Below are 57,671 nucleotides of genomic sequence, written 5' to 3'. Positions count from 1 at the left end.
TCTACTACGACCTCGGCGACCGGCTGCGGATCAACCAGCTGCTGGACCGGATCCTGGAGCTGCCGCGGAACGACCGCTGGCAGTCGATGGCCCGGGCCTCGATCCGCGAGGACCTCTTCGCGGCGCACGCCGCGCTCACCTCGGACGTGCTGTCGGTGGGCGACGGGTCGGCGACGCCGGAGGAGCGGTTCAAGGCGTGGGAGGAGGCGAACGCGGCGATTCTGTCGCGGGCGCGGTCCACGTTGGAGGAGATCCACGGGTCGGAGGGGTTCGACCTGGCGAACCTTTCGGTTGCCATGCGGACGATGCGGACGCTGTTGCGGACGCATAGCTGAGTCGGTGGGGCGGCGCCCTTGAGGGCGCCGGGCCCCATGTCCCCGAGCGCCGGACGGGCTGGTTGTGCCTGTCCGGCGCTCGGCGTTTCGGGGCCGGGGAGCGGCTGGCACGGGGTGGCGGTGGTGGGCCCGTGCGGTCCGGGGGTATCGCTGCGCTCGTCCTCGAACGCCGGACGGGCTGGATCTGCCGGGCGGGGCTGGTGGTGCGGAGCCGAGCTGATGTTTGCCGGTCCGGGCTGGTGTCTGCGGAATCGGCTGGGCGGTGGTGGGCCCGGACGGGAGAAGGGGAGAGCGCCGGAGGGGTGGGCCGTCCGGCGCTCTCGGGGGGAGGAGGATGCGGATCACGCGTGGGTGAAGTCCTCGTAGGCGGCGAGGACTTCTTCGGTGGGGCCGTCCATGCGGAGGACGCCCTTTTCGAGCCACAGGACGCGGTCGCAGGTGTCGCGGATGGAGTTGTTGTTGTGGCTGACGAGGAAGACGGTGCCGGCCTCCTCGCGTAGTTCGCGGATGCGGGCCTCGGAGCGCTTCTGGAAGGCGCGGTCACCGGTGGCCAGCGCCTCGTCGATCAGCAGTACGTCGTGGTCCTTGGCCGCCGCGATGGAGAACCGCAGACGGGCCGCCATACCGGAGGAGTAGGTGCGCATCGGCAGCGAGATGAAGTCGCCCTTCTCGTTGATGCCGGAGAACTCGACGATGTCGTCGTAGCGCTCGCGGACCTGTTCGCGGGACATGCCCATCGCCAGGCCGCCGAGGAGGACGTTCTTCTCGCCGGTGAGGTCGTTCATCAGGGCCGCGTTGACGCCGAGCAGCGAGGGCTGGCCGTGCGTGTAGACCTTGCCGCGCTCGGCGGGGAGCAGGCCGGCGACCGCCTTGAGGAGGGTCGACTTGCCGGAGCCGTTGGTGCCGATCAGGCCGACCGACTCGCCGCGGTAGGCGGTGAAGGAGACGCCCTTGACCGCGTGCACCTCGCGCACGCCCGCCGAGGGGCGCCGCCGCACGATCCGGTTGAGTGCCGCGGTGGCGCTGCCCTTGCCCGCGCCGGTGCCGTAGACGCGGTAGACGATGTGCAGGTCGTCCGCGATGACGGTCGGGACGCGGGTCTCGTCCGCCGCCGTCGGCCGGGTGCCGTCGATGTGCTCAGCCACGTCCGTACTGCTCCTCTGCCTTCCAGAAGTACACATAGCCGACGACCCCGGCGAGCAGCGCCCAGCCGGCCGCGAACGCCCAGACGTGCGGCGGGAGCTGGTGCTTGGTGAAGCTGTCGATGAGCGAGAAGCGCATCAGGTCGATGTAGACCGCGGCGGGGTTGCCGTTCAGCAGCACCACCACGATCTGCGGGAGGTGCTTGCCCTTGAGGATCACGCTGATGCTGAACATCACGCCGGAGGCGTACATCCACGTCCGCATGATGAAGGGCATCAGCTGCGCCAGGTCCGGCGTCTTGCTGCCCAGCCGCGCCATGACCATCGCCAGGCCGGTGTTGAAGACGAACTGCAGGGTCAGCGCCGGGAACACCAGCAGCCAGGACCCGGTGGGCACCTGCCCGAAGGCCAGCAGGATGACGACCAGCACGGCCATGGAGTAGAGCAGCTGCTGGAGCTGGGCCAGGCAGAACGAGATCGGCAGGCAGGCCCGTGGGAAGTGCAGCGCGCGCACCAGGCCGAGGCTGCCGGAGATCGCCCGGGTGCCGGCCATCACCGAGTTCTGCAGGAAGGTGAAGACGAAGACGCCGGTCACCAGGTACGGGATGTAGTCCGGGACGCCCTTCCGGGTGCCGATCAGCACGCCGAAGATCAAGTAGTAGACGCCGGCGTTGAGCAGCGGGGTGATCACCTGCCACAGCTGGCCGAGCTTGGCGGTGGTGTACATCGCGGTGAGCTTGGCGGTGGCGAACGAGGTGATGAAGTGCCGCCGGTGCCACAGCTGGCGGGTGTACTCGGGCAGCGAGGGGCGGGCGCCGCTCACCGTGAGGCCGTGGCGTTCGGCCAGGGCGCGCAGCTCGGGATCGGGTGCGGAGCCGGGGCCGGCCGGCCCGGCGGGTGCCGGGTCGGGGGCGGGAGCCGGGGGCGCGAGGGTCTGGGGCATGCGGCGCTTTCTTTCGTACAGAGGTGCGCTGTCGTACAGGGGCGCGCTGTCGTACGGGGCGTCGGAGTGCGTCGCGGGACGGCACGATCCGGCGACGACGGAACGGGTCCGTATCGTCGCGACGTCGAGACTAGGGCGGAGGTACGTCGAAACGCAACCGTAGCGTCGTACCGCTAGGATCAAGGCATGGCAAAAAACGGCACCGAGAGCGAGAGAGGCCCGGCGGCATCCGGGGCGCGCCGGACCCCGGCCGGCGCCGCCGTGCTGCGGGAGGACAAGACCGCCGCGATCCGTGCGGCGGTCTTCGAGGAGCTGGCCGCGGTCGGCTTCGCCCGGATGTCCATGGAGGGCATCGCCCGCCGGGCCGGGGTCGGCAAGACCGCCGTCTACCGGCGCTGGCGCTCCAAGCTGCACCTGGTCCTGGACGTGGTCTCCGCGGTCGCCGCGGCGGGGCTGCCGGCCCCGGACACCGGGACGCTGCGCGGCGACGTGCGGATGGTGCTGGAGGTCGCGGCCCGGGCGCTGCGGCATCCGATGGCCTCGCAGATCATCCCGGACCTGCTGGCCGAGGCGGCGCGCAGCCCGGAGCTGGCCGAGGCGCTCAAGGCCGCGCTGCACGACAGCCAGGAGGGGGTCGCGGCGGCGGTGGTGGCCCGGGCGGTGGAGCGCGGTGAACTGCCCGCGGACGTCGATCACCGGCTGGCGCTGGACCTGCTGACCGGGCCGCTGTACTGGCGGCTGCTGGTGGTCCGCGACGAGGTGCCCGCGGGCTATCTCGACGCGCTGGCCGGGTCGGTGACGGCGGCGCTGGGCGCGGAGTAGACGGGCGGACGCGGGGCGGCCGGAGGCGGTCCGGGCGCCCCGCGCGCCCCCTTTCGGGCGGCCGGCCCTTCGGCTAGCCCTTCTTCCAGAGCGTCACCTTCGTCGCGTAGTCGGGCATCTCGCTCGCGGTGTTCGGGGTCATCCCGGTGATCTCGATCATCGCCAGGTTGCCGTCCGTGGTCTCCGTGCACAGCAGGGTGCCGACGTGGATCGTCCGGCCCTTGTCCAGTTCCTCGCGGCCCATGGTCTTCGGGAGGACGTCGGTGTGCGAGCCGTCCAGGCATGCCTGGGGGGTCCGGCCGGTGCTGCGGCCCGTGGGGGTGCGGAACGTCAGGCCCTCGCCGGCCACCGAGACGTAGGAGATCTCGTAGGGGGATTCATCGTTCTGGGCGCCGGGCACCACCTTCGGCACGTCCAGGTCGACGTAGTTGAAGTCCGCCGCGGCGGGGGCGCGCAGCGCGAACGGGCGGTCCTTGAAGGCGACCTGGTAGCCGGCGCTGTCGTCGGGTGTGGCGGTCGGGGCGCCGGTGGCGCCGCCCTTGTGGTGTGCGGGGGCGGGTGTGGCCGGGCCGGTGGGGGAGTCGTGCCGGTCGGCGGCCCGGTCGCCGGGGCCGCCGCCGCGCGCCAGGGTCCAGGTGACGCCGACCACGGCGACCAGTGCCACCGCGGCGAGGGCGGCCCGCAGCACGGGGCCGCGCCGGTTGCCGGCCGCGGGCGCCGGCGCGCCGGGGCCCATGGTGGGCATCGCGTGCGGGCCGGGCGGCGGGGGCACGGGGCCGGTGGCGCCCTGCGTCGGGGCGGCGTGCGGGCCCGCGCCCTGGGTGGGGGTGTAGCCGGCGGGGCCCTGCGTCGGGGGGTGGCCGGGCGGCGGGCCCGCGGCCGGCGGCGGGTCCGGAAGCTCCCTGGCGGCGCGCTCGCGGCGGGCGATCTCGGCGGCCAGGGCGTCCGGCAGCCAGCCGTCGAAGTCCCGCGGCCCGTGCCCGGACGCCGTCCGGCACACCTCCGCCACCTCGGCGGGCGTCGGCCGCCGCCCGGGGTCGGCGGCCAGGCAGCGGGTGAGCAGCGGGCGCAGCGCCTCGGGGTAGCCGGAGAGGTCCGGGGCGGCCTGCGCGGTGTTGGCGATCCGGGCGGCGACGGTGATGGCCGCGCCGTCCCCGTACGGGTGCCGGCCGGTGGCCGCGACCGCCGCGATCAGGCCCAGCGAGAAGACGTCGGCGGCGGGTGTGACCTGCTCGCCGCTCGCGTGCTCGGGGGACATGTACTGCGGGGTGCCGATGAAGCCGCCGCTGCGGGTGAGCTGGGTGGCGTCGGCCGCCCGGGCGATCCCGAAGTCGATGACGTAGGGGCCCTGCGGGCCGAGCAGGATGTTGCTCGGCTTGAGGTCGCGGTGGACGACGCCGGCGGCGTGCACCGAGCCCAGCGCGCCGGCCGCCGCGCCGATCAGCCGGAAGACCGCCGGCAGCGGCAGCGGGCCGTCCCGCAGCGCCTCGTCGAGCGGCAGGCCGGGGACGAACGCGGTGGCCAGCCAGGGGAGTTCGCCGCCGGTGTCGTGATCGAGGACCGGTACGATGTGGTAGCCGTGCACCCGCCGGGCGGCCCGGACCTCCTGCTCGAAGCGGTCGCGGAAGTCCGCGTCCCGGCCGAACTCCCGGCGGATGACCTTCAGCGCGGCGGGCTGGTTGCCGCGGGTGCGGGTCAGGTACACCGAGCCCATCCCGCCCTCGCCGAGCCGCGCCAGCAGCCGGTAGCCGGCCACCTCCCGCGGATCGTCGGCGCGCAGCGGTGCGAAGACGTCGTCGTGCGTGCTGATGTGGAGCCTCCCCCGATCGAGAACTACCGGGGGATGGTATCCGTACGCCCGTCCGGGAGAAGGGGTGGTCCGCCGTCAACTCCGGGCGGGGCGGGGCGAGTCGGGCATCCGGGGCGCGGTGCGCGTCGCCGACGGAGACCGACGTCCCGTCGTGACTGCCCGACCGTCGTGACCGACCCCGACCCCCGACCCCGACCCCGACCCCCGACCTCCGACCTCCGGCCGTCGTGACCGGCCCCCGCCGTCGTCCCGCTGCCGGGCGTTCGCCCGAAAGGGTTGTGGCACGCGCCGGCGAAAATCCGGGGGAACTCCGGGAAATCCCCGGGAAACCGGGGGAGTCCCCGGAGACGGTCCCGGTCGTGGACACCCGGACACGCCGCCACCGGCGGTGCGCCGCGCGGGAACGCCCGGCCCCGCAAATACTGGGGACGTGCCCCGGTCAGGACCGTCAGGACCGTTCGTCCCCCGCCGCCGGCTGCTCCAGGCGACCGGCGGTGCCCTTCTCGCGGCCACCGCGGGCGCCGGCGTGTGGGCCTGGGCGTCCCCCGACGCGGCCCGCCCGGCCCCGCCGGCCCGCGAGCAGCAGCCCCCCGAGGAGCTGGCCGAGCAGGTGTTCCTGCACGTCATCGCGCACCCCGACGACGGCCTGTTCTTCATGAACCCGGGGCTTTACCAGGCCATCCGCAGCGGCGCGCGGGTGGTCACGGTGTGTCTGACGGGTGGTGAGTCCGACGGCCGCAACGCCCCCCGCGGCAGCGCCCTGCACGACCGGGTGGTCCCCGACCGGTCGGCCTTCGCCCGGGCCCGGGTCAACGGACTGCTCGCCGCGCACGCCCAGATGGCCACCGGCGACCGCAACAGCGTCTGGGACGGCGAGGCCCGCACCCTGCTGCCCGGCTTCCAGGTGGAGATCCAGACGCTGCGCGCCGCCCCCCAGCACCAGCTGGTCTTCGTGGAACTGGTCGAGGCCCGCGCGGTCTGCCAGCCGCGCGTCACCAGCCTGCGCGGCCTCTGGCTCGGGGTGGCCGACACGCTGCCCACCCTGCGGCCCGAGGCCAGCCCCGTCCAGCGGCAGTTCCGCTACACCCGCGACCAGGTCACCGACACCCTGGCGGCGGTCCTCGACTGGGTGCGGCCCACCGTCGTCCGCACCCTGGACCCCGACGCGGTGCACTCCGACAAGCCGCCGCTGCCCGCCCCCGACCCCCGGCTGGCCGGCCTGCGCTACTTCGACCACCAGGACCACACCGCCTCCGCCCACTTCACCCAGGCGGCACTGGCCCGCTACTGGGGGCGCGGCCACACCGCCCCGGCCATCGTGGAGAGCTACCTCGGCTACGAGCTGGGGGTGCTGCCGGGCGATCTCGATCTGTCCACCGCCCGCCGCAAGGCCGGCACGCTGAACGTCTACGGCTGGGCCGACCACCGCCCGTGCGGCGACCCGGCCGGCTGCGGCGACCGCAAGGTCGGCGGCACGGCCCTCAACGGCAGCCCGCGGAACTGGACCCGCAGCACCCGGCTGCGCGCCCCCGGCTCCAACGCCTGGGTGCGGCCGGCCCGGGACGGGCGGCTGACCGCCTTCGCGGTGCTCGGCGGGGCCGCGTACTGCTGGGCGGAGACCGGGCCGGGCAGCGGCCGGTTCGGCGACCCCGCCCGGGTCGGCGGGAAGCTGCTGGAGGGTCAGATCCACGCGGTGCGCCACCCCGACGGCACCCTTCAGCTGTTCGCGTCGCGGACGGTGCTGCCGGGGCCGGGCACGGAGCACCGGCGCGAGCTGGTCACCGCGCGGCAGACCGGCACCGGCCGGGGCGGTCTGCCGGCCTTCGGGGCGTGGGAGCCGCTGGGGTCCCCGGAACGGGACCCGGTGCGGTCGATGGAGGTCGGGTTCCCCGCCGCGGTGGCCGCGCGGGACGGCACGGTGCACGTCTTCGTGAAGACCTGGGACGGCGGGATCGGCCACCGCAGTGGGCCGCACGGCGCGCAGTGGTCGCCGTGGGACCGGCTGGAGGGACCGGCCGGCGTCGGCACCCTGAGGGCGTCGCCGCAGGTCGTCGACGGGATCGACGCCTGTGTGGACGCCGAGGGGCTGATCCACCTGGTCGCGCCCAGCGTCCGGACCGTGCAGCACTGGGTGTCCAAGGAGCCGGGGGAGACACCGCGGCCGGGCGCGGCCAGCGGGCTGCCGGAGCCGGGCGGGCCGGTCAGCATCGTCCCGCTGGCCGATGGTGTGGTGCGGATCGCCTACCGGCAGTCGGGGACCGCGCGGGTGGTGATCGCCGAGCGGCAGCGGGCGATCGGCAGCTGGCGGGTCTCCGGGCAGTGCGAACGGGCCGGCGGCTACGGGCGGGTGGCGCTGGCGCCGGCCGGCCGCGGCGACCGGATGGTGCTGGCCGCCCGGGACGACGCCGGTGACGTACGGGTAGCGCTGGCGCAGGCCGCGCCCAAGCCCTGGCAGCGGTGCCGGCTGGCGCACTCGGCGGCGGCCGGGGTGGCCGGCGACACGGCGGGGCGGGCGGTGCTGGTCGCGCTCGGCAACGACGGCCGGCTGTACACCGCCCGGCAGGAGAAGCCCGGGCAGACCGCCCCGTTCCTGGCCTGGCGCGCCCAGGGACGGTGATGACCGACAGGCCCTAGGCCGACCGGCCCGAGCGCACCGGTGGTGGCTCGGGCCGGTCGGGGGCGGCGTCCGGGCGTCCGGGCGGTCGCAGGATCCGGCGGGAGACGAGGAAGGTGACCGGCAGCGCCAGCAGGGCGGCGGCCAGCGGCGCCGCCACGCTGTCCATCCCCAGCCAGCTCACCAGCGCCACCAGACCGGCGCTCTGCACCGCGTAGTTGGTGACCTGGGTCAGCGGGAAGAGCAGGAACTTCCGCCAGGTGGGGCGGGTGCGGTAGGTGAAGTAGGTGTTGAGGAAGAACGAGCCGACCAGGCTGAGGACGAAGCCCGCCGTGTAGGCCGCGAAGTACGGCAGCAGCCGGTGCAGCGGCAGGTAACAGGCGTAGAACGTCGCGGTGTTGACGACGCCGACCGCCGTGAACCGGACGACCTGCCACCAGGGGACCGCCGCGGCCGGCCCGCGCATCAGCGGGACCGCGGGCCGACGGCGGCGGTCCCGGGCGGGGCGGACGTGTGCACCGGGTCGGGCGGCGGGGTGACGCCGTCGCTCTCCTTGACCAGGAAGTGCGGCCGCCGCTTGGTCTCGTAGTAGATCCGCCCGATGTACTCGCCGATCAGCCCGAGCATCACCATCTGGAGGCCGCCCAGCCCCACGATGATGGCCACCAGCGTCACATAGCCGGGCGCGGTGACCCCGCCGACGACGGCGGCGCCGATGACCCACAGGGCGTAGAGGGTGGCGAGCAGCGCGAGGCCCAGGCCGGCGTAGATGGCGGCGCGCAGCGGGCGGCAGTTGAAGGAGATCATGCCGTCGATGCCGTAGTTGACCAGCGCGCCGAAGCGCCACTTGGTCTCGCCGTCCGCCCGGGCGGCGTTGCGGTAGTCGAAGCTGACGGTGTCGAAGCCGATCCAGGAGAACAGGCCCTTGGAGAAGCGGTTGTACTCGGGCAGCGCGACCAGCGCGTCCACGGCCTTGCGGGACAGCAGCCGGAAGTCGCCCGCGCCGTCGATCAGTTCGACGTCGATCCAGGTGTTGACGGCGCGGTAGTAGAGGCGGCTGAGGGTGGTGCGCAGCCGCCGGTCGCCGTCCCGGCTGCGCCGGGCGATGACCTGGTCGTGGCCGAGCTGGTAGAGGTCGAGCATCTTCTCGATCAGCTCCGGCGGGTGCTGGAGGTCGGCGTCCATGAGGATCACCGCGTCGCCGGTGGCCGCCCGGAGCCCGGCCAGCATCGCCGGCTCCTTGCCGAAGTTGCGGCTGAAGGAGAGGTAGCGGGTGGTGCCGCGGTGCTGCTGGACCAGGGCGCGGATCCGGGGCAGGGTCCCGTCGATGCTGCCGTCGTCCACGTAGCACAGCTCGTACTCCACCGCGAGGCCGTCGAGGACCGCGCGCAGCTGGTCGTCGAAGCGGCCTATGACGGCCTCTTCGTTGTAGCAGGGGACGACGATGGAGAGCTTCATGAGCGGGCCGTTCGCCGGAGTTCGCCGGGTTTCAGGGGACGGCCTGCGCGGCCGTCCCCTGAAAGGCCATTTTACGAATCGGGACGAAACGCACTATTCGGGAAAGGCGGGTGGAGTGCGTCGCCGCCCCCGGCGGAGGGCCGCCGCACCGGCCACCGCCACCACCGCCAGCGCCCCCGCCGCGCTCACCAGCAGCCCCGCGGCCAGCCCCGGAGGCTCGTACGCACAGCTCAGCCGGGTCGCCCCGCGGCTCAGCGGAACGGCCGTCAGACCGCCGAACGAGCCGGGCTCCCGGACCGGTCCGCCGTCCACCGAACAGCCCCATCCGGACACCGCCGGCAGAGCGAGCACCGCGGTCCCCGCCGCCCCCGGACGCAGTCGCGCCGTCAGGTCGTGGCCGCCCGCGGTGAGCCGCACCGGCCCCTCCAGCGCCCGCACCGCCGCGGCCAGCCGCCCCGGGGCCAGGCAGCCCACGGCCCGCTCCGGCACATACGCGCGGCGCTGCCCGGTGAACCGCACCCGCACCACCCCGTCGGCCGGTACGGTGCCCAGCCGCCGCAGCGGATTGGCGGTGCCGTCCCACCGGCCCACCGCCCGGGTGGCCCCGCCCGGCCCGGCGACCTCGCCCGCGAACCACGGCGCGTACCACAGCGCCAGGCTGCCCGGGGTGCACCGCGCGGTGAAGGCCGCCCCGGCCTCCGGCGCGTCCGGCGCGGTCAGCACTCCGGCGTCCGTGCCGGGCAGCGGGCGGTCCGGCAGCAGCCAGCCGCCGGGCGCCCGCTGCGGGGCCGGGGCCGGACCGGCGACGGGCACCAGCCGCGGCACCTCGTAGACGCGGGCGCCCAGCAACCGTTCCTGGCGGGCGAAGACGGTGTCCGGGCCGGCGCCGGGCCCCGGCAGCGGCCCGCGCCGCACGGTCAGCAGCGGCGCCGGCCGCCCGCGCGCCACCGTGAATGCGCCGCGCGCCGCGCCCGGTTCCGGCGGCATCAGCGCACTGCCCACCCCCATCAGGGCCTGCCCCACCGGGTCCTGGAAGCTGAGCGTGTGCCGCCCCCGGATGTACCAGCCGGCGCCCAGCCCGCGCAGCGTCCGGGCGGCCGCCGCCGGCACGTAGCTGCTGTAGTACGCGCCGCCCTCGCCGCCGATCAGCAGCGGATCGTTGTCGGCGAACTCGTGCGGGCCCGGGTCCGTGCGGGACCGCGGCCAGTCGTCCCGGGCGGCCAGCCCCCGCCGGGCGGCCAGCGCCCCCGCGGTCATGGTGGGCTTCGGCCGGAACCACGGGATCGCGTCCCGCGCGGCGGTCACCGAGAACGCCGTGCAGGCCGCGGTCAGCGTCACCGTGACGGCCAGCACCGCGGTGACCGCCGCCCGGCCCCGCCGCCGCGCCCGCAGGCGGGCCGGCGCCGCCAGCGCCGCCAGGACCACCGCCCCGCCGCCCGCCACCATGAGCCAGGTCGTGCCGTTCACCGCGCTCCGGTTCCGGCAGCACAGCAGCAGCACCGCGACCAGCCCCGCCCCCGCGGCCAGCTCCCGCGGCCGCGGGCGGTGCGCCAGCGCCAGCCAGGCGACCATCACCAGCACCCCGCTCAGCACGAACGCGGCCCGGTACGGGCTCCCGTTGGGCAGCGCCAGACCGTGCCACAGCAGGATCGTCGGCTTCCAGACGAACGACGCGCCCATCCCCAGCGCCAGCAGCGTCCACCCGACCCGGGCCCGCACCGGCACCGCCCGGACGAACGGGAAGGCCGCCACCAGCAGCAGCGCCGCCACCCCGACGGAGACGTTCGGCGCCGGCACCGTGCCGTGGCCGGGCGGCAGCAGCTTCGCCAGCTGGTCCAGCAGCGGCGGCCGCCCCTCGTACACCGCCGGGGGCGGCTGCTGCGAGGCCCGGCTGGCCCGCAGCGTCACCGTCAGCACCGGCGCGGCCAGCGCGATCCCGGCCGCCGCCATGCCGGCCGCCCGGCCCACCACCCGCGCCCGCCCGCCCGGCGGCCACGCGGCGCGGGCGGCCCCCGCGCCGCCGCCGTCGTCCTCGTCGTCCCGGTCGTCCCGGGCGCCCCGCCCCACCGGCCCCTCCGCCAGCAGCCGAACCGCCAGCACCAGCCCGGTCGCCAGCGTCGCCATCGCCGCGGTGTAGAAGTTCCCGGCCCACGCCACCGCCACCAGCAGCGTCCCCGCCACCCACCGCACCCGCCGCAGGCACCAGTCCGCCGCGATCCCCAGCAGCGGCAGCGACACCAGCCCCCACATCCACATCGGATCGGCGTACCCGTCGCTCAGCACCCACGCGCACAGCCCGTACCCCACCGCCAGCAGCGCCCGCAGCCCGCCCGGCCCGGCCCGCAGCCGCCCCAGGAGCACGGTCATCAGCGCCGCGCCCAGCCCGATGCTCAGCAGCGTCACCAGGAACACCGGCAGATCCACCAGCGCCCGCGGGAACACCCCCACCAGCAGCGAGAACGGGTTCATCAGATACGTGACGAAGTCCGCCAGGAAGGGGACGCCGTACCCGCTGCCCCAGTTGAAGAAGAGATCCCCGTGGGCGCCGCCGTGCAGCAGGTCCCACAGCCGGGCGTGGAAGGGCACGAACTGGTTGCCCAGGTCGTTCACCGAACGGGGCCGCGGCCCGAACGGATAGCTGCCGTGGGCGGCCAGCGCCAGGCAGTACGCACCCATGGACAGCAGCGCCGCGAGCCCGGGCGCGGCCGCCCGGCGCCGGGCCCGCCCCGCGGGTGTGGCGCGCGTCGCGCCGGACGGACTCCGGGCAACCTCCCGGTCCCGGACCCCCTCTTGGGGTGCGGAAGGTGTCGGGCTCACCGGCGCTCCTCCGAGGTCGGCGCGGTCCCCCGCGCACAGACAGGCAGCGAACGATTCAGCAGTAGCGATTTATATGGCTTGATGGCTTGTAGTCCGTTTTACCCCGGAGGGGGCGGGGTAGGGCGAGGACCCGCAGAAAGGAACGGAGGCCACTGTGCCGGTGTCCCGCAACTCTGCTCATCCTGAGGACGGCCCCGGCGGCCCCGGCCACCCGCACGGCCCAGACGCCCCGGGCCGCGCCGCCGCCCCGACCGTCACCGTGATCGTGCCGGTCCACGACACCCGCCGCTATCTGGACCGCAGCCTCGGCTCGGTCCTCGCCCAGACCCTCGATCCGGACCGCATCGAGATCATCGCCGTCGACGACGGCTCCACCGACGGCAGCGCCGCCTGGCTCGACGAGGCCGCCGCCGCCCACCCCCGCCTCACCGTCGTCCACCAGCCCGCCTCCGGAGGCGCCGGGAGACCCCGCAACGTCGGCCTGGACCGCGCCACCGGCGACTACGTCTTCTTCCTCGACTCCGACGACCACCTCGGCCCCGAGGCCCTGGAGCGCCTCACCCGGATGGCCGAGGAACACGGCTCCGACATCGTCTACGGCCGCATCGTCGGCACCGACGGCCGCGGCGCCCCCGTCGACCTGCGCACCACCAGCCCCCGCGTCTCGGTCTTCGACTCGCCCGTCTACTGGTCGCTGGCCGCCTACAAGCTCTTCCGCCGCTCCTTCGTCGAACGCCACCACCTGCGCTTCGTCGAGGGCCGGCTGCTCGCCGAGGACCTCCCCTTCGGCATCGCCGCCCTGCTGCGCGCCGGCACCGTCTCCGTCCTCGCCGACTACGACTGCTACTACCTGCACGGCCGCGAGGACGACAGCAACGCCTCCCGCCAGGACATGGACTGGCCCGCCTACCTCGCCTACATCGACACCGTCCTGGCCGGTCTCGCCGCCGAGGTCCCGCCCGGCCCCGACCGCGACAAACTCATGATCCGCCACTTCCACGGCGAGATACTCATGCCGTTCGCGGCCCCCTACCTCGCCCGGGACGAGGCCGGCCGCCGCGCGATGCGCGAGGCCGCCCGCCCCCTCGTCGACCGCTATCTGACCGACCGGGTCTCCGCGGCCCTCCCGCCCGGCCTCCGGCTCCGCGCCCACTGCCTCCGCGCCGGCCTCGACACCGAACTGACCGACGTAGTCCGGGCCGACTCCGCCCCCGGCGCCGGCCCCGCGCCCGGCCGCCCCCGCATCGAGAACGGCCGCGCCTACGCCGCCTACCCGCACTTCCGCGACCCGGACCACCCGCTGCCGGACGCCCTCTACGACCTCACCGACCGGATCGCCGTCCGCCAGCGCCTCACCGACCTCCAGTGGGTCGGCGGCGTCCTCCACCTCCACGGCACCGCGACCCTCCGCGCCGCGGGCACCATCGGCGCCGATCGCGTGGAGCTCGTCCTCCACCGCAGCGGCGCCCACCTCCGCGTCCCCGCCGCGCACGGCCCCGACGACACCTGGCACGCCGCCCTCGACCCGGCCACCGCCTCCCACGGCACCCCATTGGCGGACGGCATCTGGGGACTGAAGATCGCGGTGGCGGCCGAAGGGGCGGACAGGGCAGAGGGAGGTACCGGGCTCGGCCCCGACGCCGCACCTGCGAAGGACGTGGACGCCCCGCCCGCCCTCCGCCGCGAAGCCTGGCTCGTCCCCGAGGGCGGCGCACCGGCCACCGACACCACGCCCCGCGTCGTCGGCCACGGCCCCGAAGGCCCCACCGTCGCCGCCCTCTTCCTCTCCTCCCCGCACGGCCACCTCCACCTCGACCTGGACCACGACGGTGCCCGCCGCCCGCTCGGCACCGATCTCCGGGGCGAGGCCGCCTGCACCCGCGCCGGCCGCGCCACGGTCGCCGCCCGCGTCACCCTCCCCGGCTGCCCCGCCGACGCCGGCCTCCAGTTCGTCCTGCGCGACGCCACCCGCTGCGTGGCCCTGCGCACCACCGTCGAACGCGGCGCCGGCGACCGCTACCGGGCCCGCTCCCGCCTCCGCAGCGGCCCCCCGGGCACCTGGCGGGTCGCCCTCCGCCTGACCGCCGGCGGCCTGCGCCGCGAAATCCCGGTCCAATCCGCCGACGGCAAGGGCCCGTTGACCCTCACGGTGCCGGCGGCAAGGGGCTGACCGCGGGGCCGACGAGGTCCATGACGCCGGTCGGCGGCACGTAGGGGACACGGTGTACGGGCATGCCGGCCCGCCTGTCCTGCTCGCGCCAGCAGCCATGTCAGAGCCGTGTCAGCCCCATGTCAGTTCCGTCCCCGATCGTGGCCGCAACGAGCCGCAAGGAGCGCCGCCACGGCCGCCGCGAAAGGAACCCCATGAGCCAGCCGCCTCCCGTCCCGCAGGGCCTCCCCATGGACCGCGACGCGGGCCCCTTCGACCCGCCCTCCGGGATCACCCGGCTGCGCGAGGCCCGCCCGGTCAGCCCCCTGGCCTTCCCCGACGGTCACGAGGGCTGGCTCGTCACCGGCTACGAAGAGGTCCGCAGGCTCATGGCCGACACCCGGTTCAGCTCCCGTCAGGACATCGGGATCATCCACGTGCCGTACGAGACCCCCGGCATGCCCACCCCCACCGAACCGTCCCCGCAGGTGCCGGGCCTGTTCGTCGCCATGGACCCGCCGGACCACACCCGGCTGCGCCGCCGGCTCACCGGCGCCTTCACCGTCAAACGCATGAAGCAGCTCGAAGACCACATCATCGAGATCACCGAGCGGCAACTGGACGAACTGGCGCGCCTCGCCCCGCCGGTCGACCTCGTCAGGGAGTTCGCGCTGCCGGTGCCCTCACTGGTGATCTGCGCACTGCTCGGTGTCCCCTACGCGGACCGCGACACCTTCCAGGCCAACTCCGCCAAGTTCATGGAGAAGGACATCGCCCTCGACGAGAAGATGGCCGCGTACGGCGCACTGACCTCGTACCTCGCCGAACTCGTCACACGCAAACGCGCCGAACCCGGCGAGGACGTCCTCTCCGACCTGGCCCGCCACGAGGACCTCACCATCGAGGAGTTGACCGGCGCCGCCTTCCTGCTGCTGCTCGCGGGCCACGAGACCACCGCCAACATGCTGGCCCTGGGCACCTTCGCGCTCCTGGAGCACCCCGAGCAGCTCGCCGAACTGCGCACCGATCCGGAACTGCTCCCCGGCGCCGTCGAGGAACTCCTGCGCTACCTGTCCGTCGGCGACATCTTCTACCGCTACGCCACGGAGGACATCGACCTCGGCGGCGAAACGATCGGCAGGGGATCGACCGTCGTCGTCTCGCTGCTGGCCGCCAACCGCGACCCCCGGCGCTTCGAGAACCCCGACACCCTGGACATCCGCCGCAAGGCCCGCGGCCACCTCTCCTTCGGCCACGGCATCCACCAGTGCCTCGGCCAGCAACTGGCCCGCATCGAGATGCGCGCCGGCTTCGGCGCCCTGCTGCGCCGCTTCCCGGACCTCGAACTCGCCGTCCCCGCCCACGAGGTGAGGCTCAGGACCGACATGAACATCTACGGCGTCCACGAACTCCCGGTCACCTGGCCGAAAACGGTCCACTGAACCCGTCGGTCGACCGTATCTCCTGCACGGCAACGCACCGTCGGGGCCTGCCTTGTGGATCGCTCCGGTGAGCGGGCGAAGCCCCACCGCAGCGCCCTAGGTCCGGGAGGAGTGCACGCGGCCTCGTGCACATCGAGCACGAGGCCGTCCGGCGGAAACCTCAGGAGCCTTTCCGCCGTGCCGTCTTGTGCGCCATGGCCTGATGACGGGCCAGCAGCGCAAAGCAGTCCGTCTCCTTGCCGTAGTCACCTGCGTCGCGTGCCTCGCGCGCGACCCGGCGAAACGCTGTGCATTCGGGGCAGTTCGGTGCCTTGCCGGAATTCATGGTGCCTTTCTTTCGCCGGGTTCGGACGGCCGCCGAGCCGCTCACCTGCCGGCCTCGCGCTGCAGCTCGGCCCAGACGCGCTTCCCCCAGGGCAGTGGGTCGTAGCCCCACCGACACGACAGGGCGTCGACGATCGCCAGACCGCGCCCGAACTCGTCGCCGGCGCTCGTCACGCGGAATTCGGGAACGCGCTTGGATTTGTCGACGACCGCGATACGGACCAACTCCCCGGCCGGACGCGTGATGGTGACGCGCACGGCACAGGTACGGGTGTGCCGTGCGGCGTTCGCGACGAGTTCGGTGACGACCAGGGCCCCGTTCTCCATGACGGAGTGCAGGCCCCAGGCGGCCAAGGCCGTACGCACCAGGATCCGAGCAGGTGCGGCGCTTTCCGCCGTGCACGGCAGAGTCTCGGCGTACCCGGGGTGTCCGGTCGGACGAACGGTGACGGCCATGAGGACCTCTGTTCCTTGGCTCGCTCAGCAGATTCCGCGAGGTGAAGCAGATGGGCGGCAACATCTCTAGACATATTCATTGAAGCGCACCTCTCTAGAGACGTCAATGTGGTCTCCGGTGAAGGCGGTGCGTGGGTTCGGTGATCACGCGTGCGGTGCCGGCGTCGCACCCATGACCTAGGGTGTCTAGAGATGAAGAGGAGGCTCCCGCATGGCCAGCACCGAGGGTGACCGTCGGCCGAAGTATCAGCGGATCGCAGACTCTCTGCGCGAGGCGATCAGGTCGGGCGAGTACGGTCCCGGTGACCGGCTTCCGGGCGAGAACGATCTGATGGCCTCGCACGGCGTGGCGCGCATGACGGCTCGGCAGGCGCTCGGCGTCCTCCAGAGCGAAGGTCTGGCGGAGTCCCGCAAGGGTGCCGGTGTCTTCGTGCGGGCGTTCCGCCCGTTGCGGCGTCAGGGCATCCAGCGCTTGGCGCGCGAGCACTGGGGTGTCGGCCGATCCGTCTGGGCCTCCGACGTCGAGGGCCGCACGGTGGTCGTGGACCAGGTCGCGGTGTCGGAGGAAGCTGCTCCGGAGGAGGTCCGGAAGGTCCTGGACCTGCGCGACGAGGACGCCGTCTGCGTGCGGCGGCGACGTTACGTGTTGGAAGGGAAGCCCGTGCTGCTCGCGACCAGTTACCTCCCTGCTTCCCTGGTCGCGGGGTCGTCCGTCACCCGCGAGGACACGGGGCCGGGCGGTGTCTACGCCCGCCTCGCCGAACTCGGCTTCGAGCCCGTGCACTTCCGCGAGGAGATCCGTTCGCGGATGCCGACGAAGGAAGAGGCCGAGCAGCTGAGCATGTCCGCGGGGACGCCGGTGATCCTCATCCATCGGACGGCCTTCGCCGACGAGGGGCGTCCCGTGGAGTTCAACGAGATGACGCTCGACGCCGCGTCGTACGTGTTGGAGTACGGCTTCGACGCGTGACGGCCCGCGCGGGTGTGGCGACACCGCATCGGCGCCCGCTCAACTCCCGTCCCGTGCCCTTTTCTTGCCGCGTTCTTGTCGCTCTTCTCGTAGCCATGCGCCGTCGACTTGTTCTATAAAAGCTAGAACAAGTCGACGAGAGGCGAGGGGCGTCGTCGCGTGGTTCCCCCTGCCTGCTTCCTGTCGATGTGTCAGATGACTGACTCAACTCACTGGGGGGTTCCATGCGTTCGCGTTCTTCTTGGCGTGGGAGGGGGCTGGCCGGGCTGGCGGCGGCGGTTGTCGTGGCGGTCGGGCCGGTGGGGGGCGTGGCCGGGGCGGTCGCGGCTCCGCGGGCCGCCGCCGCGGTCGGGCCTGCTGCGGTCGGGTCCGCCGCGGTGGTGCCCGCCGTGGACCGCGAGGTGCGGTTCGTGGCGGACGGCACCACGGCGTACGGCACGGTGCACGTCCCCGCCCACCGGGCGGGCCGCAGGCTGGCCGCGGCGCTGCTGATACCGGGCAGCGGGCCGACCGACCGCAACGGCGACGAGCCGCCCGGCCTCACCCCGCACACCCTGGCCCTCCTCGCGGGTGCGCTCGGCGGGGACGGGGTGATGACCCTGCGGTTCGACAAGTACGGCACCGGGCGGACGGGGCTCGGCGGCCGGCACCGCGCACCCGACATGGCCGCCTACACCCGCCAGGCCGTGGCCGCGTACGACACCCTGCGCGCCCAGCCGGAGGCCGACCCGCGTGCGCTGCTCGTGGTCGGGCACAGCGAGGGCGGCCTCCAGGCGCTGCTCGTCGACCGCGCGGTGCGGGCGAAGCCCGCCGGGCTCGCGCTGCTCGCGCCGCAGGACGTGCGGCTGCTGGACATGGTCGGGTTCCAGGTGGCGGACGGTCTGGACCGGGCGGTCCGGGCGGGTCGACTGAGCCCGGAGCAGGCCGCGTCGAACAAGAAGGGGGTGGCGCGGGCCGTCGCGGACTTCCGGGACGGGCGGCCGGTGGACACGTCGGGGCTGCTGCCGCCCGTCGCCGCCTTCCTCGGCGGCATGTTCGGGCCGGTCAACGCGGACTTCGTACGCAGCGACGACGCGCTCTATCCACCGGCCGTGGCCCGGGGCGTCGCGCCCGGTACGCGGACGCTCGTCACCTGCGGCACGGCGGACGCCAATGTGCCGTGCCGGACCGTGCCGGCGCTGCTGTCCGGCCTCGCCGCGGCCCGCACCACCGGCCCCGGCCTGCGGGTGCTGCCCGGCCTCGACCATCTGCTGCACCGGGCGGGGACGCCGGCCGGCGAGCCGGTGCTCGCCCCGGCGGCGCGGCGGGCCCTGCACGGGTTCGTCCGGCCCTGGCGGCAGGGGGCCGTCGACTGAGACCCGGGTCCTGAGGGCCGGGCGTCGAGGCCCGGCCCCGCTCGCGCCTCGGCCTGCGCCGGGTGTGCCTCCGCCCCGTTGGAGCCTGTGCTCCGGCGGGGCGGAGGCGCGTCAGGGGGTGGGTTCCGGATTCGTCGCCGCCTCGGATCCGGTGTGCGGGGGCTCGGTGTCCAGGCCGTCCACCAGGCGGTCGAGGAAGCGGGCGAAGGTGGCCTCGGGGGTGAGGGGGCGGCCGGGGGAGGCGAGGGCGCGGGCGAGTTCGGGATGGTGGCCGTCGGCGGCGACGGCGGCGAGGTAGCGGGCCTCGGCGGTGGCGCGGTCGGGGGAGTCGCCGGCCGCGGTGCGGGTGAGTTCATGACCGACGTGGGAGGCCACGAAGCCGGTCAGGAGGCTGAAGATCTCCAGTTTCGCGGCGCCGTCCAGGGGGAGCGGGCGGAGCGCGACGAGGGCGTGCTCCACGAAGGCCAGGGTGTGCGGCCCCAGGGTCCGGCGGGCGCTCAGGGCGGCGGGCAGCCAGGGGTGGCGGAGCATCAGGGCGCGCTGGTGGCGGGCGAGCGCCTTGAGGTCCAGGCGCCAGTCGCCGGTGAGCGGGGCGGGGGGCAGCAGCTCGCCGCCGACGTGGTCGACCATCAGCTCCAGCAGGGTCTCCTTGTCCGGGGCGTAGCTGTAGAGGGACATCACCCCGGCGCCGACCCGGGCGGCGACCGCGCGCATGGTGACGGCGTCCAGCCCTTCGGCGTCGGCGAGGGCGACAGCCGCGGCGGTGATCGCCTCGCGGGTGAAGGCAGGGCGGCGGCCGCGGCGGGGGCGGTCGGGCGTCAGCCAGAGACCGTGGGGATCGTCGGCGCCCGGCGCGCCGGACCGGCCGCCGGGGGATGCGGACGCGGGCACGGGGTCTCCTCTCAGGGCGATTCTCAGGGACGGGTCTCAGGGCGGGTCTCAGGGCTGATCTCAAGGACGGAACACCGGTCCATCCAAGCATCCGCTATTCTCGTACGTCGTACGGGAATGATGGAACGTCAGAACGTCGGAACGACGGAAGAGCGGGACGACGGAACGGCCGGCGGGAGGGCGTGATGGTGGCGGAGTGGGTGGCGCCGGACGGGCGGCCGGCGCGGGCGGCGCGGTGGATGCGCGCCATGGCGCGGAACGTGCCGACGGGCCCGTACCGGGTCGGGTGCGAGACGGGGCTGCCGGTGCCGGGCGGGGACGGGGTGCCGCTGGTGACCGACCACTACTTCCCGCGGGGGGACGGGGCGCCGCCGGCGGGCGGTGAATCCCCGCAACGGCCGGGGGAGTTCCCGACGGTGCTGGTGCGGTCGCCCTACGGGCGGGGCGTCCCGTGGGCGTCGCTGTACGGCATCCCCCTCGCGGAGCACGGTTTCCACGTGGTGGTGCAGAGCTGCCGGGGGACGGGCGGGGCGGGCGGCGCCTTCCACCTGTGGCGCAACGAGGCGGCCGACGGCCGCGCCACGGTGGCATGGCTGCGCCGACAGCCCTGGTTCAACGGCGCGTTGGGCACGATCGGCGCCAGCTACCTGGGCTACACGCAGTGGGCCCTCGCGCTGGAACCGCCGCCGGAGCTGCGGGCGATGGTGGTCCAGCTCGGGCTGCACGACCCGCATGCGTACTTCCACACGGGCGGCGCGGTCCATCTGGAGAACGCGCTGGTGTCGGGCGTCGGCATGGCCTACCAGCACCAGGGATGGTGGCCGTTCCTGCGGGCGGCGCTGCGGCTGCGGCGTTGGCTGCCCGGCGCACACCGGGAACCGGCGCCGTACACATCCGGCCCGGCGGCCGAACTGCCCTGGCTCGCCGAGGCGTTGGAGCGAACGGACGGAACCGATCCGTACTGGCGGGGCGCGTCGGCCGAGGCGGCGGCGGAGCATCCGGCGGTGCCCACCTGCCTGATCGCCGGCTGGCAGGACGTCTTCCTCGACCAGAACCTCGCGCAGTACCGGCGGCTGCACCGGGCGGGCCGCGAGACCGCGCTGCTCGTCGGGCCCTGGACACACCACTCGGCGCTCCAGCAGGGAGCACCCGAGGTGTTCGCGGAGAGCCTGGCGTGGCTGCGGGCCCACCTGTACGGGGAACGGGCCGGGCTACGGCCCACACCCGTACGGATCCACGTCGGAGGGGCAGGAGGGGCAGGAGGGGCAGGAGGGGACGGACGGGACGGACGGGACGGGCAGGACGGCGTCGGGGACGCCGGGGACGGGTGGCGGGACCTCGCGGAGTGGCCGCCGACGGCCGGGGCCGGGGAGCCCTGGTATCTGCACCCGGGCGGACGGCTGGAGCGACGGCGGACCGACGGCTCCGGCCCGGTGGGCGAGTTCCGCCACGACCCGGCCGAGCCCACCCCGTCGCTCGGCGGGCCGCTGCTCTCCGGGGCCGCGGGCCGCCGCGACAACCGGACGCTGGAGGCCCGGCCGGACGTGCTGACGTTCACCGGGCCGGTGCTGACCGAGCCGCTGGAGGTGCTGGGGCCGGTCGCGGCCCGGATGCGGGTCACGGCGGCCGGGCCGGGCGGCGCGCCCGCGGGCCGGCCCTTCGACGTCTTCGCGCGGCTGTGCGACGTGGACGGGCGGGGCCGGTCGGTGAACGTGTGCGACGGGCTGGTGCGGGTGGCCGCGCCGGGCGGGGCGGCGGAACCGCCGGAGGTGATGGTGCCGATGAGCGCGACGGCCCACCGGTTCGCCGCCGGGCACCGGGTGCGGCTACAGGTGAGCGGCGGCGCGTTCCCGCGCTACGCGCCCCCGACGGGCGCCCCGGACGACGACGGCGCGCCCGCCGGCCCCGTACGGATCGCCCTCCACCCCGGCTCGACCCTGGAACTGCCGACCTGACCGGGGACGGGGACGGGCGGCGGGGACGGGCGCAGATGCGGCTCTCGCATCCGTCCGCCCATCCCATCCCGAAAACGCCGAACCGCCCACCCCTCCGAAGAGGAGCAGGCGGCCCGAACCCACCACGCGCGTACGACCGTCGCTGTGAGCGCTGTGAGCGCCGTCAGCCCTGCCGGGACTCCGGGTGGTGGTGCTGCCAGCCCGCCCACGCCGACGTGATCATGTCGCGGACGTCGTGGCGGGCCTCCCAGCCCAGTTCCTTGGCGATGCGGTCGGCGGCGGCCACCACCCGGGCCGGGTCGCCGGCACGGCGCGGGGTGACCTCGGGCACCACGCCCCGGTGGTCGGTGATCTCCTCGATCAGATCGACCATCTCGCGGACCGAAACCCCCTCGCCCCGGCCGATGTTGAGGGTCAGATCGCGGACCGGGCCCGGCTCGGCGAGCTTGCGGGCGGCCGCGACATGCGCGTCGGCGAGGTCCGCGACATGGATGTAGTCGCGGATGCAGGTGCCGTCGGGGGTGTCGTAGTCGTCACCGAAGATCCGCGGCGCCTCCCCCTGGGTGAGCCGCTCGAAGACCATCGGGACGATGTTGAAGACACCGGTGTCGGCCAGCTCGGGCGTGGCCGTGCCGGCCACGTTGAAGTACCGCAGGCAGGCGGTGCTGATGCCGTGGGCCTTCCCCACGGCGCGCGCCATCCACTCGCCGACGAGCTTGGTCTCGCCGTACGGGTTGATCGGGGCGCAGGGGGTGTCCTCGGTGACGAGGTCCACGTCCGGCATGCCGTAGACGGCGGCGGAGGAGGAGAACACGAACCGCGGCACGCCGCCGGCGGCCATCGCCTCCAGGAGGGTCTGCAGACCGTGGACGTTCTCGCGGTAGTAGTGCAGCGGCAGCTCCACCGACTCGCCGACCTGCTTCTTCGCGGCCAGGTGGACGACGTCGGTGACGCCGTGCTCGGCGATCGTGGCGTCCAGCAGCGCGCGGTCGAGCGTCGAGCCGACGACCAGGGGCACGTCCTCGGGGACCCGGGCGCGGACGCCCGTGGTCAGGTCATCGAGGACGACGACCGACTCGCCGGCCTGCCGCAGGGCCCTTACGACATGGGAGCCGATGTAACCGGCACCACCCGTGATCAGGTAAGACATAGCGCCAATCCTAGGGAACGGGAAAGCGGAACGGCGGCCGAGGGTCGGCCGCGGGTCAGTGCCCCAGCCGCCGGGCCGCGATCCGCCACACGCTGCGCGGCCCGGACGCCACCCGGAACGCCAGCGCACCGCCGGTGGTGGTGTACGGCTGGGCCAGCAGCACCAGCCGGCGCCGGCTGGGCAGCACCCGCCGCCGCAGACCGTCGCCCACGGCCCGCAGCCCGACCCCCACGACGGTGCCGTCCGTGCAGGTCAGCCGGGCCGTGACGTCCCACGGCTCGGGCTCGTCGGGCCGCGAGCCGGGCAGCTCGGTCAGCGGGGCGAGGTCCAGCGCCGCCGCGGCCGTCCAGGCGGTGCCGTCGGCGGTGGGGGCGAGGGCGGCGGTCAGCACCGGGCCGGGGCGGCCGTCCCGGCGGCGGTGCAGCGCGACGTCGACGCTGACCGGGCCGGCCGCCGCCAGCCGCCCGTACAGGTCGTGGACCCGCAGCCGCAGCACCCCGCGGGCCGCGCCCAGCACCGGATCGGCGTCGACGGTCACCGGCAGGAGGGGCGCGGCGTCGGTGCCGGGCACGCTCTCGTCGGCGGCGGCCACCGTGTCCCCGGGCGCCAGGCCCTCCAGCCGCACCTCGGGCAGGTCCGCCGACCACACCGGGGCGCCGTCGCGGTCCGTCGCGTACGGCGGCAGCAGACGGCCGGGACGGGCCGCCAGCTGCGTCAGCCGGTCCAGGTCGCGCGGCGCGGACGAGGCCAGCACCACCCGGGCCAGCCAGCGGGCCGGGGCGTGCGCGGCCCGCACCTCGGCGTCCTCGAAGGAGGCCAGGTGGTCGCGGGTCAGCTGCCACCACTCGGCGCGGTAGTCCGCGCCACGGGTGTGCAGCTCCCGGACGTACATCCGCAGATCGTGGTCGAGGAACTTGGTGGCGGCCGCCGCCACCAGCGTCTTGTGCCCGGCGTCGCCGAGGATCCGCAGCACGGTGCGGTGCGCCTCGATGCGCTGCCGCCAGTTGGCGACGTCCTTGCGGTCCAGGGAGATCGACTGCTTGGCGGCGGCGCGGCGCACATGCCAGACGTAGACCGTGTCGGGCACCGTGGCGATCTTCGGGGCGGCGGCCAGCACCCGGGCGGTGAAGACGAAGTCCTCGTAGTGGTAACGGCCTTCGGGGAAGGCGATGCCGTGGCCGGTGAGGAACTCCCGGGCGTAGAGCTTGTTGACGCAGAGCGTGTCCCGGACCAGCTGCGGCGCGGCGTCGGGCCCGTCGTACACGGCCGGCTCGCGGTACAGCTCCGGCTGCCAGGGCACGTCGCGGCGGGCCGGCAGCTCCCGGCGGACACAGGCGCCCGCGGCGACCGGCGCCCCGTGCTCCAGCGCCGCGGACAGCAGCGCCGGCACCGCGCCCGGCGGCAGCACGTCGTCGCTGTCGAGGAACATCACATAGCGGCCGACGGCGGCCCGCAGCCCGTCGTTGCGGGGGGAACCGCAGCCGCCGCTGTTCTCGCCGCGGTGCAGGACCCGCAGCCGCGGCTCGGTGCGGGCCAGGGCGTCCAGCGCCGCGCCGGTGCCGTCGGTGGAGGCGTCGTCCACCGCGATCACCTCCGCGACCGCGTCTCCCTGGTCCCCCTGCGCGAGCGCCGACCGCACCGCGTCGGCGACGTGCACGGCGTCGTTGAACGCGATGACGACGACGCTGACCTGCGCGGCGGGCGACAGGGCGGGCCCAGGCTGTGACTCAAGGGCGTCATTCACAGTCACTAAATCTACATTTCGTGTCGACAGCACTTGGCGCGAGCGGGTCCGGGCCCCTGTCCTCCAGGGTCAGAGGCCGAAATCCGCCGAACGGTTGCACCCGCCGCCCGCTTTTTTCGCCTCATTGCCGTCTCGTGACCAGCCGGCCCCCGGAACCCGGACCCGGACCGCGGGGCGACCCGCGCGGACGCCCCGCAGGGACGCCCGTACATGCTGTAACGACGCCACCGCCGGGAGATGCCGATCCGGACCCCGCACACCGCACCGCCCCGTGCCGCCGGACCCGCCGCCCTCACCGCGCCGCCGGCCCGCTCACTCCATGACCAGATCCGCGACCCGCCCCGCCGCCCCGCCGTCGTCGAGATGACAGAACTCCCGCCGGAACTCCGCATACGCCGGCGCACTCGCCCGCACCACCGCCGGCAGATCCCCCAGCGCCTCGACCAGCTCGCCCGTCGACGACAGCAGCGGCCCCGGCACCCGCGCCTCGAAGTCCAGGCTGAAACCGCGCAACGTGTCACGGTAGTGCGCCAGATCAGGGGTGAGGAACAGCATCGGCCGGCCGGTGTTGGCGAAGTCCACGGCCAGCGACGAGTAGTCCGTGACCAGCACGTCCGCGGCCAGCAGCAGCTCCGTCGCGTCCGGGTACGACGACACGTCCACCGCGAACGGCGCATGGTGCGCCGGCAGCCGGTCGGGCACCTGCGGATGGCTGCGCACCAGCAGCACATGGTCCCCCGCCAGCGCCGACCGCGCCGCGGCCAGGTCCAGCGGCAGATGCAGCCGGTGGTGCGAGGCGTCGTACGCCACGTCGTCGCGCGGCGTCGGCGCGTACAGCACCACCCGCTGGTCCGGCCGCACCCCCAGCCGGGCCCGGACCGCCGCGGCCACCTCCTCCCGGCCCGCGGCGTGCAGCGCGTCGGTCCGCGGCAGCCCCGTCTCCAGCATCTTCCCGGCATAGCCCAGCGCCGACCGCAGCACCGGCGTGCTCGCCGCGTTCGGCGACAGCAGCACGCTCCACTGCCGGCCCAGCCGCGGCCGCGGCGCCAGATGGGCCAGCCCCCCGCACAGCGTCCCCGCCAGATCCGCGCCGATCCGCTTCAGCGGCGTCCCGTGCCAGGTCTGGATCACCCGCTGCCCGGCCCGCCGCACGAACCAGCGCGGCAGATGCGTGTTGGTCACGACCCAGTGGCTGTGCGCCAGCGCCCCGTGCCAGGCCGCACTGCCCACGAGCACCGGCCGGGCCGTCGGCGGCACCTCGGTCTGCGCGTCCCGCACCGCCCACAGATGCGTCACGTCCAGCCCCCGCCGCACCAGCTCCTCGTGCACCGCCCGCGGCGAGTCCCCGTACGCCCGGCCGCCGAAACTGCTGTAGAGCACGGTGTCCCGCAGCGGCCGGGAACGGTGCAGCGGATAGTGCTGCTCGCGCAGCACCCGCCGCCGGTACGGGCCCCGGTCCACCGGCGGCAGCGCCGGCCCGGCCGCCACGAACACCTCGTCGTGCCCCACCCGGTCCAGCGTGAACGGCTTCCCGCGCACCGTCCGCGACACCGGCAGCCCGTCGAACACCGACGGCGCGTACCGCACCGGCGCGTCCGACGACGACCCCGCCGCCCCCTGCGCCCGCAGATGCACCGTCCAGCGGCCCTCCCGCAGCGGCACCTCCCCGGCCAGCGACGGCAGCGCCGCCAGCGGCAGCGCGCAGTGGAACCGCCCCGCGTCGTGGACGGCCGGGAACGCCGCCTCGGCGGCATGCGCGGTGTGCTTGAGGACCAGCTCCGGGGCCGGCGGCGCGGCGTCCGGCAGCACCCCCGCCAGCAGCAGCGTCCCGTCCGTCCGCCACACCACCCGGTCCACGTACGCCTGCGGCACCCGGTCGTACAGCACCAGATCCCCGGCCGGGGACGCCGCCGCCACCAACTCCCGCCCGTGCGGCAGCGGATGGGCCACCGGCAGCATCCCCGGCGGGCAGCCCACCGGGTCGGTGCCGCCGCCCGGCAGCACCAGCTCCGGCAGCCAGGTCTCGGTGTGCGGCGGGGGGATCGCGGCCGGCTCGCCGTCCCGCCCGGGCCGCGCCGCGTCCCACGCGTCCAGTCGCACCCGCACCACGCACCGCCCGCCACCGGCGTCCGCGCCCTCGCCGCGCTCCTCCGCGGCCGCCGCGCCCGCACCGTCCCCGGCGTCCGTGCCGTCCCCGCCGCCGTCCGCCGCGCCCTCCACCGGGAACGACACCACCGTCCCCGTCCCCCCGTGCGTCAGCCGCAGCGCCACCGGCGCCGGCCCCGGAGCCGCCACCGCCAACTCCAGCGCCCCGCCCACCACCGCCGGCGGCCCCACCAGCCGCCGCACCCGCCGATCCACCGCGATCCGCAGCCGCCCGTCCACATACCGCGGCGTCACCCGCATCCCGTCCACACCCTCGAACGCCCCCGGCGCCGCCCCCGAACCGCTCTCCGGCGCACCCAACTCCCCGGACCGCACCACCCCCGCCGACGCCAGCAGCACCTCCACCCGCCACTCGCCCGGCACCAGCCGCCCCGCACGGCGCAACCGCGCCGGATCCACCCGCAGCTCGAACCCCGCCCAGTCGTAACAGTGCAGCTCCTGCCCGGACGCCACGGTCGCCTCCGGCATCGCCACCGTCCGCAGCGGCAGCACGATCCGCCGCCGCCCGCACGACAGCACCGCCGTCCGCAGATACCCGTGCCGCGTCCCCGCCGGCAGATTCCGCAAGTACGCCCAGCCCCGCAACAACAGCTCCCCGCCCCGCCACACCGCCTCCCGCACCTCCGCCCGCACCGGGAAGTCCGCCCGCGCCAGCCGCACCACCCCCGCCGGCAACTCCACCGACGGATCCGCCGGCAGCACCGCCCGCCGCCGCAACGGCGCCCCCGCCACCACGAAACCCCCCGGATTGCGCGCCTCGTGCCCCAGCAGCGCCACCAGATCCGACAACCGCCCCGCCCGGACCAGATACCACCGCATCCGCAACTCCACCGGCAGCGCCCGCAACAACCGCGGATCGGTCCGCGACAGAAAGTCCCGCGCACAGTCCAGAAACGCCGTCCGCACCTCCGACGGCGCCCCCGGCAGCGCCGCCACCAGATCCAGCAACCCCCCGGTCAACTGCGCCCGGTCGTACTCCGCCCGCAGCCGCCCGCACGCCGGACGCACCGGATCCGCCAGCAACGCCCGCATCCGCGCCACCGCCGCGAACCGGTCCCGCACCCCCTGCGCATCCGGCCCCCGGCGCCCACCCGGCCCCTCCGGCAGCCGCCAGTAGCAGACATGCTCGTGCAGCACGTCCACCGCCTCCGCCAGGACGTGCGCGGGCAACGCCACCGCCGCCCCGTCGCACCACTCCCCCTCGGGGAAGGCGAAACCGTGCCGCTCCCAGAACGCCCGCCGGAACACCTTGTTCCGCACGAAGTGATCGCCCAGCAGCGCCGGATCCTCCGAGACGTGGGTACGCAGCACCGTCTCCCGTGCCGCCGGATGGTCCGCCGACTGGCTCCGGCCCGCTGCCCCCAGCCGGTAGACGTTGCCGGTCGCCAGATCCGCCCCCGACGCCTCCAACAACCCCGTCAGATCCTCGTACGCCCGCGGCAGCAGCACATCGTCCGGCGCCAGGAACGCCAGATACGCGGTGTGCGGAAAGGCGTGCCGGGCACCGGCGTTCCACGCCCCGCCCCGGCCCCCGCCCGCATGGTGCACCACCCGGAACCGCGGATCCCGCTCCGCCAGCCGCCGCCACGGCCCCTCCAACGGCCCCTCCGCCGGCCCGTCGTCCACCAGCACCACGTCCAACTCCGCCAGCGTCTGGGCCGCCACCGACTCCAGACACTCCTCCACATGGCGCGCGGACCCCGCACCGCGCGGGACCGGGACGACGACGGTGAGCCGAGGCTTCATGGGCTTGACGAGCCTTTCCGGACAGGCGGACCACGGGAGGCAACCCCCGGGCGGATACGGGACGATGCGGCCGACTCGACCCTCAACTCGTCCATCGGCGACCCGGTCACCGGCGCTGCGCTGAAAGGGTGAGGCGAAGGTGCGGCGGAACGGCCCGGACCGCGCGATGGCGTAGACCGTGGGACAGCGTGCCCGGTGCCCCGTGCGCCGGACACCGGCAACCGCCCGCCGCCCAGGAAGGTGACCGCCCCGCGATGCCCGGACGAACCGACAGCTCCGCCGCCACCGACCGCCCCGACACCGCGGCCCCCACCCCCGGAACCCCCACCGCCCGCCCCCCGCACCCGGCCGGCACCGCCCCGGCCGCCTCCACCGTCCGCCTCCCCGCCCACCGCCGGCGCGCCGCCCTGACCCGGCTGCTGACCACCCGGCCCCCCTTCGCCCGGCAGGTACGCCGGATCGGCCCCGGCCGCGTCCTGGAGATCGGCTGCGGCGACGGCGACACCCTCGCCGCCTGCGCCCCCGGCAGCGTCGGCATCGACCACGACCCGCGCTCCGTCGCCCACTGCCGCGCCCGCGGCCTCGCCGCCTACACCGCCGACGCCTTCCTGGCCGGCCCGCACGCCCGCCCCGGCGCCTTCGACGCCCTGCTCACCGCCCACGTCCTCCAGCACCTCGACGACGAACAGGTCGAGGACCTGCTGCGCGCCTACGTCCCCTACGTCCGGCCCGGCGGCGGCGTCCTGCTGATCACCGCCCAGGAAGCCGGCCACCGCGCCGGGCCCGACCCCGTCCGCTTCACCGACTTCACCCTGCTGCGGGCCTTCGCCGCCTCCGCCGGGCTGACCGTCCGGCGCACCTACTCCCACCCCCTGCCCCGCACCGCCGGACGGGTACTGCGCACCAACTCCTTCGTCCTGGTCGGCCAGGTCCCCCCGGGCTGAACCGGGCTGAACCGGGCGGACCGGCACACCCCGCCGGCCCGCCCGCCGCCCGCTACCGCCTACGGGCCCGCACCAGCGCCCGGGTCACGATCGGCGGCAGCACGTCCCGCGCCACCCGCCGCAGCGCACCGCGCGGCGGGCGCGGCGCCGGCCCCCCGGCGGCCGGCCGGGCCGCCCCGGCCGCGCCCGCCGGCTCCGGAGCCCCCTCCGCCGCGGCCGCCGGCGCCCCGGCGTGCCGGGACACCGGATGCGCCGGCTCCCGCGCACCCTTGGCACTCAGCCGCACCAGCGGTGCACCGTTGACCTGCTGCACCTCGTGCCACACGTCGCCGCGCTCGGCCAGCCACGCCAGCAGCGCCTCCCGGTACGGCTCCGGATCGCCCCACGTCCCGTAGAACTTCGTGCCCGTCACACAGATCGGCCGCAGCCCGTGCCCGGTCACCGCCTGCCAGGTGGCGGCGGCCACCCCCGGGCAGTGCTCGGCACGGTAGTCGTCCATCACCACCACCCCGCGGCCGGTCAGCAGCTCCCGCACCGCCAAGATGTCGCCGTGCACATGCTCGTACAGATGCGAGGCGTCGATGTGCGCGAACCGCACACTGTCCGCCGCCACATGCTCCACCACCGACGAGCTCAGCCCCTGCACGATCACCGGCAACTCGTCATGGAACGCCAGGTAGTTGGCCTCGAACGCCCGGCGCGTCAGCGTCGCGTAGGACTTCGCCATCTCTTTGGAGTTGAGGTCGTCCTCCGCCGGGGAGTCGAACAGGTCGCAGACCGTGAAGCGCTCGCCCGGGCGCAGCCGCGCACCCAGGAAGATCGCGCTCTTGCCCAGGTACGCGCCCAGCTCCAGCAGGTCACCCGCCACCGACCGGTCCTGCTGATGGCGCAGGAACCAGTCGAAGAGCAGCTGATCGGCGGTGAAGAACCAGCCCTTGACCTCGGACAGCCGGGTCGGGCGCGGCAGGTGGTCGGCACTCTGGTCTGCGGTCACGACAGTCATGTGCGGTCCGTCTCCAGACGGTCGGGAATCGATGGCGATGTACGACACGAGGACGCGGCACGGCACCGGCACCCGGCACCAAACGCCGCGGGCAACCCGGCCGCACCGCGCGTTGCACGGAACGGCCGTCATCGTGGGGCAGCAACATGAACGGAAGGTGAGCACCGCCCCCGGCGCCGGTCATCTCCCGCGCCCGGCTCCCCGCACCCGGCCGCACCGCCCCCCCCGCACCCCGCCCGCGTCACCCCGCTCACTTCACCGCGCCCGCCATCACCCCCGACACGAACTGCCGCTGGAAGGCGAAGAAGACGATCAGCGGCACCACCATCGACAGGAACGCCCCCGGAGCCAGCACGTCGATGTTGTTGCCGAACTGCCGCACCTCCTGCTGCAGCGCCACCGTGATCGGCGGATGCCCGCTGTCCGCGAAGATCAACGCGATCAGCATGTCGTTCCACACCCACAGGAACTGGAAGATCCCCAGCGAAGCGATCGCCGGACCGCCCAGCGGCAGCACCACCCGCGCGAACAGCCGCAGTTCACCCGCCCCGTCCAGCCGCGCCGCCTCCAGCAGCTCCCGCGGAATCTCCGCGAAGAAGTTCCGCAGCAGGAACACCGCGAACGGCAGCCCGAACGCCGTGTGGAACAGCACCACCCCGGCCGTCGTCTCGAACAGCCCCACCGCACCGAACAGCCTCGCCACCGGGATCAACGCCACCTGCACCGGCACCACCAGCAACCCCACCACCACCATGAACCACGTATCCCGCCCCGGGAACTCCAGCCACGCGAACGCATAGCCCGCCAACGACCCGATCACCACCACCAGCACCGTCGACGGCACCGTGATCGCCGCCGTCGTCACCAGCGACCCCATCACCTTCCCGTTGGACAGCAGCTGGCTGTAGTTGTCGAACGTCAGCTGCGCGGGCCGGGCGAACACCTCCCACCAGCCCGACGCGGCGATCTGCGCCGGACTGCGCAACGACGACACCAGCAGCCCCACCGACGGCATCAGCCAGAACAGCGCCACCAGCACCAAGAACACCCGCACCGCGCCGCCCCCGGTGCGCGCCGCCAGCCGCCCCGCCACCGACGGCCCCCGCACGCGGCCCCCACGCCCGGCCGCCACCGCGGCCCCGTCCACGACCGGGACCGGCGGCGTCATCGGCGTCCTCGGCGGCGTCATCGGCGCTGCTCCTTCCGCATCCGGCGCAGATTCACGTACATCATCGGCATCACCAACACCAGCAGGAACACTGCGATCGCACTCCCCAACCCCTGGTCCACATCCGTGCCGAACGACGACTGGAACAACTGCAGCGCCAGCACGTTCGCCGACCGCAGACTGGAGCCCGGCGCGATGATGTACACCAGGTCGAAGATCTTCAGCACGTTGATCATCAGCGTCACCAGCACCACCACCAGCACCGGCGCCAACAGCGGCACCGTGATCCGGCGGAACACCTGCCACTCGCCGGCCCCGTCCACCCGCGCCGCCTCCAGCAGCTCCCGCGGCACCCCCGCCAGCCCCGCCGCGATCAACACCATCGCGAAACCGGCCCACATCCACACATAACTGCCGATGATGGCCGGCGTGACCAACGCCGGCCCCAGCCAGTCCACCCCGTTGTACGCCGCCGCGAAGTCCGCCGCCGGCAACCGCAGCCGCGCCCCCACCGCCTTCTCCGCCGGCAGCGCGAACGTCCCGTCCGCCGCCGTCGTCGTCGAGGCGACCACCGCACCGCCCCGCACCGCCTCCACCGTCAGGCCGGCCAGCGCCCTCTCACCCGGATCGACGACGTTCGGCCGCCCCCCGCCACCACGGGTGAAATCCAGCCACGCGGTACCGGTGACCTCCCCCGGACGCGACCGCGCGACCACCGCCTGCCTCGCCGCCCGCACGTCCTGCGGCTGCACCGCCACCAGCGGCAGCCCCACCGGCGACCCCGCCCGCACCACCGACCGCGTGGTGAACGCCCCGCCGCCCGACGGCCGCAGATCCGCGTTCGGCCGCGGCTTCGCCCCCGGGAACGGCGCCGGCTCCGCGAACGTGTCGTGCACCGCCACCCACACCGCATCGGCCACCCCGCGCCGCGGATCCTGGTCGTAGACCAGCCGGAAGATGATCCCCGCCGCCAGCATCGAGATCGCCATCGGCATGAACACCACCAGCTTGAACGCGGTGCCCCAGCGCACCCGCTCGGTCAGCACCGCGAAGATCAACCCCAGCGCGGTGGACACCGTCGGCGCCACCACCACCCACACCACGTTGTTCTTCAGCGCCGTCCGAATGCCGTCGTCCGAGAACATCGCCCCGTAATTCCCCAGCCCCACAAAGCCGTTGCCCGACGCGTCGAACAGACTCCGGTACACCGAGAACCCGATGGGATACACCACCAGCGCCCCCAGCAACACGAGCGCCGGCAACAGGAAGAACGCAGCCGTCCACCACCGGGAACGGGACGGGTGGCGGCCGCTGGGGCCGGGACGCGGACCGGGACGTCGGCCGGGACGTGGGCCGGGATCTCGACCGGGACGTGGGCCGGCTCCTGCGGTCGCTGCGACGCCCGCGACCGCGCCCTCGCCCTCGTCCGCCTCTTCCCCGCCCGTACGCGCATCGCTCATCGTGACGACCCCCGCTTCCGCTCCCGGTGGCGTTGACCTGGCTCCGTCGCGTCGTCCCGGCTCCGTCGAGCCGGCCTCACGGCCTCACGGCCTCAGTGCCCGAACGCCTTGGCCGCGTCCTGCTCCAACTGCTGCTGGGCGCCCACGACGTCCTTGGGGTTCTTCAGGAAGTCCTGGAGGTCCTTCCACTCGCCCTGCCCCGGCTTGCCGCCGAACGACGCGGGCGCCTGGTCGGACATGTCGAACCGGAAGTCGTCACCCGCCGCGATCAACGCCCCGGCGATCTTCCGCATCACGTCGTCCCCGTACGCCGACGGGTCCAGCGCCTTGTTCGGCGAGAGGAAACCGCCCGCCCGCGCCCAGATCCCGGCCGCGTCCGGCGACGCCAGGAACGTCAGCAGCGCCTGCGCCGCCTTGCTGTCCTTCAGCGCCACCGCCACGTCCCCACCGGTCACCACCGGCGACTTCGCCCCCACCGCGGGGAACGGGAACACCTTCGCGTCCGTCCCCACCTTCGCCTTCGTCTGCGCGATGTCGGCCGCCGCGAAATCGGCCGACGACACCATCGCCGCCTTCGGGGCGTCGCCCCCGGCGAACGTCTGCGTCACCGACGTCGGGAAATCCGTCTGCAACGCCCCCGCATTGCCGCCCGACAGCAGTTCCTTCCGCCCGAAAAGCTGCGCGAGCGTCGTCAGCGCCTGTTTGACCGACGGATCGGTCCACTTGATCGTGTGCTTGGCCAACCGGTCGTACTGCTCCGGCCCGGCCTGCGAGAGATAGACGTTCTCGAACCAGTCGGTCAGCGTCCAGCCGTCCGACCCGCCCACCGACACCGGCTCCACACCCGACTCGGAAATCGTCTGCGCCACCTTGAGGAACTCCGGCCAGGTCTTCGGCTCGGAGACCCCGGCATTCTCGAAAACCTTGGCGTTGTACCAGACAAGCGACTTGTTGCTGGCCTTGAAATAGACCCCGTAATCGGTGCCGTCATGGGCGCCCAGCGCCTGCCAGCCCTTGCTGAAATTCTTCGTCAACTGCGCCTTGGCGTCCGCCCCGAGCGGCTTGATCCACCCCTTCGCCGCGAACTCGTTCAGCACCCCGACCTGCTGCAACAGCGCCACATCCGGCGGCCCGCCGCCCGCGATCTTGGACCCGATGAAACCGGCCATGTCGTCACCGCTCGGCACGAAGTCGACCTTCGCCCCGGTCCGCTTCTCGAACTCCGCCAGCACCTTGCCGAAGTTGTCCCGCTCGGCCCCGGTCCACACCGCCGTCACCTGCAGCCGCTGCCCGTCGAGCTTCGGCAGCGCCACCGTCACCGCCGCACCCCCACCCCCCTTCCCCCCACCGCCGCCACTCCTCCCACTTCCGCCCCCACTACCACTCCCACACCCAGCCACCCCGAACGCCACCACCGCAACGACGGCCACCACCCGCACCCCATCAACTCTCCAACCAACTCTCCAACCAACTCTTCTATGCATCCCCACACCCCTCCCTGCCCCATCCACGTCAACTTCTCCACGTCGACTTCTCCACGCCAACATCCGACGTCGGCATCCGACGTCGACTTCCCGCTCGCCGCCCGGCGTTCGCCCCACGCCAACAGTCCGCCCCATGCAGCCGCGTACGAAAGCCGCCGCGTACGAAGCCGCCGGCCGCTGAGGCTGCGCTTGTGCAGTGCTGTGATCGCGTTGGTGATTGCGATGGGATTGCGGTGGGATTGCGATGGCGCCGTGCCTGCCGACTTGCCGCGTGTCTGCCGACCTGCCGCACCTGCTCTACCCGGTGCGTCGCTCTACCTGGTGCGTCCGTGCCTGGCGCTGTACCTGGTGCGTCGTGCTTGCCGCTGTGCCTGGTGCTTGGCGCTGTGCCTGGTGCGTCCCGCTGCCGGGCCTGGTGCGCCGCCGTGCCACCACTGCTGCTCGGGACGCTGCTGTTCGGGAAGTTGCGGCCGTCGTGCCGTGGCGCTCCCACCGTGCCGTGGCGCTCCCGCCTGCCCGCTGCCCTGGTCGCGTCCGCGCTCACCCCGTGACCGCGGCACGTGCGACAGTCCTACGCCCCCACCCCGGGCTCCGCAATACCGCCACCCACGCCAACTCCCCATTCGTAATGGCCCCGTTACGGGACCGGGCCCCCGCCCCTGGCGGCAGCCCCCGCCCCGTCCGCAGCCCCGCCCCGGCTTGCCGGTAGCCCCGGCTCTTGTTCGGCCGTAGCCCCGCCTCCGCACGGCCCCGCATCCTCATGCCGGCCCGACGCCGCCCGGCCGCGGCGGGCCCGCCGTCACACCAGCGGTGGCCCCGCCGTCGCCCCCGAGGACTGCGCGGCCCGTTGCAGCGCGCTGGCCAGCAACGCCAGGTCCGTCGGGCCGTTGCCCAGTTCGCGCAGCGGGCGCCGGGCCGGCGGGTCGCCCATCCGTGCCCATTCCAGGGGCACGACGGTGGGCCGCAGGGTGGACGTGCGTGGTATCCGCCCGGTCACCCGGCCCGCCTGGAACGGCGTGGACGTGCCGTCCGCCGCACGGTGCAGTCGCCCGCGGCCGGGCGGCGTCGGCTCGGCCCCGGCCTGCGCCGACGCCTCGGCCGAGTCGGTGGCGGTGCCAAGGCCGCCCAAGCCGCCCAACTGGATCCGCAGAGCGGCTCGTTCGGCGGTCGCGGTGCCGTCGGTGCGGTCCGGGTGACCGGTGGCGGCCACCAGGTGCACGCCCAGGGCGGCGCCGTCCCGGGCGACCGCCTCCAGGGCGCGCACCACGGAACCGGCGGCCGGGCGGCCCGTGCTGCCCAGAGCCGGGGAAACCAGAGCGTCGAAGTCGTCGACCAGGACGAACAGGCGGGGCATCGGGGCGGCGGTCGGTGGGGCCGGAGCGGCGGCCGACGCCGTCGTCTGGGCGGAGGCGCCGGACCGGTTCGGCTCCCGGTGGGGCTCGGTGGCCTCCGGGCGGTCGCGGTCGCGGTCGCGGTGGTCGGCGGGAGTGCGGTGGTCGTGGTGGTCGGGGTGGCTGTGTTCTTGGGAGGTGGCGCCGGGGCGGGCGCGGAGGCGCAGGGTGCCCGTGCGGGTGGGGTCCGCCTGGCCTGCCGGGGTGTCGCCGCCTTCTTCCTTATTACGGCAACGATTACGGAGGGTGATCTGTTCCTCGGATTCGTTACTCGTTGTGAAAGAGGTGGAGGGGGTGAAGGGGGCGGAGGGGGTGGGTGGAGTGGCAGGGGGCGGAGAGAAGGGGGAGGTGGGGGTGGCGGATGGGGAGTGGGGGGCGGCGGGGGTGCCGTCGTGGGGTGCCGGCACGGACGGGGATGCACCGGACCCCATGGGTGCACCGGACCCCACGGATGCGGCGGACCCCATGGACGCGCCGGAAGTCGGGGACACGCGGGATGTCGGGGGCGTGCCGGGCGGCGAGGATGCGCCGGGCGTCATCGACGGGCCGGACGCGCCGGATGCCTCGGATGGCCGGGGCGTGCCTGATGGCATGGATGTGCCAAGTGGGGTGGCGGTACCGGGTGTTGTGGGGGTGCCCTCTGTGGAGCGGCGGGGGGCGATGATGCGGGGGGCCGGGAGGTGTTTGGTGCGCCACTCGGAGAAGGAGGTGCCGGCCAGTATTTCGGCGCGGCGCTTGAGTTCGGAGGAGAGGGCCTGGGCGAACTCCCGCATCCGCAGCGGGTCCGAGGCGGCCAGGTACGTCGTGACGTGCGGTAGGTCTGTGCAGACCCGCAGGCCCTCGCCGCGCTCGGCGCCGCCGCCGTCCACCAGTACCAGCGCCAGCCGGTCCGGCCGGTCGGCGGCGGCCAGCGACGCGGCGAGGGACCGCAGCAGCTCCGTCTTGCCGGTGGCCGGCGCGCCCTCGACGAGCAGATGCGAGCCGTCGGCCGCGAGGTCGGCGGTCACCGGCCCGTGCGGCCCGGCGCCCAGGACCGCGGCGGCGTGGGGCCGGTCGGTGTCCTGCGCGGCCGCCCAACGGGCCATCAGGGACGCGGGGGTGGCACGGGCCAGGCCCAGTTCGTCCAGCAGGCGCGTCGACTCCGGGAGCGGTATGGCGGCGCGCGGTGCCGCCGCCCCGCCCGCGCCGCCGCCCGCCTCGGCCTCGCGCAGCGGCGCCAGCGCCCGGGCGAACCGCTCCGCCCAGGCGGCGGAGACGGCGTCCACGGTCGCGACCGTGCCGTTCGGCCCCGAGCCCGGCTGGACCACCCGCAGGGCCGTGGCGACGTCGCCGCTGAGCACCGCCACCGCCCCGCACTCGCCGAACGCGGGCGAGGCGGCGCGCGCCGCCTCGTAGGTCGCGGCCAGCGGGAAGGCGGGGGAGGCGGCCGGTGTCTCGGCCAGGCAGAGCACATGGATGCCGGCCGCCGGGCCGCCCGCGGCCAACCGGGCGGTGGTCTCGCGCAGCGCCGACGAACCGGGGTCGCCGTCCACGATCAGCAGGGTGTACGGGCCCTGGTGACGGGCGGCGGCGGCCGCCACCTCGGCGCGCTCGGCACTGGGCCAGCCGGGGCCCAGGGGGCCGTCGTCCAGCCGCCGCACCAGCTCTGCCGTACGGGCCGCGGCCTGCTCCTTGTCGTAGGCGAGCAGCAGCCGGCAGTCCTGGCCACGGGCCGGGCGGACGTGCGGCAGCCAGCCCAGCCAGGACCAGTCGGCCACCCGCTCCTCCAGGGGGCGTGCCCGGTCGGAGCCGACGAGCACGATCTCCAGCGTCCCGGGGGAGTGCAGTGCGGCCAGCTGCGCGGCCGCGGACCGGGCCAGCCCGACGAGCCGGTCCCGCGGCCCGGCCAGCCCGAGGGCGCCGGCCCGGCGCATCTCGACGGTGACGGGCGCGGCGGTGCGGCCGCCGTCCCGCTCGGCCGTCCCCAGGCGGACGGTGAGCGAGTCCGGGTGCTCCGGGCCGCGCTCCCAGAGCCGGGGGCCGGGACCGAGCGCGGTGAGCAGGACGGCGGCGGCGTCCGGCCAGCGCTCGTCGGCGGCCGGGCCGGAGGGGACGGGGGCGCTTCCGGCGGCCATGTCGGACGGGCCGCCGGCGACCTGGGCGGCGCCGTCGGCGTCCGTGGTGTCGTACCGGCCCGCCGGGGCCGAGGCCGGGTCCTGCTGCTCTGTGTGCTCCGTCGCGGGGCGGCCGCCGGCCAGGCGTCGCGCCCAGGCGCCGAGGCCGCCGCGCCGGCCGGCCTTACGGGTCACCGGGTCGGCGGGGGCCAGGGACTGCTGTCCGCCGTGCGTCTGCCCGCCCGTGGGCGCGGGGCCCCGGCCGGCGAGCGCCTCGTGCCCGGCCGGCGCGTCATGGCCGGGCGCATGACCGGCCCGCGCCGCCCCGTATGCCGCCGGGTCGTACTCCGTCGCTCCGTAGGCCGCCGCCCCGTACTCGGCTGTCCCGTACTCCGTCGCCGGCCGGTCCGTCACAGGGGCCGGTTGTACGGGGCCGCCATGCGCCGGACCAGGTCCGTGCGCCCCGGCCGCCCTGTTTGTCCCGACTGCGGCTCCGGCCGTCCCGCTGCCGCCCGCGACCGGGGCGGGGACGGCAGCTCCGCGTGCGCCCGGCACCTGAGCGGGCCCGGGCGCGGCGATCGGAAAGAGGCCGCCCGCCGACGGTGCCGGGACGCCGCCCGCGCCTACGGGCGTCGCCCCGCCGTCCGGTTCCCCGACGGCCGGGGCGGGAATGCCGCGCAACGGGGTGTCCCGCCGGCGGCCCGGCCCGTCGGGCGCCGGGGCACCGGCGGCGGGCAGCTGGGCGTCGCCCGTCGGCGGTGCCCCGGCATCGCCACGTCCGTGAGGGGCCGCGGAACCGGTCCCGATGCCGCCGCCCGCTCCGGCTCCGTACGCATCACCGTCCCCGGGCACCCGCCGGTGCCCGCGCCCGTCGACGCCGGCGTATCCCGCCCCGGCGTACAGCGAGCCCGACGCGGTCTCCCCGGTGGCCGACGGGGCTTCCCCGAGGGCCGTCCCCCCGGCGGCGGCCCCTCCGGGGGCGACGCGGAGGTGCCCCTCCCCGTCGGGGGTGGCGCGCAGGGCCGGGTCCGGGGTGCGGGGCGGGGGCTGGAGGCGGAGTGCCGATTCGCCGATGCGCAGCAGGGCGCCGGGCGGCAGGGGGACGGCGAGGTCGCCGAGTTCGGTGCCGTCGACGGCGGTGCCGTTGGTGGAGCGCAGGTCGGCGACGTAGACGGAGCCGTCGGCCTCGACGGTGACGGCGCAGTGCAGGCGGGAGACGTCCGGGTCGTCCAGGGGGACGTCGGCGTCGGCGGAGCGGCCGATGCGGACCTGGCCGCCGTGCAGGAGGTGGACGCCGCCGGCGTCGGGGCCGGAGACGACGCGGAGCCGGGCGGAGCCGTGCGGCAGGCCGTGGGCGGGGGCCGGGCCGGGGCCCTGGAGGGTGAGCACCGCGCCGTCGATCAGCGGTGGCTCGCCGAGGGCGGCGCGCTGTGGGTCGAGCCGCTCGGTGCCGGCGTAGAGGACGACGGGGGCGCTGCTGCCGGTGGTGCCGACGTCCGCGCCGGAGCCCGCGACGGCGGCCGCGAGCGAGCCGGCCACGGTGGCCAGGGCTGTGCCGGCGGGGGCCGTCACGAGGACGTCGCAGGCCCGTGTGGTGTGGCCGCTGCGCGGCCCGAGGACGGTCAGCCGGATCTGCATCGCCGTCAACGGTCCCTTCTGCCGGGAACGCGGCAGGGGCTCCGCTCGCCCCCCACCGCACCCCGGGCACGTCGGCACGGACATGTCCCAGGCACGTCGCGACAGTGACCGCGCGCCCCCGCCGCGTGCGTGCTGGGATGCATCCTCGCACCTGCCACTGACAACACGCCCGCCGACCGCCCTTAAATGATCTTGATTGGTCGGTGCCCGTCGGAAAACCGCCTGCTTACGGGCACCGAACCGGCCGATTTCGATCACTGAGCGCCGCCGAACCGGTCAGTGGCGGACGGCACCCGGACCGCTGACGCGGGGCCCGGCCGTGTTGACGCGGGCGTCTCCCGCCCCGTACCGACCGCGGTGGGGGGCGTCCGGAATCCGGGCAACCAACGGCACCGGAGCGGCGTCTTCCCCAGGAGCACCGCCCCGTCCGTCGCACCGAGATGTTTGTGCGACGGCACTACAGTGGGGCGGACGGGCCGCGAGCTGACCCAGCGGGCCAGGCAAGGATCCACCACGACCAGGGAGCGCATGACGTGCGGCCGGTAGGCAGCAAGTACCTGCTTGAAGAGCCTCTGGGGCGCGGCGCCACGGGCACCGTCTGGCGTGCCCGCCAGAGGGAGACGGCCGGTGCCGAGGCCGCCGTCCCGGGGGAGCCCGGCGAGATGGTCGCGATCAAGGTCCTCAAGGAGGAGCTGGCGTCCGACGCGGACGTGGTGATGCGCTTCCTGCGGGAGCGCTCGGTCCTGCTGCGGCTCACCCACCCCAACATCGTCCGGACCCGCGACCTGGTCGTCGAGGGCGACCTGCTGGCGCTGGTCATGGACCTCGTCGACGGCCCCGACCTGCACCGCTACCTCCGCGACAACGGCCCCTTCAGCCCGGTGGCGGCCGCCCTGCTCACCGCGCAGATCGCCGACGCGCTGGCCGCCAGCCACGCCGACGGCGTCGTCCACCGCGACCTCAAGCCCGCCAACGTCCTGCTCGCCGGCTCGGACGGGGACGGCGCGATGCACCCGATGCTGACCGACTTCGGCATCGCCAGGCTGGCCGACTCCCCGGGCCTGACCCGTACACACGAGTTCGTCGGCACCCCCGCCTACGTGGCGCCGGAGTCCGCCGAGGGCCGCCCGCAGACCTCCGCGGTGGACGTCTACGGCGCCGGCATCCTGCTCTACGAACTGCTCACCGGCCGCCCGCCGTTCGCCGGGGCGACCGCCCTGGAGGTGCTGCACAAGCACCTGGCCGAGGACCCGCAGCGCCCGCCGTCGGTCCCCGAGCCGCTGTGGACGATCGTCGAGCGCTGTCTGCGGAAGCGGCCCGAGGAGCGCCCCGGTGCCGAGAACCTCGCGCGCGGGCTGCGCACCGTCGCGGCCGGCATCGGCGCGCAGGCCACCCCGCAGCAGGCCGAGGCGGCCCTGGGCGTCGCCGCGCTGCTCGTCCCCGACCCGGACCCGGCCACCGTCCCCGGTACCGGCACCGGCGGCGCCCAGGGGACGGACGCCGCGGCGCCCACCCAGGTGCTGCCCACCAACGCCTCCTCCTACGACCCGGGCGCGCCGACCAGCGTGCTGCCGTCCACCGGCGGTCCCGCCGGCCAGGGCCCGGCCCCGACGCGCGCCATGCCGCCGGTGCCCCCGATGCCGGCCGGCGCGCCCATGGCCGGTCCGGTGGAGCCCGAGGGCCCCCACCCGTGGGAGTCCCAGATGCGGGCCGCCCGCGACCGCAACGAGCAGACCCAGGTGCAGTACCTGGCGCCGCAGGACGACCCGCTGCGCCGCCGTCCGCAGCGCCGCCCGGCGCCCGCCCCGGTCCAGCAGCAGCCCCGGTACGACGCCCCGCCGGCCGGCTACGCCGCGCAGCGGCCGCCGGCCCCGCAGCGCCGTCCGGAGCCGCCGCAGCAGCGCTACGAGCCGGCCCCGCCGCCCGCGCGGGAGCCGCGGCCTCCGCGCGAGCCGCGGCGGCGCAGCGCCAACCCGATGCGGATCCCCGGTCTGGGGTGCCTGAAGGGCTGCCTGTTCACGGTGCTGCTGCTGTTCGTGGCGGCCTGGTTGATCTGGGAGTTCACCCCGCTCCAGGAGTGGATCGGCACGACCAAGGGCTTCTTCCAGCAGATCGGCGACGTCATCACCAGCGTGAAGGACTTCGTACAGAAGCTCGGCGGCTGACGGTCCGTACGGGCGGAGCGGTGGTGGCATCGTCGCTTTGTCGACTTCCGGCCGGTGAATTCCCGTACAGAAGTGACGGTTGCCGCCATTGGGGGCACTGAACCCTCTGGCGCCCGCGTAGCTTTGACGCCAACCTCAGCCCCCGCAGGACGCTCGGGGGCCCGACACGTCGGAGCAGTCTTGGCACGGAAGATCGGCAGCCGGTACACCGCCCACCAGATCCTGGGGCGCGGCAGTGCCGGCACGGTATGGCTGGGCGAGGGTCCCGAAGGGGCCGTGGCCATCAAGCTGTTGCGGGAGGATCTCGCCTCCGACCAGGAGCTCGTCGGCCGCTTCGTGCAGGAGCGGGCGGCGCTGCTGAGCCTTTCGCACCCGCGTGTCGTCGGTGTCCGCGACCTCGTCGTCGACGGCGCCGACCTCGCGCTCGTCATGGACCTGGTCCGCGGCACGGACCTGCGCACCCGTCTGGAGCGCGAGCGGCGGCTGGCCCCGGAGGCCGCCGTCGCCATCGCCGCCGACGTCGCCGACGGCCTCGCCGCCGCGCACGCCGCCCGGATCGTGCACCGCGACGTCAAGCCGGAGAACGTCCTGTTGGACATGCAGGGGCCGCTCGGCCCCGGTGGCGCGCACCCCGCGCTGCTCACCGACTTCGGCATCGCGCGCCTGGTGGACTCCCCGCGCCGCACCCGGGCGACGAAGGTCATCGGCACCCCCGACTACCTCGCCCCGGAGATCATCGAGGGCCTGCCGCCGCGCGCCTCGGTGGACGTCTACGCGCTGGCGACGGTCCTGTACGAGATGCTCGCCGGCTTCACGCCCTTCGGGGGCGGCCACCCCGGCGCGGTGCTGCGCCGCCATGTCACCGAGAGCGTCGCCCCGCTGCCGGGCATCCCGGACGAGCTGTGGCAGCTGCTCGTCCAGTGCCTGGCCAAGGCGCCCGCGTCCCGGTTGCGGGCCCCGGAGCTGGCCGCCCGGCTGCGGGAGATCCTGCCCGGCCTGACCGGTATCCCGCCGCTGGACATCGACGAGCCCGACGACGAGCAGCCGGCCGACGACCCCGAGGGCGCCCCGGCGGGATCGCGCCCGGAGGCCGGCTATCCGGCGGTGACGCCCCAGGGCCCGCCGCGCGGCGCGGTCCCCCTGGTCCAGGGGGCGAAGCCGGACTCCAACCGGGAGACGCACACCAGCATGCGGGTCCCCGGCCCGGACGAGCTGGCCGGCGGCGCGCACGGCACGGCCCGCGCCCCGCGGGCGCCGGGGGAGCGCCGGGCGGGCTCGGCGCGGCACCGCTCGGTACCGGAGGCGGTGCGGCGCCGGCGGCTCAGGGTGGGCGTGGCGGCCGCCCTCGTCGTCGTGGCGGCCGCGGTCGGCGGGCTGCTCGCCTCGGGTGACGGCGGTACGGAGCCGGGCGGTGCCACGCCGGGCGTGCATCAGCCGCGGCAGGCCCCATGACCTGCGCGGGAGCGGGACGCGGGGGCGGCGCGGGTGCCCCGGGCGGGTTCGGCGGCGGGCCCTCGGGCCCCGTTCCGGGCCCCTCTGGGCAGCCGGGGCCGGGGACGCGCCGGGACAGATTGTCGGCGGCAGCCGTTAGGCTGGGTGCGTGGCAGTCGTCGATGTATCCGAAGAGCTGAAGTCCCTCTCCTCGACCATGGGGTCGATCGAGGCCGTCCTGGACCTCGACAAGATGAGGGCAGATATCGCCGTGCTCGAGGAGCAGGCCGCCGCGCCGTCCCTGTGGGACGACCCGGCCAGCGCCCAGAAGATCACCAGCCAGCTGTCCTACCTCCAGGGCCAGCTGCGCCGGGCCGAGGAGCTGCGCGGCCGGGTCGACGACCTCGAGGTGCTCTTCGAGCTCGCCGAGGCCGAGGGCGACGACGAGACCCGCGAGGAGGCCGAGCGCGAGCTGGCCGACGTCCGCAAGGCGGTCGACGAGCTGGAGGTCCGCACGCTGCTCTCCGGCGAGTACGACGCCCGTGAGGCCGTGGTCAACATCCGCGCCGAGGCCGGCGGGGTGGACGCCGCGGACTTCGCCGAGAAGCTCCAGCGGATGTACCTGCGCTGGGCCGAGCGCCACGGCTACAAGACCGAGCTGTACGAGACCTCGTACGCCGAAGAGGCCGGCATCAAGTCGACCACCTTCGCCGTCCAGGTGCCCTACGCCTACGGCACGCTCTCCGTGGAGCAGGGCACCCACCGCCTGGTGCGCATCTCGCCGTTCGACAACCAGGGCCGCCGCCAGACGTCCTTCGCGGGCGTCGAGGTGCTGCCGGTCGTCGAGCAGACCGACCACATCGAGATCGACGAGTCCGACCTGCGGGTGGACGTGTACCGCTCCTCCGGCCCCGGCGGCCAGGGCGTCAACACCACGGACTCCGCGGTCCGGTTGACCCACATCCCCACCGGCATCGTCGTCTCCTGCCAGAACGAGCGCTCCCAGATCCAGAACAAGGCCACCGCCATGAACGTCCTCCAGGCGAAGCTGCTGGAGCGGCGCCGCCAGGAGGAGCAGGCCAAGATGGACGCCCTCAAGGGCGACGGCGGCAACTCCTGGGGCAACCAGATGCGTTCGTACGTCCTGCACCCGTACCAGATGGTCAAGGACCTGCGGACGGAGTTCGAGGTCGGCAACCCGCAGGGCGTGCTGGACGGCGACATCGACGGCTTCCTGGAGGCCGGCATCCGCTGGCGCAAGCAGCAGGAGCAGCAGGCGAAGTAACCGCCGACACCTGCGGAGCGCCGCCGACGGCCACGGACACAAGCGGACGAACGCCCGCGAAACACCCGGCGAAAAGCTCGGACAACTGCCTCCCCGAGGGGGGCAGTTGTTTTTTGCGGTGGCGGTTAGGTCACAGTCGTACGTCCATGTATCGCCCAACCCGTAGCAATTCAGGCAACAAGCCTTTATTCGGCCTTGACGATGTTCGGAGAACTGGGAAGGCTGAGCGCGGCATGCGTGTGTCATGGGGCGCGTGTAGGAACGGGGAGGCGAACGGTCCGCCGGCAGTGCCGGGCCGAGGCGTGCACACCCCCATCGGTCGTGGCCCCGTGCGGCGGTGCTCCAATGACGAGTTCAGCTACTGGGGGTAGCAGTACATGACGAAGAAGACGCGGCTGCGCGTTGCGCGCATTGCGGCCGGTGCGGTGATCGCGGCCGGTGCGTCGCTCACCGCGGCCGGTGCGGCCTCCGCGGCCAGCCCGGGTGAGGCCGGCGGTTCCGGCGGTGGCCTCATCGGTGGCCTCATCGGCGGGGTCATCGGCGGTGGAGACTCCGGTGGCGACAGCTCCGGCGGTCAGACCACCGGCGGCGACACCACCGGCGGCGACACCACCGGCGGCGAGATCGGCAGCCAGACCTCCGGTGGCCAGACCACCGGCGGCGAGATCGGTGGCGAGACCACCGGCGGCCAGAACTCCGGTGGCCAGAGCACCGGCGGTGAGACCACTGGTGGCCAGAACTCCGGCGGTCAGAGCACCGGTGGCGAGACCACCGGCGGTCAGAACAGCGGTGGCCAGAGCACCGGTGGCGAGACCACTGGTGGCCAGAACTCCGGCGGCCAGAACTCCGGCGGCCAGAGCACCGGCGGTGAGACCACCGGTGGCCAGAACTCCGGCGGTCAGAGCACCGGTGGCGAGACCACCGGCGGTCAGAACAGCGGTGGCCAGAGCACCGGCGGTCAGAGCACCGGCGGTCAGACCTCCGGTGGCCAGACCACCGGCGGCCAGACCGGCGGCAGCAGCACCGGTGGTCACTCCGGCGGCAGCAGCACCGGTGGCGGCAGCAGCACCGGCGGCGACAGCACCGGTACCGGTACCGACAACGAGGGCTCCAAGCCGATCGAGCAGCCCGGCCAGGGCAAGGAGCAGGTCGTCGACACCCCGGGCCAGGCCAAGCAGCAGGCCAAGGGCGGTCAGCTGGCGGAGACCGGTTCGTCCGGCACCACCTTCCTGCTGATCGGCGCGGCCACGATGATCGCCGGCGGGGTGGGCTTCCGGGTCCTGCCGCGCCTGATCAACAAGGGCGGCGGCGCGGCGGCTGCCTGACGCCGACGCGGCACATGACGAGGGGCCCGGGACGCGCACTGCGTCCCGGGCCCCTCGGGCGTCCACGGAAGGTTTTTCGGCGGCGTCCGGACACGCTGCGCGGCGGCGCCGTCACGCAGTGGCGCCGCGGCCGGGTCCGGCCCGTCAGACGGCCTGGCGGAGCAGCACCGCGACCGCGATCAGCGCGACCAGCAGGGCCGCCAGCACCGCCGGGTTGAGTTGGCCGAAAATACCCGCCTCGCGCTGGAGACGCTCCCTGTTGGCCCGGCACACAGGGCAGCGGCCCTCGCTCACAGGGGCCGCGCAGTTGGCGCACACCAATCGGTCGTACGTCATGCGACCTCCTTACTCACCGCTCCAACGCACCGGGAGGCGCATCGGTTCCCTCTACCACTGTGCCAGGTCCGCCGCCGTACGGCGCGCCCCACGGATCGATCCGTCCCGCGCGCACCGCGCCGTCGCGGTCCGCCCCGCGGCGCCGTTCCCGTGCGCTCCCCGTGATGTGCGCCTTTTGTCCCGTAGGCGCCGTGAAGAAACGCACCAACCTCCCTCGGCGACTTCGCCCCCACACGAGGTTCGCGTAGGGTCACGCTCACCGACGGGAGCCGTCACCGGCCACCCGTACCCCTATCCAGGTCGACCGTGGTGCATCAGTGATCCGATTCGACAACGTCTCCAAGACCTACCCGAAGCAGAACCGCCCCGCTCTCAGGGACGTCTCCCTGGAGATCGAGCGCGGCGAGTTCGTCTTCCTGGTGGGCTCCTCGGGCTCCGGTAAGTCCACCTTCCTGCGGCTGCTCCTGCGCGAGGAGCGCGCCAGTCACGGCGCCGTCCACGTACTGGGGAAGGATCTGGCCAAGCTCTCCAACTGGAAGGTGCCGCAGATGCGCCGCCAGGTGGGCACGGTCTTCCAGGACTTCCGGCTGCTCCCCAACAAGACGGTGGGGCAGAACGTCGCCTTCGCCCTGGAGGTCATCGGCAAACCGCGCGGGCAGATCCGCAAGACCGTGCCCGAAGTCCTCGAACTCGTCGGCCTCGGCGGCAAGGAGGACCGTATGCCGGGCGAGCTGTCCGGTGGTGAGCAGCAGCGCGTCGCCATCGCGCGGGCCTTCGTCAACCGCCCGTTGCTGCTCATCGCCGACGAGCCCACCGGCAACCTCGACCCGCAGACCTCCGTCGGCATCATGAAGCTGCTGGACCGGATCAACCGCACCGGGACCACGGTGGTCATGGCCACCCACGACCAGCAGATCGTCGACCAGATGCGCAAGCGGGTCATGGAACTCGAGAAGGGCCGGCTCGTACGCGACCAGTCGCGCGGCGTGTACGGCTACCAGCACTGAAAGGACGCCATGCGCGCCCAGTTCGTCCTGTCGGAGATCGGCGTCGGTCTCCGCCGAAATCTCACGATGACCTTCGCCGTCATCGTCTCCGTCGCCCTCTCGCTCGGCCTGTTCGGCGCCTCGCTGCTGATGCGCGACCAGGTCAGCACGATGAAGGGCTACTGGTACGACAAGGTCAACGTCTCCATCTTCTTCTGCAACAAGAACGACTCCGAGACGGCCGCCAACTGCGCCAAGGGCGCGGCGACCGACCAGCAGAAGAACGACATCCTGGCCGAACTGCACCGGCTGCCGCTGGTGCAGAACGTGGAGCACGAGACCAGCGACCAGGCGTACAAGCACTACAAGGAGCAGTTCGGCGACACCCCCGTGGCCGGTCTGGTCACGCCCGACCAGCTGCCGGAGTCCTTCCGGGTCAAGCTCAAGGACCCGACGAAGTTCGACGTGATCAAGTCGGCGTTCTCCGAGCGCCCGGGCGTCGAGCAGGTGCAGGACCAACGGGACACCGTCGAGCCGCTGTTCCGGCTCCTGGACGGCATGCGCTACGCGGCGCTGGGCGTGATGGGCCTGATGCTGGTGGTGGCGCTGATGCTGATCGTCAACACCGTGCGGGTCTCGGCGTTCAGCCGTCGCCGGGAGACCGGCATCATGCGGCTGGTCGGCGCGTCCAGTTTCTACATCCAGCTGCCGTTCATCATGGAGGCCGCGATCGCCGGCCTCATCGGTGCCGCGTTCGCCTGCGTCCTGCTGGTCGGCGGCAAGTACTTCATGATCAACCAGTGGCTGGCGAAGCAGATCCAGGTGGTCAACTTCATCGGCTGGGACTCCGTCCTGGCGGTGCTGCCGCTGGTCCTGCTCATCGGACTGCTGATGCCCGCGCTCGCCGCGTTCTTCGCGCTGCGCAAGTACCTCAAGGTGTGAGCTTCGCCAAGGGCGCCGTACGGTCAACTCCCCGTACGGCGCCCTTTCGTCGCCTAGACTCACCGGCATGCCGGGCCCGTGTTGGTACGACCGGCCCCGTCGCATCCGCCGCGGGGCGGCCCTGACGCTGTTCCTCGCCGGGGTGCTCGCCGCGGGCGCCGCCACCGGCACCTGGGGCGACGCCGGAGCCGCCGGGGACACTGCGGAGCCCGCCGCCGCGGGCCGGCCCGCCGGGGAAACGGTCGCCGGCCGGCCGTCGGTCGAGCGGGCCGCCCGGCCGACGGCCGGGGACGGCAAGTCCGGCGCGCAGGCCGCCGAGGCCGTCAGCCGCAGCGGCGACCGCTGGTCGGCGGTCTACGCTCCCGGTGAATTCGACGCCTTCCAGGCCCAGTTGGACGGCACCTACGTCGGCGTCGGGCTGTGGGTCCGGCAGCGGGACGACGGCCGGATCACGGTCTCCCGGGTGCAGTCCGGCGGCCCCGCGGCCCGCTCCGGCGTCCTGGTCGGCGACCGCCTCGACGCCGTCGACGGCCGGCCCGTACGGGGGCGGCCGGTCACCGAGACCGTCGCCCGACTGCGCGGCGACCGCCCCGGTGGCTCCGGGGCGGCCGCCGGCACGCCCGTCCGGCTGGACCTCGGGCGCGGCGCCCGCCACTGGAGCGTGACGCTGCACCGGACCCGGCTGCGCACCCGGAACGTCGTCGTGGACCGCCCGTCCGGCGCCGGTGCCCCGACCCGCATCAAGATCACCGCGTTCGCCAGGGGCACCGGGGCCGCCGTCCGCCGCGCGGTGCGCGCCGCCGATCCGCGGGACGGGCTGCTGCTGGACCTGCGCGGCAACACGGGCGGCCTGGTCACCGAGGCCGTCGCCACCGCCTCGGTCTTCCTCGACGGCGGCCTGGTCGCCACCTACGACGTCCACGGCAGCCAGCGCGCCCTGTACGCCGAGGGCGCCGGGGACACCCGGATCCCGCTGGTCGTGCTGGTGGACGGCGGCACGATGAGCGCCGCCGAGCTGCTGTCCGGTGCGCTCCAGGACCGCGGCCGGGCGGTCGTGGTGGGCTCGCCGACGTTCGGCAAGGGGTCGGTGCAGATGCCCAGCGCGTTCCCGGACGGCTCGGTCGCGGAGCTGACCGTCGGCCACTACCGCACCCCGGACGGCCGGGCCGTGGACGGCGCCGGCATCATCCCGGACCTGATCGTCGAGGACCACGCGGAGAAACGGGCCCGCACGGTATTGAGTGGCCTCGGCACCGGTGCTTAGTGCGAAAATGGCCGGACTATGGCTACCAAGGGCAAGGGCAAAGAGAAGAACGACGGGCGCAAGCTCGTCGCGCAGCACAAGAAGGCGCGGCACGACTACCACATTCTGGACACCTATGAGTGTGGTCTGGTGCTGACCGGCACCGAGGTGAAGTCGCTGCGCCAGGGTCGCGCGTCGCTGGTGGACGGATTTGTCCAGATCGACGGCCAGGAAGCGTGGCTGCACAACGTCCATATTCCGGAATACGCGCAGGGCACCTGGACGAATCACAGTGCGCGGCGGAAGCGGAAGCTGCTGCTCCACCGCGCCGAGATCGACAAGCTGGAGGTCAAGGCCCAGGACGCGGGTCACACGATCGTGCCGCTGTCCCTGTACTTCAAGGGCGGCCGGGCCAAGGTCGAGATCGCGCTGGCCAAGGGCAAGAAGGAGTACGACAAGCGGCAGACGCTGCGCGAGAAGCAGGACCGCCGGGAGGCGGAGCGGGCGGTGTCGGCGGCCCGGCGCCGGCAGCGGGCCTGAGGTACCGGCGGCCGGGCTCCGCGCAGGCCGCCGGGAATATGCTGGCATCCGCGTGCGTCGGTCACGTACGATGGGTGCACACCCCGCGAGGGTGTGTGGCACCACCTTGAAAAGAAAACATGGGGATGATCGGTTTCGACAGCGGATGTCGAAGCAGGGGAAGCGAGTCGAGGAAGCGGCAATGATCTCGTTAACCATATGCCGAAACCAATAATCGCCAACACCAAGCGCGATTCCTTCGCCCTCGCTGCCTAAGTAGCGACCTGCGAAGTGTCAGCCCGGGGATGTTCCCGACCCGGATCCTGGCATCAGCTAGGGGACTTCACTTCTGAGCCCGGTCACGGGGTTCAGCAGGACATCTCACAGTGACTGAGCCCGTCGGAGACTTGTCCGCGTGATCTCCGGGGCCGAGAAAATCGAAGCGGACTGCACTCGGAGAAGCCCTGATTCCGCACCGTTGGACGCGGGTTCGATTCCCGCCATCTCCACAATTCCCATGTGAGCGAAGGCCCCGGTGTTCCGTACGGAACACCGGGGCCTTCGTCGTTTCTGCGCGGCTTTGCCGCGCGGGGCGGGGGCGCTGCCACCCGCAGGCCCCGCCCCTCAGGCCGTCCGCCGGGCGGCGAGGGTCGTGGCCGACGCCGTGACGGCGAGGGCCAGGGCGGCCGCGGCGGCGGGTACGGCGTAGCCGGCGGCGGGTGACGGCAGGTGTTCGGCGGCCCAGCCGCCGGCCGCCGAGCCGGCCGCGATGCCGGCCAGCAGCGCGGTCACCGCCAGCGTCATCCCCTCGTTGAGGCGGCCCGCCGGGGTGCGGGACTGGACCAGGCCCATGCCGGTGACCATCGCCGGGGCGGTGGCCGTGCCGGCCGTCAGCAGGGCCGCGGCGAGCAGCGGCGGGGCGCCGGTCGCGGCGGCCGCCAGCGGCAGCGTCAGCAGTGCGGCCATCGCGGCGAGACATCTCAGGAAGCGCCGGGCGGGCCGGGCCGCGGGCGGCAGCAGCCCGCACAGCAGCCCGGCCGCGCCGGAACCGGCCGCCTGGAGGGCGAGCAGCGCACCCGCCGCGGGCCGGAAGCCGTGCGCGTCCGCGTAGGCGACGGTGACCACCTCCAGGGAGCCGAAGATCGCGCCGGTGGCGAGGAACGTGAGCAGCAGCGGCGGCAGGCCGGGGGCGCGCAGCGGGGAGCCGGCGCGGCCGGGCGGGGCCGGGACCGCGGGTGGCTCGGTGCGGCGCTGGGCCGCCAGGAGCAGGACGCCGCCGAGCAGCAGGGCGGCGCCCACGGCGGTGCCGGCCTCCGGGGCGACGGAGGTGCACAGCAGCGTCGCCAGGACCGGGCCGAGCAGGAAGCACAGTTCGTCGACGGCCTGCTCGAAGGAGTTGGCGGTGTGCCGGGCGGCCGGGTCGTCGCGGAGCAGGTGCGCCCAGCGGGCGCGGGACATCCCGCCGGTGTTCGGGGTGGTGGCGGTCGCGGCGTAGGAGGCGAAGAGCGTCCAGTCGGGGGCGGCGTAGCGGACGCACAGCAGCAGGGAGAGCGAGCCGAGGACGGCGACGGCGGTGGCCGGGACGGCGATCCGGGCCTGGCCGTGGCGGTCGACGAGCCGGGCGGTCCAGGGGCCGGCCAGTGCGGTCGCGGCGAGCCCGGTGGCGGTGACCGCCCCGGCCAGCGCGTAGGAGCCGCGGGTGCCGGCGATCATCAGGATCGCGCTGACGCCGAGCATCCCCATCGGCAGCCGCGCCAGCAGGCCGGCGGCGGTGAAGGCCCGGGTGCCGGGGACGGCGAAGAGCCGGGAGTAGGGGGAGCGGCGGCGGGCGGGGCGTACGGGGGCGGGGGCGACGGGGCGGGCGGCGAGGAAGAGGATCATGCCGTCCACGGTCGCGGCGGACGCCGTTCACCGTCCAACACCTGGGCGGAGCGATTCACGCGTCCGCGATGTGAATGCGGCCTGACCTGCGGGCCGGGTAGGGGGTGGGAGTGCGGAAAGGAGGGTGTGGGCGGCGGGTGCCGGTGTGAGGATGGGGCGGTGCCGTACGACATCGACCCCCGGCTGCTGCGGGCGTTCACCGCCGTCGCCGAAGAGCTGCACTTCACCCGGGCCGCCGCCCGGCTCTACGTCGCCCAGCAGGCGCTCAGTCGCGATGTCAGGCGACTGGAGCGGGAGTTGGGGGACCGGCTGTTCGTGCGGTCCACCCGGCAGGTGGCGCTGACGGCGGCGGGCGAGCGGCTGCTGCCGTACGCGCGGCGGGTGTTGGCGGCGCACGAGGAGCTGGCCGCGGCCTTCCGGGCGGACCCGGCGCGGCCGCTGGTGGTGGACGTGGCGGCGCCGGTCGGGACGGCGCACCGGCTGCTGGTGGAGGCCCGGCGGCGGCTGCCGGACAGCTGCGAGCTGGTCGCCCGTTTCCACAGCGGGCTGACGGGGGCGGCCGCGGAGCTGGCGGCCGGTCGGTTGGATGTCTCCTTCGGGCGGTTCGCGGGGCTGCCGGCCGCGGCCCGGGCCGGGCTCTGCCACCGGCCGGTCCGGCTGGAGCCGATGGCGGTGCTGCTGCGCGCGGACCATCCGCTGGCCGCGGCCCCGGCCGTGCCGCTGGACCGGCTGGCCGGCGAGACGCTCTACGCGGCGGCCGGCAATCCGCGCACCGCGGAGTGGACGGACCTGGCGGCGCGGCTCTTCGAGGGGCGGGGGATCGCGATGGCGGAGCCGTTCCCGGAGATCGAGGGGGCGGAGGAGTTCGTCCGGGTGGTGCGCAGGCGGGGCTGGTCGGTGCTGGCGAGTGTGGAGTTCATCGAGGTGCCGGGGATGGTGCTGCGGCCGGTGGTGGATCCGGTTCCGCTGTCGCCGGTGGGGATGGTGTGGCGGCGGGGACTGCGGCATCCGGGGCTGGACGCGCTGTGTGCCGCGGCCCGGGATCTGGGCGCCGGGGAGGGCTGGTTGACGCTCCCCGACGACGCGTGGTGGCTACCGGAGGCGGACGCCGCGGCGATGGGCGTGGCCCGGGACGCCGCGGCGGCGGGGGCCGGGAGGTCCTAGGATCCCGCAGGGGCCGGGCGGGCGGCGGGCCCGGACGGTCGTCGGTACGTGATCGAAGTCTCTTTATGCGGCGCGTATCCGTGCCGCCGAGCAGGCAACCAACGGCGTCGAAAATCCTTCCTTACGGACGGACACCACGCGCGAACGATGTGTGCGAATTGGACAAACGGAATGAACAGGGGGGAGTCGTGCAGCGACGTTCCGTACTCGCGACGACGATGGCCGCACTCGCCTTGACCGTCACTGCCGCGTTCACCGTGACCGGTTGCGGTTCGGGGCGGATGGCGGCGCTGCACGCCAACTGCAGGACCAAGGGCCTGAGCTGGCGGGTCACCGTCCTCAAGGCGGTGCCGCGCAGCGCGCAGCGGGAGGCCCGGCTGTCGGTCGTCAACAAGGGCTCGCAGCCGTGCGTCTTCGACGGCTTCCCCAGCTTCGCCGTCCACGTCGGCAAGGGACCGGAGTCGGACGGCAAGGGGCAGGGCCGGACCATGCCGATAGACCTCCGGCGCGGTGGCACGGTGACCACCAGCCTGCGCTACAAGGACCACGGGCCCGGCATGACGCCGGCCGACTGCCTGGTCAGCAATGACGAGGTCATGGTGGGCGCGCCCCGCGACCACCACCAGAAGGCGATAAAGGTCCGGGACGAGAAGGGCAAGAAGACCCGGATGAACGTCTGCGAGCAGACCGTCTGGATGGGCCCGCCCGTCGAACTGAACGGCTGAGCCTCCCGGCGGCGGGCCGGGTCAGTCGCTCTCCGCGGCCGGGGCGGTCGTCCGCGCGGCGGGGGGCGGGGCGGTGCCGTGGGCCGGGCGGGCCGGCAGGGCCCGCAGCCAGAACTCGGCGGCCAGCGTCGGGTCCAGCGGCCGCAGCGCGCCGGTGTCCGGTTGCAGGGACGTCAGGACCGGGCGCAGCGCCTCCGGGCGGATCAGGCCCAGCGCCGCCAGGCGGGAGTCCGCACACAGGGCCGTCAGTGCCCGGCGGTTGCGGCGCAACCCCGCGTGCAACTCCGCGCTGTGCGCGCGCCGGCCGCGGCGGCCCAGGACCGGGCCGGGCACGATGCCGCGCATCGCCGCGGCCAGCACCGGCTTGCCGCCGTCGCCCGGCACCCGGTCCGCGAGCCGGACGGCCAGGGCCGCCTCGATCACCGCGTCGTCCAGGAACGGCGCCTCGTAGGCCACACCGTGCGCCGAGGTCAGGGCGTCGATGCCGCGGACCCGCTCGCCGGCCCGGACCGCGGCGGCGGCCGTCTCGTGCTGGGCGCGCAGCGGGTCGAACGGCTCGGGGGCCGCGACGGCCGCCTCGCGCAGCAGCCGGCGGACCGTGGCGACCGCGTCCGGGTGCGCCCAGGGCGGCATCGCCGGGACGTCCTCCCAGTCCGTGCCGGCGGGACGGCGGCGCGCGCCGGGGGCGATCCGGTCGGCGCCGGCGGCCAGCCAGCGGGGGTAGCAGCGGCCGCCGAGGAGGGTGCGGACGGTGGCCGGCAGCGACCAGGGGGCGAGCCGGCGGGCCCGGCGGGCCAGGCGTACGGCGGCGCGGAGGTCGCCGCGGGCGAGGGAGTTCAGGGCCACCGGCCGCAGCGCGAACAGCTCGTCGCCGCCGACGCCCGCCAGGTGCATCCGGGAGCCGAACTTCGCGACCAGGCGGGCCTGGTGGAGCAGCCGGGCCGCGTCCCGGACGGCGGCCAGCGGGCCGGCGGGGTCGGTGTGCGCGGGCAGCGCGGGCGGGGTGTACCAGGTGGGGGCGTCGGTGTACGGGAGGGAGAGGTGGCGGCCCTCGTGGCGGACGCGGCTGAGGCGGTAGGCGCTGTGGGCGCTCCACAGGGGGCCGTCGTCGGCCGGGTCGCGGCCCTCCCAGCCGGTGGTGATCAGCTCGGTGCCGTCGCGGGCCGCCAGGAAGCACACGCTGGTGGAGTCCAGGCCGCCGGAGAGGTCGGCGCTGAGCGTGGCGCGGTGCGTACGGGCGTGGACGGCCGCGCTGAGCGCCTCCCGTACCGCCTCGGCGGCGTCCGGCAGCGGGAGGTCCGGCTCCGGCGGGCTCCACCAGCGGTCCTCGCGGTACCGGCCGGCCGGGTCGTGCGCGGCGCAGTGGCCGGGGGGTACGGCGTGCACCGCGCGCCAGGGGGTGCGCAGTGCGAGGGGTAACGGGGCACCGGGCGCGAGGAGTCGGGCGGCGAGCGCCTCCTCGTCGACGGTGCCGGTACCGGGCGCGCCGGGCAGCCCGGAGTCGGCCGCGACGTGCGCCAGCGCGGCGAGGTCCTGGGGGCGGCTGCCCAGCACGGTGATGCCGGCGAGCTCCGTGCGGTGCAGCCGGCGGACCGCGGAGAGGCTGCCCTGGGCGCGGATCTCGGCGCCCATGCGGGCCAACAGGAAGAAGCTGCCGGGGAGTTCGTGCCGCAGCCCGGCGAGGTCGTCGAGCCCGCGCAGTCGGCGGAGCACCCGGGCCAGTGCGCCGGAGGTGGCCGAGGTCGTGCCGAGCAGCACCGCGCAGCGCGGGCCGACCCGCTCGGTCACCAGCTCCTCGTGCCGCCAGTGGCCGACGATCCAGGGGCGGCCGGAGAGGTGGGTGATGGTGCGGGTGGCCGGGGTCCGTGGCAGGCGGGCGGCGAGCCGGTCGGTGACGGGGTGGTCGGGGAACACCAGGAAATCCACGGGGGGTTACCGCTCCTCGGCGTCGGGGCGCAGTCGGGGGGTGGGGGTCGGGTGACGGGAGCGCGGTGCGCGGGTCGGTCCGGCCGTGGCGGCCGGACCGGCCTCGGTGCTGCCGGGGCGGGGAGGTGCCCCGGCAAGGGGGATCGCGCGGCGGGGACGTCAGGAACCGTGCCGTCCGCCGGTGATCCGCTGCGGGGGTCGGTGCATGGCATCCCTTTCCTTCCGGTGTCGGGGCCCGGCATCCCTGCGGGGGCGGGTGTGGCGCCCTGGCGGGGGCGAGGACCGCCGCCGGAACGGCAGGTCACGGGGGACCTGTCGCCCGTAGCGACGGAGCGTGGTGGGCTGGTTACGCGGTGCGTCCGATATGAAGGCTGGCAGTGTCCGCGGCACGTGCCATTACCCCGTTCGGGTGAAGGGAGGGGCGCGTGGTGCACGGCGGCGCACCGCCCCCGCTCCGTACGCCGCGGATGTGCTGCGGCGGCTCACCGCGTGCACCCGCCCCGCGTGAGCGCAAGGTTTCGCGCCGGTGACGTGCTGCCACAGGGCGTTAACCCGCCGTCCCTAGCGTCGGGTTCGGACCCGGTCCGCGGACCGCACCGACCTTGGGAGGCGCCATGACGGCCCAGACCGCGACGGAGACCGCGGCCACCCGCAGCACGGGTGGCCGGGTGAGGAGGGGGCGGCGCTGGATCGAGCGCTGGGACCCGGAGGACGAGGCGTTCTGGCGGGAGTCCGGGGAGCGGATCGCCCGGCGCAACCTCGTCCTGTCGGTGCTGACCGAGCACATCGGCTTCTCCGTGTGGAGCTTGTGGTCGGTGATGGTGCTGTTCATGGGGCCGGAGTACGGGATCGACCCGGCCGGGAAGTTCTTCCTGGTGGCGGTGCCGACGGCGGTGGGCGCGGTGCTGCGGGTGCCGTACACCTTCGCCGTGGCGCGGTTCGGCGGGCGCAACTGGACGGTCTTCAGCGCGCTGCTGCTGGTGGTGCCGGCGGTGGCCGCGGCGATCGTGATGGAGCCGGGGACGCCGTACGGGGTGTTCCTGGCGGTGGCCGCGCTGGCCGGTGTCGGCGGTGGCAACTTCGCCTCGTCGATGACGAACATCAACGCCTTCTTCCCGCTGCGGAGGAAGGGCTGGGCGCTGGGGCTGAACGCCGGCGGCGGCAACCTCGGGGTGCCGGTGGTCCAGTTGCTGGGGCTGCTGGTGATCGGCACGGCAGGAGCCGCCCGGCCGCGGCTGGTGCTCGCCGTGTACCTGCCGCTGATCGTGCTGGCGGCGGTGCTGGCCGCGCTGTTCATGGACAACCTCGGGCCGGTGGCCAACGACGCCGGGGCGGCCGTGGCGGCGGCCCGGGACCGGCACACCTGGGTGATGGCGCTGCTCTACGTCGGCACCTTCGGGTCGTTCATCGGCTACAGCTTCGCCTTCGGGCTGATCCTCCAGAGCCAGTTCGCGCGCACCCCGCTCCAGGCGGCGTCGCTGACCTTCCTCGGGCCGCTGCTGGGGTCGCTGGCCCGGCCCGCCGGCGGCTGGCTCGCGGACCGGTACGGCGGCGCGCGGATCACCCTGGGCGGCTTCGTGGCGATGGGCCTGGCCACCGGGGCGGTGCTGGCCGCCTCGGCGGCGCACTCGCTGTCGCTGTTCCTCGCCGGTTTCACCGCGCTGTTCCTGCTCACCGGCCTGGGCAACGGCGCCACCTACAAGATGATCCCGGGCATCTTCCTGGCCCGGGCGGTGCACCGGGGGCTGGCCGGCGAGGCGGCCGCGGCCGAGGGGCGGCGGCTCTCGGGGGCCGCGATGGGGCTGATCGGGGCGGTCGGCGCGCTCGGCGGGCTGGGCATCAACCTCGCCTTTCGGGAGGCGTTCGCCGCCACCGGCTCCGGGGCGGGCGCGTTCGCCGCGTTCCTGGTGTTCTACGTGGTGTGCGGGGTGGTCACCTGGGCGGTGTACGTGCGCCGGCCGGAGCGCGGGACGGCCGTGGAGGAGCCGGACGGGGCGCGCCGCACCGTATACGCGGACGTCTGAAAACCGCGCCCCGGGAGGCGCTTCCGTAACAGCGGGGAAATACTGGCGCACCGGGCCTGTCATGCGCTGTTGGCAGGCTCGACATCCGGCGCGGGTTGCGCCGGGGCCGCGGCGGCACCCGGGCCCGCCGCGGACGGAGCGCACGGCGCAACAGACCACTCGGGGCGGAGCGGGGCGGACCGATGCACGATCAGCAGCAGGAGGACGCCGGGCGGGAGCCCGCGGAACGGGGCCGGGCGCTGCGCCCGT

At 74.5% G+C, this 57,671-nt stretch carries 41 protein-coding genes and 1 other RNA gene (2 of these 42 running past the window's edge); 22 read left to right on the top strand and 20 right to left on the bottom strand.

Annotated elements, in window-relative coordinates; all coding sequences use genetic code 11:
* A protein-coding gene (locus K2224_RS02650) for an NAD-glutamate dehydrogenase (RefSeq protein ID WP_221905061.1) crosses the window boundary here: on the top strand, positions 1-335 show its final stretch. Its footprint begins 4,624 nt before the window's first position; only the last 335 of its 4,959 coding nucleotides appear in the window; its start codon lies beyond the left edge, outside the window; the stop codon is at positions 333-335.
* A 341-nt stretch (positions 336-676) separates the two neighbouring features.
* On the opposite strand, the gene K2224_RS02645 is transcribed toward K2224_RS02650, so the two are convergent.
* Positions 677-1,516: an ABC transporter ATP-binding protein gene (locus K2224_RS02645; protein WP_398201856.1), complete on the bottom strand. Its 840-nt coding sequence runs from the start codon at positions 1,514-1,516 to the stop codon at positions 677-679.
* Positions 1,473-2,420 (bottom strand): ABC transporter permease, encoded by a 948-nt coding sequence (locus tag K2224_RS02640; protein WP_221905059.1) that lies wholly within the window; start codon positions 2,418-2,420, stop codon positions 1,473-1,475. The genes K2224_RS02645 and K2224_RS02640 overlap by 44 nt, the downstream gene beginning before the upstream one ends.
* Positions 2,421-2,606: 186 nt before the next feature.
* Here K2224_RS02640 and K2224_RS02635 point away from each other — a divergent pair, with 186 nt between their 5' ends.
* A complete protein-coding gene (locus tag K2224_RS02635) occupies positions 2,607-3,242 on the top strand; it encodes a TetR/AcrR family transcriptional regulator (protein ID WP_221905058.1) in 636 nt (211 codons plus the stop codon).
* A gap of 73 nt (positions 3,243-3,315) precedes the next feature.
* On the opposite strand, the gene K2224_RS02630 is transcribed toward K2224_RS02635, so the two are convergent.
* The gene (locus K2224_RS02630) at positions 3,316-4,998 is read right to left on the bottom strand and encodes a serine/threonine-protein kinase (RefSeq protein ID WP_221905057.1); all 1,683 of its coding nucleotides are present in this window, start codon (positions 4,996-4,998) and stop codon (positions 3,316-3,318) included.
* Positions 4,999-5,482: 484 nt separating this feature from the next.
* On the opposite strand from K2224_RS02630, the gene K2224_RS02625 reads away from it, so the two are divergent.
* Complete coding sequence (locus tag K2224_RS02625; RefSeq protein ID WP_221905056.1) at positions 5,483-7,669, top strand: PIG-L family deacetylase; 2,187 nt, start codon at positions 5,483-5,485, stop codon at positions 7,667-7,669.
* Between the two features lie 13 nt (positions 7,670-7,682).
* Here the strand turns inward: K2224_RS02625 and K2224_RS02620 are convergent, their stop codons facing one another.
* The 3 genes from K2224_RS02620 to K2224_RS02610 all read right to left on the bottom strand — a co-directional run bounded on the left by K2224_RS02620 (position 7,683) and on the right by K2224_RS02610 (position 11,941).
* On the bottom strand, positions 7,683-8,132 hold the full coding sequence (locus K2224_RS02620) for a GtrA family protein (RefSeq protein ID WP_221905055.1): 450 nt from the start codon (positions 8,130-8,132) through the stop codon (positions 7,683-7,685).
* Positions 8,132-9,124, bottom strand: coding sequence for a glycosyltransferase family 2 protein (locus K2224_RS02615; protein ID WP_221905054.1), 993 nt, complete (start codon positions 9,122-9,124; stop codon positions 8,132-8,134). The genes K2224_RS02620 and K2224_RS02615 overlap by 1 nt, the downstream gene beginning before the upstream one ends.
* Positions 9,125-9,217: 93 nt before the next feature.
* The gene (locus K2224_RS02610; RefSeq protein WP_221905053.1) at positions 9,218-11,941 is read right to left on the bottom strand and encodes a YfhO family protein; all 2,724 of its coding nucleotides are present in this window, start codon (positions 11,939-11,941) and stop codon (positions 9,218-9,220) included.
* A 160-nt stretch (positions 11,942-12,101) separates the two neighbouring features.
* On the opposite strand from K2224_RS02610, the gene K2224_RS02605 reads away from it, so the two are divergent.
* Entirely contained in the window at positions 12,102-14,111 is a 2,010-nt protein-coding gene (locus K2224_RS02605; RefSeq protein WP_221905052.1) for a glycosyltransferase, read from the top strand.
* A gap of 194 nt (positions 14,112-14,305) precedes the next feature.
* On the top strand, positions 14,306-15,532 hold the full coding sequence (locus tag K2224_RS02600) for a cytochrome P450 (RefSeq protein ID WP_221905051.1): 1,227 nt from the start codon (positions 14,306-14,308) through the stop codon (positions 15,530-15,532).
* A 160-nt stretch (positions 15,533-15,692) separates the two neighbouring features.
* On the opposite strand, the gene K2224_RS02595 is transcribed toward K2224_RS02600, so the two are convergent.
* Together K2224_RS02595 and K2224_RS02590 are read right to left on the bottom strand one after the other, a co-directional pair.
* Positions 15,693-15,857 (bottom strand): hypothetical protein, encoded by a 165-nt coding sequence (locus K2224_RS02595; RefSeq protein ID WP_221905050.1) that lies wholly within the window; start codon positions 15,855-15,857, stop codon positions 15,693-15,695.
* Positions 15,858-15,898: 41 nt separating this feature from the next.
* Positions 15,899-16,312, bottom strand: a complete 414-nt coding sequence (locus K2224_RS02590; RefSeq protein ID WP_221905049.1) for an ATP-binding protein — start codon at positions 16,310-16,312, stop codon at positions 15,899-15,901.
* A 211-nt stretch (positions 16,313-16,523) separates the two neighbouring features.
* Between K2224_RS02590 and K2224_RS02585 the strand changes: the two genes are divergently transcribed.
* Both K2224_RS02585 and K2224_RS02580 read left to right on the top strand, forming a co-directional pair.
* On the top strand, positions 16,524-17,282 hold the full coding sequence (locus K2224_RS02585; RefSeq protein ID WP_221905048.1) for a GntR family transcriptional regulator: 759 nt from the start codon (positions 16,524-16,526) through the stop codon (positions 17,280-17,282).
* Between the two features lie 308 nt (positions 17,283-17,590).
* Positions 17,591-18,637, top strand: a complete 1,047-nt coding sequence (locus K2224_RS02580; protein WP_260692310.1) for a serine aminopeptidase domain-containing protein — start codon at positions 17,591-17,593, stop codon at positions 18,635-18,637.
* 111 nt (positions 18,638-18,748) lie between these two features.
* On the opposite strand, the gene K2224_RS02575 is transcribed toward K2224_RS02580, so the two are convergent.
* On the bottom strand, positions 18,749-19,528 hold the full coding sequence (locus K2224_RS02575) for a TetR/AcrR family transcriptional regulator (protein ID WP_221905046.1): 780 nt from the start codon (positions 19,526-19,528) through the stop codon (positions 18,749-18,751).
* 185 nt (positions 19,529-19,713) lie between these two features.
* Here K2224_RS02575 and K2224_RS02570 point away from each other — a divergent pair, with 185 nt between their 5' ends.
* Complete coding sequence (locus K2224_RS02570; RefSeq protein WP_260692309.1) at positions 19,714-21,483, top strand: CocE/NonD family hydrolase; 1,770 nt, start codon at positions 19,714-19,716, stop codon at positions 21,481-21,483.
* Positions 21,484-21,646: 163 nt separating this feature from the next.
* On the opposite strand, the gene galE is transcribed toward K2224_RS02570, so the two are convergent.
* From galE to K2224_RS41285, 3 genes are all read right to left on the bottom strand, one after another.
* Positions 21,647-22,633 (bottom strand): UDP-glucose 4-epimerase GalE, encoded by a 987-nt coding sequence (galE, locus tag K2224_RS02565; RefSeq protein ID WP_221905045.1) that lies wholly within the window; start codon positions 22,631-22,633, stop codon positions 21,647-21,649.
* A gap of 55 nt (positions 22,634-22,688) precedes the next feature.
* Positions 22,689-24,377 carry a glycosyltransferase family 2 protein gene (locus K2224_RS02560; RefSeq protein ID WP_221905044.1) on the bottom strand — a complete coding sequence of 563 codons (1,689 nt, stop codon included), beginning with the start codon at positions 24,375-24,377 and terminating at the stop codon, positions 22,689-22,691.
* Positions 24,378-24,689: 312 nt separating this feature from the next.
* Complete coding sequence (locus K2224_RS41285; protein WP_221905043.1) at positions 24,690-28,289, bottom strand: CDP-glycerol glycerophosphotransferase family protein; 3,600 nt, start codon at positions 28,287-28,289, stop codon at positions 24,690-24,692.
* Positions 28,290-28,543: 254 nt separating this feature from the next.
* Between K2224_RS41285 and K2224_RS02550 the strand changes: the two genes are divergently transcribed.
* A complete protein-coding gene (locus K2224_RS02550; protein ID WP_221905042.1) occupies positions 28,544-29,233 on the top strand; it encodes a bifunctional 2-polyprenyl-6-hydroxyphenol methylase/3-demethylubiquinol 3-O-methyltransferase UbiG in 690 nt (229 codons plus the stop codon).
* 52 nt (positions 29,234-29,285) lie between these two features.
* Here K2224_RS02550 and K2224_RS02545 read toward each other — a convergent pair whose 3' ends face one another.
* The 5 genes from K2224_RS02545 to K2224_RS02525 form a co-directional block, all read right to left on the bottom strand.
* On the bottom strand, positions 29,286-30,236 hold the full coding sequence (locus K2224_RS02545) for a class I SAM-dependent methyltransferase (protein WP_221905041.1): 951 nt from the start codon (positions 30,234-30,236) through the stop codon (positions 29,286-29,288).
* Positions 30,237-30,486: 250 nt separating this feature from the next.
* Positions 30,487-31,425 (bottom strand): carbohydrate ABC transporter permease, encoded by a 939-nt coding sequence (locus K2224_RS02540; protein ID WP_399017490.1) that lies wholly within the window; start codon positions 31,423-31,425, stop codon positions 30,487-30,489.
* The gene (locus tag K2224_RS02535) at positions 31,422-32,864 is read right to left on the bottom strand and encodes a carbohydrate ABC transporter permease (protein WP_399017487.1); all 1,443 of its coding nucleotides are present in this window, start codon (positions 32,862-32,864) and stop codon (positions 31,422-31,424) included. The genes K2224_RS02540 and K2224_RS02535 overlap by 4 nt, the downstream gene beginning before the upstream one ends.
* Positions 32,865-32,956: 92 nt before the next feature.
* The gene (locus K2224_RS02530) at positions 32,957-34,297 is read right to left on the bottom strand and encodes an ABC transporter substrate-binding protein (RefSeq protein WP_221909387.1); all 1,341 of its coding nucleotides are present in this window, start codon (positions 34,295-34,297) and stop codon (positions 32,957-32,959) included.
* 850 nt (positions 34,298-35,147) lie between these two features.
* Positions 35,148-39,470, bottom strand: coding sequence for an FtsK/SpoIIIE domain-containing protein (locus K2224_RS02525; protein ID WP_221909386.1), 4,323 nt, complete (start codon positions 39,468-39,470; stop codon positions 35,148-35,150).
* Between the two features lie 533 nt (positions 39,471-40,003).
* Between K2224_RS02525 and K2224_RS02520 the strand changes: the two genes are divergently transcribed.
* From K2224_RS02520 to K2224_RS02505, 4 genes are all read left to right on the top strand, one after another.
* A complete protein-coding gene (locus K2224_RS02520; protein ID WP_221905040.1) occupies positions 40,004-41,635 on the top strand; it encodes a serine/threonine-protein kinase in 1,632 nt (543 codons plus the stop codon).
* A gap of 180 nt (positions 41,636-41,815) precedes the next feature.
* Positions 41,816-43,087: a serine/threonine-protein kinase gene (locus tag K2224_RS02515; RefSeq protein WP_221905039.1), complete on the top strand. Its 1,272-nt coding sequence runs from the start codon at positions 41,816-41,818 to the stop codon at positions 43,085-43,087.
* 148 nt (positions 43,088-43,235) lie between these two features.
* Positions 43,236-44,351 (top strand): peptide chain release factor 2, encoded by a 1,116-nt coding sequence (prfB, locus tag K2224_RS02510; protein WP_221905038.1) that lies wholly within the window; start codon positions 43,236-43,238, stop codon positions 44,349-44,351.
* A gap of 377 nt (positions 44,352-44,728) precedes the next feature.
* Positions 44,729-45,676: an LPXTG cell wall anchor domain-containing protein gene (locus tag K2224_RS02505; protein WP_221905037.1), complete on the top strand. Its 948-nt coding sequence runs from the start codon at positions 44,729-44,731 to the stop codon at positions 45,674-45,676.
* Between the two features lie 144 nt (positions 45,677-45,820).
* Here the strand turns inward: K2224_RS02505 and K2224_RS02500 are convergent, their stop codons facing one another.
* A complete protein-coding gene (locus tag K2224_RS02500; protein ID WP_221905036.1) occupies positions 45,821-46,012 on the bottom strand; it encodes a hypothetical protein in 192 nt (63 codons plus the stop codon).
* 317 nt (positions 46,013-46,329) lie between these two features.
* Here K2224_RS02500 and ftsE point away from each other — a divergent pair, with 317 nt between their 5' ends.
* From ftsE to ssrA, 5 genes are all read left to right on the top strand, one after another.
* Positions 46,330-47,019, top strand: a complete 690-nt coding sequence (gene ftsE, locus K2224_RS02495; protein ID WP_100604605.1) for a cell division ATP-binding protein FtsE — start codon at positions 46,330-46,332, stop codon at positions 47,017-47,019.
* Positions 47,020-47,028: 9 nt separating this feature from the next.
* Entirely contained in the window at positions 47,029-47,940 is a 912-nt protein-coding gene (gene ftsX, locus K2224_RS02490; protein WP_221905035.1) for a permease-like cell division protein FtsX, read from the top strand.
* A 67-nt stretch (positions 47,941-48,007) separates the two neighbouring features.
* The gene (locus K2224_RS02485; RefSeq protein WP_221905034.1) at positions 48,008-49,204 is read left to right on the top strand and encodes a S41 family peptidase; all 1,197 of its coding nucleotides are present in this window, start codon (positions 48,008-48,010) and stop codon (positions 49,202-49,204) included.
* 18 nt (positions 49,205-49,222) lie between these two features.
* On the top strand, positions 49,223-49,723 hold the full coding sequence (smpB, locus tag K2224_RS02480) for an SsrA-binding protein SmpB (RefSeq protein ID WP_221905033.1): 501 nt from the start codon (positions 49,223-49,225) through the stop codon (positions 49,721-49,723).
* A gap of 121 nt (positions 49,724-49,844) precedes the next feature.
* Positions 49,845-50,214: a transfer-messenger RNA gene (gene ssrA, locus K2224_RS02475) on the top strand.
* A gap of 112 nt (positions 50,215-50,326) precedes the next feature.
* Here ssrA and K2224_RS02470 read toward each other — a convergent pair.
* A complete protein-coding gene (locus tag K2224_RS02470) occupies positions 50,327-51,583 on the bottom strand; it encodes an MFS transporter (protein ID WP_221905032.1) in 1,257 nt (418 codons plus the stop codon).
* Between the two features lie 159 nt (positions 51,584-51,742).
* On the opposite strand from K2224_RS02470, the gene K2224_RS02465 reads away from it, so the two are divergent.
* Together K2224_RS02465 and K2224_RS02460 are read left to right on the top strand one after the other, a co-directional pair.
* Positions 51,743-52,747, top strand: a complete 1,005-nt coding sequence (locus tag K2224_RS02465; protein ID WP_221905031.1) for a LysR family transcriptional regulator — start codon at positions 51,743-51,745, stop codon at positions 52,745-52,747.
* Positions 52,748-52,935: 188 nt separating this feature from the next.
* Positions 52,936-53,472: a DUF4232 domain-containing protein gene (locus K2224_RS02460; protein WP_260692308.1), complete on the top strand. Its 537-nt coding sequence runs from the start codon at positions 52,936-52,938 to the stop codon at positions 53,470-53,472.
* 21 nt (positions 53,473-53,493) lie between these two features.
* Here K2224_RS02460 and K2224_RS02455 read toward each other — a convergent pair whose 3' ends face one another.
* Entirely contained in the window at positions 53,494-55,398 is a 1,905-nt protein-coding gene (locus tag K2224_RS02455) for an asparagine synthase-related protein (RefSeq protein ID WP_221905030.1), read from the bottom strand.
* 614 nt (positions 55,399-56,012) lie between these two features.
* On the opposite strand from K2224_RS02455, the gene K2224_RS02450 reads away from it, so the two are divergent.
* Positions 56,013-57,422, top strand: a complete 1,410-nt coding sequence (locus K2224_RS02450) for an MFS transporter (protein WP_221905029.1) — start codon at positions 56,013-56,015, stop codon at positions 57,420-57,422.
* A gap of 182 nt (positions 57,423-57,604) precedes the next feature.
* A protein-coding gene (locus tag K2224_RS02445) for a uroporphyrinogen-III synthase (protein WP_221905028.1) crosses the window boundary here: on the top strand, positions 57,605-57,671 show its beginning. Its footprint extends 1,133 nt past the window's final position; the window shows 67 of its 1,200 coding nt (coding positions 1-67); the start codon lies at positions 57,605-57,607; the stop codon falls past the right edge of the window.

Source organism: Streptomyces sp. BHT-5-2, assembly GCF_019774615.1.
Lineage (GTDB): Bacteria > Actinomycetota > Actinomycetes > Streptomycetales > Streptomycetaceae > Streptomyces.
Note: the sequence above shows the minus strand (reverse complement) of the source record. Positions and strands in the feature narration are given on the sequence as shown.

Coding starts and splice junctions, on each gene's coding strand:
- K2224_RS02645 (WP_398201856.1), bottom strand. CDS start 1,516: ATGTGTACTTCTGGAAGGCAGAGGAGCAGTACGGACGTGGCTGAGCAC.
- K2224_RS02640 (WP_221905059.1), bottom strand. CDS start 2,420: ATGCCCCAGACCCTCGCGCCCCCGGCTCCCGCCCCCGACCCGGCACCC.
- K2224_RS02635 (WP_221905058.1), top strand. CDS start 2,607: ATGGCAAAAAACGGCACCGAGAGCGAGAGAGGCCCGGCGGCATCCGGG.
- K2224_RS02620 (WP_221905055.1), bottom strand. CDS start 8,132: ATGCGCGGGCCGGCCGCGGCGGTCCCCTGGTGGCAGGTCGTCCGGTTC.
- K2224_RS02615 (WP_221905054.1), bottom strand. CDS start 9,124: ATGAAGCTCTCCATCGTCGTCCCCTGCTACAACGAAGAGGCCGTCATA.
- K2224_RS02600 (WP_221905051.1), top strand. CDS start 14,306: ATGAGCCAGCCGCCTCCCGTCCCGCAGGGCCTCCCCATGGACCGCGAC.
- K2224_RS02595 (WP_221905050.1), bottom strand. CDS start 15,857: ATGAATTCCGGCAAGGCACCGAACTGCCCCGAATGCACAGCGTTTCGC.
- K2224_RS02590 (WP_221905049.1), bottom strand. CDS start 16,312: ATGGCCGTCACCGTTCGTCCGACCGGACACCCCGGGTACGCCGAGACT.
- K2224_RS02585 (WP_221905048.1), top strand. CDS start 16,524: ATGGCCAGCACCGAGGGTGACCGTCGGCCGAAGTATCAGCGGATCGCA.
- K2224_RS02570 (WP_260692309.1), top strand. CDS start 19,714: ATGGTGGCGGAGTGGGTGGCGCCGGACGGGCGGCCGGCGCGGGCGGCG.
- galE (WP_221905045.1), bottom strand. CDS start 22,633: ATGTCTTACCTGATCACGGGTGGTGCCGGTTACATCGGCTCCCATGTC.
- K2224_RS41285 (WP_221905043.1), bottom strand. CDS start 28,289: ATGAAGCCTCGGCTCACCGTCGTCGTCCCGGTCCCGCGCGGTGCGGGG.
- K2224_RS02550 (WP_221905042.1), top strand. CDS start 28,544: ATGCCCGGACGAACCGACAGCTCCGCCGCCACCGACCGCCCCGACACC.
- K2224_RS02545 (WP_221905041.1), bottom strand. CDS start 30,236: ATGACTGTCGTGACCGCAGACCAGAGTGCCGACCACCTGCCGCGCCCG.
- K2224_RS02540 (WP_399017490.1), bottom strand. CDS start 31,425: ATGACGCCGCCGAGGACGCCGATGACGCCGCCGGTCCCGGTCGTGGAC.
- K2224_RS02535 (WP_399017487.1), bottom strand. CDS start 32,864: ATGAGCGATGCGCGTACGGGCGGGGAAGAGGCGGACGAGGGCGAGGGC.
- K2224_RS02525 (WP_221909386.1), bottom strand. CDS start 39,470: ATGCAGATCCGGCTGACCGTCCTCGGGCCGCGCAGCGGCCACACCACA.
- K2224_RS02505 (WP_221905037.1), top strand. CDS start 44,729: ATGACGAAGAAGACGCGGCTGCGCGTTGCGCGCATTGCGGCCGGTGCG.
- K2224_RS02500 (WP_221905036.1), bottom strand. CDS start 46,012: ATGACGTACGACCGATTGGTGTGCGCCAACTGCGCGGCCCCTGTGAGC.
- ftsX (WP_221905035.1), top strand. CDS start 47,029: ATGCGCGCCCAGTTCGTCCTGTCGGAGATCGGCGTCGGTCTCCGCCGA.
- K2224_RS02485 (WP_221905034.1), top strand. CDS start 48,008: ATGCCGGGCCCGTGTTGGTACGACCGGCCCCGTCGCATCCGCCGCGGG.
- smpB (WP_221905033.1), top strand. CDS start 49,223: ATGGCTACCAAGGGCAAGGGCAAAGAGAAGAACGACGGGCGCAAGCTC.
- K2224_RS02470 (WP_221905032.1), bottom strand. CDS start 51,583: ATGATCCTCTTCCTCGCCGCCCGCCCCGTCGCCCCCGCCCCCGTACGC.
- K2224_RS02450 (WP_221905029.1), top strand. CDS start 56,013: ATGACGGCCCAGACCGCGACGGAGACCGCGGCCACCCGCAGCACGGGT.